Annotated in this window: 58 protein-coding genes, 1 tRNA gene and 3 pseudogenes (2 of these 62 running past the window's edge); 25 read left to right on the forward strand and 37 right to left on the reverse strand. The window is 61.5% G+C overall.

Annotated elements, in window-relative coordinates:
- On the forward strand, positions 1–54 hold the end of the coding sequence (locus tag ACPPVP_RS27165) for a PAS domain S-box protein (RefSeq protein WP_426526175.1). 2400 nt of this gene lie to the left of the window's left edge; 54 of the gene's 2454 nt are visible here — the last part of the coding sequence; its start codon lies beyond the left edge, outside the window; its stop codon occupies positions 52–54.
- Between the two features lies 1 nt (position 55).
- Here ACPPVP_RS27165 and ACPPVP_RS27170 read toward each other — a convergent pair whose 3' ends face one another.
- Entirely contained in the window at positions 56–2716 is a 2661-nt protein-coding gene (locus ACPPVP_RS27170) for a bifunctional diguanylate cyclase/phosphodiesterase (protein ID WP_426538084.1), read from the reverse strand.
- 153 nt (positions 2717–2869) lie between these two features.
- The gene (locus ACPPVP_RS27175) at positions 2870–3397 is read right to left on the reverse strand and encodes a hypothetical protein (protein ID WP_426526177.1); all 528 of its coding nucleotides are present in this window, start codon (positions 3395–3397) and stop codon (positions 2870–2872) included.
- Between the two features lie 686 nt (positions 3398–4083).
- Between ACPPVP_RS27175 and ACPPVP_RS27180 the strand changes: the two genes are divergently transcribed.
- Positions 4084–4647, forward strand: a complete 564-nt coding sequence (locus tag ACPPVP_RS27180; protein WP_426526179.1) for a phosphatase PAP2 family protein — start codon at positions 4084–4086, stop codon at positions 4645–4647.
- Between the two features lie 79 nt (positions 4648–4726).
- On the opposite strand, the gene ACPPVP_RS27185 is transcribed toward ACPPVP_RS27180, so the two are convergent.
- Positions 4727–5218 (reverse strand): ferritin-like domain-containing protein, encoded by a 492-nt coding sequence (locus tag ACPPVP_RS27185; RefSeq protein ID WP_426526181.1) that lies wholly within the window; start codon positions 5216–5218, stop codon positions 4727–4729.
- Positions 5219–5764: 546 nt separating this feature from the next.
- Here ACPPVP_RS27185 and ACPPVP_RS27190 point away from each other — a divergent pair.
- Together ACPPVP_RS27190 and ACPPVP_RS27195 are read left to right on the forward strand one after the other, a co-directional pair.
- Positions 5765–6706: a TAXI family TRAP transporter solute-binding subunit gene (locus ACPPVP_RS27190; protein ID WP_426526183.1), complete on the forward strand. Its 942-nt coding sequence runs from the start codon at positions 5765–5767 to the stop codon at positions 6704–6706.
- A gap of 401 nt (positions 6707–7107) precedes the next feature.
- Positions 7108–8946, forward strand: coding sequence for an alkaline phosphatase family protein (locus ACPPVP_RS27195; RefSeq protein ID WP_426526185.1), 1839 nt, complete (start codon positions 7108–7110; stop codon positions 8944–8946).
- Positions 8947–8963: 17 nt separating this feature from the next.
- Here ACPPVP_RS27195 and ACPPVP_RS27200 read toward each other — a convergent pair whose 3' ends face one another.
- The 3 genes from ACPPVP_RS27200 to ACPPVP_RS27210 form a co-directional block, all read right to left on the reverse strand.
- Positions 8964–9143: a hypothetical protein gene (locus ACPPVP_RS27200; RefSeq protein ID WP_426526187.1), complete on the reverse strand. Its 180-nt coding sequence runs from the start codon at positions 9141–9143 to the stop codon at positions 8964–8966.
- A gap of 42 nt (positions 9144–9185) precedes the next feature.
- On the reverse strand, positions 9186–9455 hold the full coding sequence (locus tag ACPPVP_RS27205; RefSeq protein ID WP_426526189.1) for a hypothetical protein: 270 nt from the start codon (positions 9453–9455) through the stop codon (positions 9186–9188).
- A 614-nt stretch (positions 9456–10069) separates the two neighbouring features.
- On the reverse strand, positions 10070–10657 hold the full coding sequence (locus ACPPVP_RS27210; RefSeq protein WP_426526191.1) for a hypothetical protein: 588 nt from the start codon (positions 10655–10657) through the stop codon (positions 10070–10072).
- 2 nt (positions 10658–10659) lie between these two features.
- Here ACPPVP_RS27210 and ACPPVP_RS27215 point away from each other — a divergent pair, with 2 nt between their 5' ends.
- Both ACPPVP_RS27215 and ACPPVP_RS27220 read left to right on the forward strand, forming a co-directional pair.
- Positions 10660–10929, forward strand: a complete 270-nt coding sequence (locus tag ACPPVP_RS27215; protein WP_426526193.1) for a hypothetical protein — start codon at positions 10660–10662, stop codon at positions 10927–10929.
- 193 nt (positions 10930–11122) lie between these two features.
- Positions 11123–11782, forward strand: coding sequence for a peroxiredoxin (locus tag ACPPVP_RS27220; protein WP_426526195.1), 660 nt, complete (start codon positions 11123–11125; stop codon positions 11780–11782).
- A 114-nt stretch (positions 11783–11896) separates the two neighbouring features.
- On the opposite strand, the gene ACPPVP_RS27225 is transcribed toward ACPPVP_RS27220, so the two are convergent.
- Complete coding sequence (locus tag ACPPVP_RS27225; RefSeq protein WP_426526197.1) at positions 11897–12298, reverse strand: DUF2177 family protein; 402 nt, start codon at positions 12296–12298, stop codon at positions 11897–11899.
- Between the two features lie 103 nt (positions 12299–12401).
- Positions 12402–14138, reverse strand: coding sequence for a methyl-accepting chemotaxis protein (locus ACPPVP_RS27230; protein ID WP_426526199.1), 1737 nt, complete (start codon positions 14136–14138; stop codon positions 12402–12404).
- A 110-nt stretch (positions 14139–14248) separates the two neighbouring features.
- On the opposite strand from ACPPVP_RS27230, the gene ACPPVP_RS27235 reads away from it, so the two are divergent.
- Positions 14249–15685: a cryptochrome/photolyase family protein gene (locus ACPPVP_RS27235; protein WP_426526201.1), complete on the forward strand. Its 1437-nt coding sequence runs from the start codon at positions 14249–14251 to the stop codon at positions 15683–15685.
- Between the two features lie 57 nt (positions 15686–15742).
- Here ACPPVP_RS27235 and ACPPVP_RS27240 read toward each other — a convergent pair whose 3' ends face one another.
- Positions 15743–16624 carry a DMT family transporter gene (locus tag ACPPVP_RS27240; protein WP_426526203.1) on the reverse strand — a complete coding sequence of 294 codons (882 nt, stop codon included), beginning with the start codon at positions 16622–16624 and terminating at the stop codon, positions 15743–15745.
- A 115-nt stretch (positions 16625–16739) separates the two neighbouring features.
- On the opposite strand from ACPPVP_RS27240, the pseudogene ACPPVP_RS27245 reads away from it, so the two are divergent.
- A pseudogene (locus ACPPVP_RS27245) lies at positions 16740–17866 on the forward strand (S-(hydroxymethyl)glutathione dehydrogenase/class III alcohol dehydrogenase).
- Between the two features lie 55 nt (positions 17867–17921).
- On the opposite strand, the gene ACPPVP_RS27250 reads toward ACPPVP_RS27245, so the two are convergent.
- A complete protein-coding gene (locus ACPPVP_RS27250) occupies positions 17922–18368 on the reverse strand; it encodes a hypothetical protein (protein WP_426526205.1) in 447 nt (148 codons plus the stop codon).
- Between the two features lie 337 nt (positions 18369–18705).
- Here ACPPVP_RS27250 and ACPPVP_RS27255 point away from each other — a divergent pair, with 337 nt between their 5' ends.
- From ACPPVP_RS27255 to ACPPVP_RS27265, 3 genes are all read left to right on the forward strand, one after another.
- Positions 18706–18972, forward strand: a complete 267-nt coding sequence (locus tag ACPPVP_RS27255) for a hypothetical protein (RefSeq protein ID WP_426526207.1) — start codon at positions 18706–18708, stop codon at positions 18970–18972.
- Positions 18973–19023: 51 nt separating this feature from the next.
- Positions 19024–19100: transfer RNA gene (locus ACPPVP_RS27260), tRNA-Arg, on the forward strand.
- Positions 19101–19107: 7 nt separating this feature from the next.
- Positions 19108–19272 carry a hypothetical protein gene (locus ACPPVP_RS27265; RefSeq protein WP_426526209.1) on the forward strand — a complete coding sequence of 55 codons (165 nt, stop codon included), beginning with the start codon at positions 19108–19110 and terminating at the stop codon, positions 19270–19272.
- On the opposite strand, the gene ACPPVP_RS27270 is transcribed toward ACPPVP_RS27265, so the two are convergent.
- The 4 genes and pseudogenes from ACPPVP_RS27270 to ACPPVP_RS27285 form a co-directional block, all read right to left on the reverse strand.
- Complete coding sequence (locus ACPPVP_RS27270; RefSeq protein ID WP_426526211.1) at positions 19253–19684, reverse strand: hypothetical protein; 432 nt, start codon at positions 19682–19684, stop codon at positions 19253–19255. The genes ACPPVP_RS27265 and ACPPVP_RS27270 overlap by 20 nt on opposite strands.
- Before the next feature lie 19 nt (positions 19685–19703).
- Positions 19704–20552 (reverse strand): annotated as a pseudogene (locus tag ACPPVP_RS27275) (DUF2950 domain-containing protein); the annotation flags it as partial.
- Positions 20553–20641: 89 nt separating this feature from the next.
- Positions 20642–22357: a DUF3300 domain-containing protein gene (locus tag ACPPVP_RS27280; RefSeq protein ID WP_426526213.1), complete on the reverse strand. Its 1716-nt coding sequence runs from the start codon at positions 22355–22357 to the stop codon at positions 20642–20644.
- 85 nt (positions 22358–22442) lie between these two features.
- Positions 22443–22580: a hypothetical protein gene (locus ACPPVP_RS27285; protein WP_426526215.1), complete on the reverse strand. Its 138-nt coding sequence runs from the start codon at positions 22578–22580 to the stop codon at positions 22443–22445.
- Between the two features lie 194 nt (positions 22581–22774).
- Here ACPPVP_RS27285 and ACPPVP_RS27290 point away from each other — a divergent pair, with 194 nt between their 5' ends.
- Entirely contained in the window at positions 22775–23092 is a 318-nt protein-coding gene (locus ACPPVP_RS27290; RefSeq protein ID WP_426526217.1) for an HdeA/HdeB family chaperone, read from the forward strand.
- Here the strand turns inward: ACPPVP_RS27290 and ACPPVP_RS27295 are convergent.
- The 4 genes from ACPPVP_RS27295 to ACPPVP_RS27310 form a co-directional block, all read right to left on the reverse strand.
- Entirely contained in the window at positions 23070–24776 is a 1707-nt protein-coding gene (locus tag ACPPVP_RS27295) for a sensor histidine kinase (protein WP_426526219.1), read from the reverse strand. The genes ACPPVP_RS27290 and ACPPVP_RS27295 overlap by 23 nt on opposite strands.
- A 303-nt stretch (positions 24777–25079) precedes the next feature.
- The gene (locus ACPPVP_RS27300) at positions 25080–25364 is read right to left on the reverse strand and encodes a hypothetical protein (protein WP_426526221.1); all 285 of its coding nucleotides are present in this window, start codon (positions 25362–25364) and stop codon (positions 25080–25082) included.
- Positions 25365–25551: 187 nt separating this feature from the next.
- The gene (locus tag ACPPVP_RS27305) at positions 25552–25968 is read right to left on the reverse strand and encodes a hypothetical protein (RefSeq protein ID WP_426526223.1); all 417 of its coding nucleotides are present in this window, start codon (positions 25966–25968) and stop codon (positions 25552–25554) included.
- Positions 25969–25978: 10 nt separating this feature from the next.
- Positions 25979–26116, reverse strand: coding sequence for a hypothetical protein (locus tag ACPPVP_RS27310; RefSeq protein WP_426526225.1), 138 nt, complete (start codon positions 26114–26116; stop codon positions 25979–25981).
- A 74-nt stretch (positions 26117–26190) separates the two neighbouring features.
- Between ACPPVP_RS27310 and ACPPVP_RS27315 the strand changes: the two genes are divergently transcribed.
- Together ACPPVP_RS27315 and ppk2 are read left to right on the forward strand one after the other, a co-directional pair.
- The gene (locus tag ACPPVP_RS27315) at positions 26191–26643 is read left to right on the forward strand and encodes a hypothetical protein (RefSeq protein WP_426526227.1); all 453 of its coding nucleotides are present in this window, start codon (positions 26191–26193) and stop codon (positions 26641–26643) included.
- Between the two features lie 41 nt (positions 26644–26684).
- Entirely contained in the window at positions 26685–27485 is an 801-nt protein-coding gene (gene ppk2, locus ACPPVP_RS27320; RefSeq protein WP_426526229.1) for a polyphosphate kinase 2, read from the forward strand.
- Between the two features lie 254 nt (positions 27486–27739).
- Here ppk2 and ACPPVP_RS27325 read toward each other — a convergent pair whose 3' ends face one another.
- From ACPPVP_RS27325 to ACPPVP_RS27335, 3 genes are all read right to left on the reverse strand, one after another.
- Positions 27740–28180 (reverse strand): hypothetical protein, encoded by a 441-nt coding sequence (locus ACPPVP_RS27325; protein WP_426526231.1) that lies wholly within the window; start codon positions 28178–28180, stop codon positions 27740–27742.
- 158 nt (positions 28181–28338) lie between these two features.
- Complete coding sequence (locus tag ACPPVP_RS27330) at positions 28339–30012, reverse strand: SulP family inorganic anion transporter (RefSeq protein ID WP_426526233.1); 1674 nt, start codon at positions 30010–30012, stop codon at positions 28339–28341.
- A 13-nt stretch (positions 30013–30025) separates the two neighbouring features.
- The gene (locus ACPPVP_RS27335; RefSeq protein ID WP_426526235.1) at positions 30026–30682 is read right to left on the reverse strand and encodes a YoaK family protein; all 657 of its coding nucleotides are present in this window, start codon (positions 30680–30682) and stop codon (positions 30026–30028) included.
- Between the two features lie 277 nt (positions 30683–30959).
- Between ACPPVP_RS27335 and ACPPVP_RS27340 the strand changes: the two genes are divergently transcribed.
- Positions 30960–31832 carry an alpha/beta hydrolase family protein gene (locus ACPPVP_RS27340; RefSeq protein WP_426526237.1) on the forward strand — a complete coding sequence of 291 codons (873 nt, stop codon included), beginning with the start codon at positions 30960–30962 and terminating at the stop codon, positions 31830–31832.
- A 6-nt stretch (positions 31833–31838) separates the two neighbouring features.
- Positions 31839–32426 carry an invasion associated locus B family protein gene (locus ACPPVP_RS27345; RefSeq protein ID WP_426526239.1) on the forward strand — a complete coding sequence of 196 codons (588 nt, stop codon included), beginning with the start codon at positions 31839–31841 and terminating at the stop codon, positions 32424–32426.
- 18 nt (positions 32427–32444) lie between these two features.
- On the opposite strand, the gene ACPPVP_RS27350 is transcribed toward ACPPVP_RS27345, so the two are convergent.
- The 3 genes from ACPPVP_RS27350 to ACPPVP_RS27360 all read right to left on the reverse strand — a co-directional run bounded on the left by ACPPVP_RS27350 (position 32445) and on the right by ACPPVP_RS27360 (position 35166).
- Complete coding sequence (locus ACPPVP_RS27350) at positions 32445–32822, reverse strand: response regulator transcription factor (RefSeq protein WP_426526241.1); 378 nt, start codon at positions 32820–32822, stop codon at positions 32445–32447.
- Positions 32823–33009: 187 nt separating this feature from the next.
- A complete protein-coding gene (locus ACPPVP_RS27355) occupies positions 33010–33621 on the reverse strand; it encodes a response regulator transcription factor (protein ID WP_426526243.1) in 612 nt (203 codons plus the stop codon).
- Positions 33622–33630: 9 nt separating this feature from the next.
- Positions 33631–35166, reverse strand: coding sequence for a sensor histidine kinase (locus ACPPVP_RS27360; RefSeq protein WP_426526245.1), 1536 nt, complete (start codon positions 35164–35166; stop codon positions 33631–33633).
- Positions 35167–35721: 555 nt separating this feature from the next.
- On the opposite strand from ACPPVP_RS27360, the gene ACPPVP_RS27365 reads away from it, so the two are divergent.
- Positions 35722–36405 carry a helix-turn-helix domain-containing protein gene (locus ACPPVP_RS27365; RefSeq protein WP_426526247.1) on the forward strand — a complete coding sequence of 228 codons (684 nt, stop codon included), beginning with the start codon at positions 35722–35724 and terminating at the stop codon, positions 36403–36405.
- Here ACPPVP_RS27365 and ACPPVP_RS27370 read toward each other — a convergent pair.
- The 4 genes and pseudogenes from ACPPVP_RS27370 to ACPPVP_RS27385 all read right to left on the reverse strand — a co-directional run.
- Entirely contained in the window at positions 36383–36847 is a 465-nt protein-coding gene (locus tag ACPPVP_RS27370; protein WP_426526249.1) for an ion channel, read from the reverse strand. The genes ACPPVP_RS27365 and ACPPVP_RS27370 overlap by 23 nt on opposite strands.
- 129 nt (positions 36848–36976) lie before the next feature.
- Complete coding sequence (locus ACPPVP_RS27375) at positions 36977–37153, reverse strand: hypothetical protein (RefSeq protein WP_426526251.1); 177 nt, start codon at positions 37151–37153, stop codon at positions 36977–36979.
- A 191-nt stretch (positions 37154–37344) separates the two neighbouring features.
- A complete protein-coding gene (locus ACPPVP_RS27380; RefSeq protein ID WP_426526253.1) occupies positions 37345–37695 on the reverse strand; it encodes a phasin in 351 nt (116 codons plus the stop codon).
- A gap of 56 nt (positions 37696–37751) precedes the next feature.
- Positions 37752–38198 (reverse strand): annotated as a pseudogene (locus tag ACPPVP_RS27385) (alpha/beta hydrolase); the annotation flags it as partial.
- A gap of 363 nt (positions 38199–38561) precedes the next feature.
- Here ACPPVP_RS27385 and ACPPVP_RS27390 point away from each other — a divergent pair.
- The 3 genes from ACPPVP_RS27390 to ACPPVP_RS27400 are packed head-to-tail and all read left to right on the forward strand — an operon-like array spanning position 38562 to position 40339.
- Positions 38562–39209 (forward strand): CoA transferase subunit A, encoded by a 648-nt coding sequence (locus ACPPVP_RS27390; RefSeq protein ID WP_426526255.1) that lies wholly within the window; start codon positions 38562–38564, stop codon positions 39207–39209.
- A gap of 3 nt (positions 39210–39212) precedes the next feature.
- Positions 39213–39863, forward strand: coding sequence for a 3-oxoacid CoA-transferase subunit B (locus ACPPVP_RS27395; protein WP_426526257.1), 651 nt, complete (start codon positions 39213–39215; stop codon positions 39861–39863).
- 17 nt (positions 39864–39880) lie between these two features.
- Positions 39881–40339 (forward strand): MaoC family dehydratase, encoded by a 459-nt coding sequence (locus ACPPVP_RS27400; RefSeq protein ID WP_426526259.1) that lies wholly within the window; start codon positions 39881–39883, stop codon positions 40337–40339.
- An 18-nt stretch (positions 40340–40357) separates the two neighbouring features.
- On the opposite strand, the gene fabI is transcribed toward ACPPVP_RS27400, so the two are convergent.
- From fabI to ACPPVP_RS27415, 3 genes are read right to left on the reverse strand one after another with little or no spacing between them, the layout of a single operon-like run.
- Complete coding sequence (fabI, locus tag ACPPVP_RS27405; protein ID WP_426526261.1) at positions 40358–41149, reverse strand: enoyl-ACP reductase FabI; 792 nt, start codon at positions 41147–41149, stop codon at positions 40358–40360.
- Positions 41146–42360 (reverse strand): acetate/propionate family kinase, encoded by a 1215-nt coding sequence (locus tag ACPPVP_RS27410; protein WP_426526263.1) that lies wholly within the window; start codon positions 42358–42360, stop codon positions 41146–41148. The genes fabI and ACPPVP_RS27410 overlap by 4 nt, the downstream gene beginning before the upstream one ends.
- Positions 42361–42365: 5 nt before the next feature.
- Positions 42366–43340, reverse strand: coding sequence for a phosphate acetyltransferase (locus tag ACPPVP_RS27415; RefSeq protein WP_426526265.1), 975 nt, complete (start codon positions 43338–43340; stop codon positions 42366–42368).
- Between the two features lie 285 nt (positions 43341–43625).
- On the opposite strand from ACPPVP_RS27415, the gene pflB reads away from it, so the two are divergent.
- From pflB to ACPPVP_RS27435, 4 genes are read left to right on the forward strand one after another with little or no spacing between them, the layout of a single operon-like run.
- Positions 43626–45896: a formate C-acetyltransferase gene (pflB, locus tag ACPPVP_RS27420; protein WP_426526267.1), complete on the forward strand. Its 2271-nt coding sequence runs from the start codon at positions 43626–43628 to the stop codon at positions 45894–45896.
- 16 nt (positions 45897–45912) lie between these two features.
- Positions 45913–46740: a pyruvate formate-lyase-activating protein gene (gene pflA, locus ACPPVP_RS27425; protein WP_426526269.1), complete on the forward strand. Its 828-nt coding sequence runs from the start codon at positions 45913–45915 to the stop codon at positions 46738–46740.
- 28 nt (positions 46741–46768) lie between these two features.
- Positions 46769–48370 carry an aspartate:alanine exchanger family transporter gene (locus ACPPVP_RS27430; RefSeq protein WP_426526271.1) on the forward strand — a complete coding sequence of 534 codons (1602 nt, stop codon included), beginning with the start codon at positions 46769–46771 and terminating at the stop codon, positions 48368–48370.
- Between the two features lie 31 nt (positions 48371–48401).
- Positions 48402–49271 (forward strand): formate/nitrite transporter family protein, encoded by an 870-nt coding sequence (locus tag ACPPVP_RS27435; RefSeq protein WP_426526273.1) that lies wholly within the window; start codon positions 48402–48404, stop codon positions 49269–49271.
- 211 nt (positions 49272–49482) lie between these two features.
- Here the strand turns inward: ACPPVP_RS27435 and ACPPVP_RS27440 are convergent, their stop codons facing one another.
- Positions 49483–51711 carry a DUF3141 domain-containing protein gene (locus tag ACPPVP_RS27440; RefSeq protein WP_426526275.1) on the reverse strand — a complete coding sequence of 743 codons (2229 nt, stop codon included), beginning with the start codon at positions 51709–51711 and terminating at the stop codon, positions 49483–49485.
- Between the two features lie 9 nt (positions 51712–51720).
- Positions 51721–52869: an AI-2E family transporter gene (locus tag ACPPVP_RS27445; protein ID WP_426538087.1), complete on the reverse strand. Its 1149-nt coding sequence runs from the start codon at positions 52867–52869 to the stop codon at positions 51721–51723.
- 145 nt (positions 52870–53014) lie between these two features.
- Between ACPPVP_RS27445 and ACPPVP_RS27450 the strand changes: the two genes are divergently transcribed.
- Positions 53015–53536, forward strand: a complete 522-nt coding sequence (locus ACPPVP_RS27450; RefSeq protein ID WP_426526277.1) for an N-acetyltransferase family protein — start codon at positions 53015–53017, stop codon at positions 53534–53536.
- A 110-nt stretch (positions 53537–53646) separates the two neighbouring features.
- On the opposite strand, the gene ACPPVP_RS27455 is transcribed toward ACPPVP_RS27450, so the two are convergent.
- The 4 genes from ACPPVP_RS27455 to ACPPVP_RS27470 form a co-directional block, all read right to left on the reverse strand.
- Positions 53647–53922: a hypothetical protein gene (locus ACPPVP_RS27455; protein ID WP_426526279.1), complete on the reverse strand. Its 276-nt coding sequence runs from the start codon at positions 53920–53922 to the stop codon at positions 53647–53649.
- A gap of 143 nt (positions 53923–54065) precedes the next feature.
- Positions 54066–54275, reverse strand: a complete 210-nt coding sequence (locus tag ACPPVP_RS27460; protein ID WP_426526281.1) for a hypothetical protein — start codon at positions 54273–54275, stop codon at positions 54066–54068.
- A 17-nt stretch (positions 54276–54292) separates the two neighbouring features.
- On the reverse strand, positions 54293–54952 hold the full coding sequence (locus ACPPVP_RS27465) for a hypothetical protein (protein WP_426526283.1): 660 nt from the start codon (positions 54950–54952) through the stop codon (positions 54293–54295).
- A 536-nt stretch (positions 54953–55488) separates the two neighbouring features.
- On the reverse strand, positions 55489–55593 hold the end of the coding sequence (locus ACPPVP_RS27470; RefSeq protein ID WP_426526285.1) for a response regulator transcription factor. 531 nt of this gene lie beyond the right edge of the window; 105 of the gene's 636 nt are visible here — the last part of the coding sequence; its start codon lies beyond the right edge, outside the window — the gene reads right to left on this strand; it ends in the stop codon at positions 55489–55491.

A 55593-nucleotide genomic window follows, 5' to 3' on the forward strand; every position in this document is an offset into this window, starting at 1 on the left:
GTGGAATTGCTGTCGCGCAGTCTCAGGAAGGCGATTTCCGAGGCGCGCCGCTAGCTCAAGCCGCAGCCTCGACGCCGGCCTGGCCCGATGCCAGTAACGTGCGGATCTCCTGCGCCGGGCGCGCCGCGCTGAACAGAAAACCCTGCATCTGGGTACATCCGAGATTCTGTACGGTCTCGCGCTGCTGCAGGGTCTCAACGCCTTCCGCGGTCGTGACCATGTTGCGGTCGGCTGCGATGCTCACCACCGCGCGGATGATCGAGGCCGACGATGAATTGCGCGTCACTTCCTTGACGAAGGAACGGTCGATCTTGATCTTGTCGAACGGGAAATGCTGCAGATATTGCAGCGACGAATAGCCGGTTCCGAAATCGTCGAGCGCGATATGAACCCCGAGCGCGCGAAGCTGGTTCAGCGTCGCGAGCGCCGCATCATCGTCCGCGATCAGGACGGCTTCCGTAATCTCCAGTTCCAGCCGGCGCGGGTCGAGCCCGGTCTCGGACAGAACGGAAGCGACCTTCAGCGACAGTGTTTCCGACCGGAATTGAATCGGCGAGACGTTGACGGCAACGCGGACATCGGCCGGCCATGCGGTTGCTTCCGCGCAGGCGGTGCGCAACACCCACTGCCCGATCTCCTCGATCAGGCCGGTTTCCTCGGCGACCGGAACGAAGTCGGCCGGAGAGACCATGCCGCGCACCGGATGCCGCCAGCGCAGCAGCGCCTCGCAGCCGGTGACACGGTCGCTGTTCAGATCGACCTGCGGCTGATAGTGCAGTTCGAGGCCGCCCTGCGCCAGCGCCGCGCGCAAATCCGCCTCCAGTTCGCGGCGATGGTTGGCCTGCTGCTCCATCGCGGGATCGAAGAAGCGATAGGTTCTGCGGCCGGCCGCCTTCGCCGCATACATCGCGAGATCGGCGTTCTTCAGGAGATCGAACAGGTCTGAGCCGTCGCGCGGGGCGATCGCGATGCCGATGCTGGCGTCGCTGGAAAGCTGGTGGCCGTGGCAATCGAACGGGGTTCGCAGCGCCTGATAGATTCGCCCGACCGCCGCCTGGACGTCCCCGGTGCTGCCGATGCCACGCTGCACGATGGCGAATTCATCGCCGCCGAGGCGGGCGATGAAATCCTCGGGCCCGACCGACTGGCGCAACCGCTCCGCCACGCCCTTGAGAAACTCGTCGCCGATCAGATGTCCCAGCGTATCGTTGATACGCTTGAACTCGTCGATGTCGATATAGAGGATTGCGAACGGGCGCCCATCGCCGTCGCGGAGCAATTCCTCGGCATGGCGCTGGAGCATCGTCCGGTTCGGGAGATCGGTCAGCGCGTCGTAATGCGCCAGATGTTCGATCCTGGCCTGGTCGCGCCGCACTTCGGTAACGTCTTCCAGCGTCGTGGCCCAGCCGCCGTCCGGCGACCGCTTGTAGATCAGCCGGATCGTGCGTCCGTCCGGCGTCGAGGTCACCGTATCCTGAACCAGGTTGCCGGTCGGATCGAGAAACCTGGCGCAATAGGCATCCACGTCACCGACAAAGGAACCGCGCTGCTGACGGTAGAGGATCAGGTCGCGCAGATGGCAGCCGGGTTTGACCACGTCGGTCGAAAGCCCGAACATGTCGATATATTGCTGGTTGCAGATCACGAGCCGGCCTGAGGAATCGAACAGCAGCAGGCCCTGCGTCATGTTGTTGATGGCGGTGTCGAGATGCTGGCTCTTTTCCGAGAGCTTGCGCTGGGCTGCGGCATGCTGCCGGCGCAGCTGTCGCACGATCAGGAACACCATGCCGATCACGACGATGACCGCCGCTGCGGCCGCAAAGAATTGCAGCCTGGTCTGCGCGCGCCAATCATGCAGTGCGGCCGAGGTCTGGGTGGTCGCGACGATCAGGATCGGGAAGTGCTCCAGCGACTTGACCGCGCCGACCTTGTCATCCAAAAATCTCTCGCTGGTGAAACGTCCCGAAATGTTGCCGTCCACCGCGAGCGCACGCTGAAACCCGGCCGAGTTCGCGACGTTCTGGCCGATCAACCTGTCGTTCTTGGGGTAGCGGGCGATGACGGTGCCGTCGCGGTGAATCATCGAAATCGCGGTGCCGCTGTCGAGCGCCAGCGACGCGACGAAGTTTTCGAAGTGGGAAGGTTCGACGCCGCGGACGGCAAAGCCGATGATCTCGCCCTTGCGGCCGATGATCTTTCGCGCAAACACCGTCGTCCAGACCTTGGTCACCTTGCTTACGACCGCCTCGACGATCACGTCAGGCGTCGGCTCGCCCGACATGAACTCCCGGAAGTAGCGCCGGTCAGTGACGGTGCTATCGGCCACCGGCCACATCTCGGATGAGTTGATCAGTGCGCCCTTGGCGCTCCACAGATTGAGGGCGCCGACATACGGCAGCACCGAGAGCTTCGTGCGCAGCAACTCGTGCGCGCCCAACGTCGACATCTTCGTCTCGAAGTCGTCTGCGGTGTGGACCCCGTCCGCCCGCAGGCCGTTCACGACGTCTTCCTGGACATGCTGGAGGTCGAGCAGTTGCTGGTCGAAATGCCGCGACAGCAACAGCGCGCTGTTATTGAGTGCGCGCTCGGCGACTTGCAGCGCCCGCTCGCGGTACTGCATCGCGAAATAGCCGGTGGCAAGCATGATCGCGATCACGAGCGCCGCCGCACTCAGGATCAGCCACTGGATGGCTCCCAGCCTGATCCGCCACGGCATGCCGGCACCGAACAGCGGCTGGCTCCCCGCGATGATTTCTTGCGATGAATTATTCAGCACTTCCGCTGCCCCCACAGGCGCTTGTTGTAGGGGAACACAACCCAAAAGGGCGTTAGCAAAGTGAGTTATCGCGAGGTTAAAGCGGCGACGGAATCAGGCGGATTCCGCCAGTTCAGCTTCCTTGAGGCTGCATTCGATCAGCGCCCCGCCGATCGTAAACTCCGAGAACGGCGACTGCTCGGTCGCGGCCTGCAGCGGCGCGAAGAACTGCGAGTCCCCGGGGCTCTTCAGAAAGAAGCGGATGTGGCTGGCGGTCATCGTGTCCCTCGACAGCCATACGATGCCGGAGAACAGCTCCACCATCATCTGGGCATATTGCCCGGCGCTCGCGATCCCCAGTTCGTAAATCGGCGACACCACAATGAAGCGCGCACGCAGGATCGGGTTTGGAAACTTGCTCATCATCAGGCGGCTGACCTGACAGGTCGCATGAACCCGCTCGCCGTCGGAAAGGCAGTAAAGGTTGGGATTGTCGCCGTCCTTGGTCAGGGCGTCGTAGGCGGAGAACATTCCGGTCGAGAAGGTCGAAAAGTCCTCGCCGACGCTTTCGGCATCCTTCTTCCATTGGCCCTTGATCGACCGCCAGGACCTGTCCGGATCTTTCATCGGCAGAAGGCGCATTGCTTAACCGGGGGTTAAATGCAGATTTGCTCATCAGTACCTTACAGCCTGCGACTAAACGTTTGCTTACGTGTGGAACTGCCCGGCCGGTATTAGTACGGAACTGCAAAACAACGACCTGCGCGAGTGCTTCCAACCAGCTCCATCAATGGTTTAAGCGCGATCCGGCGTGACTTGGCCGCGCGAGGGATCCCGCGCGTTGTTTGCTGTAGAGGACAAATCCGGTGAGGCTTGCTCCTACGAGGTTTGCCACAACAATGATCCAGTCCGCTTTGATGGCCCCATACGCCACCCAAAACACAAGACCGGGAAGTCAACGCGATCAGCGTGCGCGATGAGAGGTCGTCGGTCGGTTGACCGGACCAGACTTTCTTCACCTGCGGAATGTTGGAGAGCGAACTCAACAGCGCTGCAATCGCGCCGACGACAGTTTCGAGAAATTGCATTTCTTCTGTCGTCCTGTGCGGGCCTGCTGTCGCCGCTGGAGGTGCCTGCTACGACGCGTACGCAAGGCGATCGTTCCAGTCATGTGCAAGACAATGGCTCCCGGACTACAGGAACGATCGTGCCGGGTGCGGGTTTTCCCGTATCGGCGTTCCTTCCCCCCGCAACGTCGAGCCTGAGCCCCGCAAATCCCATGAACGGGGTTGGCGGGGCTGCTTCTTCTCATCTCGCGAGGGCTGACGATGGCACTGCTTCGGATACGGCCCTCTCGGGCCGACATCGAAATCGCCGAACAGATTTCGGATCGTACCAGTCCGGAAGTCGAACGGATTGCCGAGGCCCTCACCTGGGGCGCCGACGAACATGTCATGTGCGCGCTCGCCGCCGGCTGGTGGTTCTACTGCAGGCGTCGAAGCCCGCGCCATCGCGCCGACAGCAACCATATCCTGCTCACGACGGTCGCCGTGACGCTTCTGCCCCATTTTTTGAAGTCGATCTTCGACCAGAGGCGGCCGGACCGTCTGACGGTCCGCGGGCACCTCCATGGCGTGCCATTTTCGGGAAAGCCGCTCGACGCCTTTCCATCCGGCCATGCCATCCATGTCGGCGCGCTGGCATCGGCCGCTACGGTGCTGCCGCCTGCGAAACGCAATCTGGTCTGGTCGATCGGCGCGGGCCTGGTCCTGACGCGGATCGTTCTGCTGGCGCACTGGACCAGCGATGTGATCGCGGGCCTCGCAAACGGAGCCGTGGTCGAGCGCCTGCTCAGGCGTTGGACGGGTTTCGGATTGCTCCGCCGGGAATAGTTGGACCCCGAGGCATCCTTGCAAGCAAATCCGGCGGCGCTTGCCTAAAGACATCAGCACCGCCGGCCGCTACTTGGCGTTAGGCCGCGGCCTCATAATTGACGGCGGTCTCGGCAAGCTTGGTCAGGCTTTCGTCGGTCTTCTTCTCTTCGGCCAGGGTCTGGTCGAGCAGCTTCGCGGCTTGCGGGTTGTTGAGCTTGAGCGCCCAGGCCTTCAGCGTGCCGTAGCGTGAAATCTCGTAATGCTCGACCGCCTGAGCCGCCGCCAGCAGGCCGGCGTCGAGCGCGGGCGTGTCGGCATACTCTTCCATGATCTCCTTGCCTTCGTCGAGGATGCCCTCGATGGCGTCGCACTTCTTGCCGCGCGCGGCCTTGCCGAGCAGCTCGAATACCTTTTCGAGGCGCTCGATCTGCCCTTCCGTCTCGTCGTGGTGCTTTTCGAAAGCGGCCCGCAGCTTGTCCGAATTGGCCGCCTTCGCCATTTTCGGAAGCGCCTTCAGTATCTGCTTTTCGGCATAGTAGATGTCCTTGAGTGTATCGAGAAATAGTTCGTTGAGGTCTTTCTCAGCCATGACGTTCTCCATTGTTGGTGCGCCGACAACGTTGGATTGAACGGAATGGTTCCTATGCCGACCCGCCCGAGCTTCAGCGCGCGGGCGATCGTCCAGGTGGGCCGTGATGGACGGCACGGCCGAGTTGTTTGTCCAGCCTGCCTGCCTCAATTGCCATGGCGAGCGCGAGCATGACCTCCGATTGTGAAGTGCAGGAACGTAAACTACGGGGCGCCGAGACCGCGGTCATCTTGCGAAGGATCAATCGTGATGGTGATCGGAAACACGCATGTTGCGGCGCGTTGCGATACGCAATTCGGCCATCATTTGCCGCTTAGCCTTTCCAATTATTGCTTAAAAACAAAATTGCTGAGGGGGAATTTCATGCGCGCAATCGTTGGCGTTGCCGTTTGCATGCTGTGGGCTTTGTTCGCAGGCGCCGCAGGTGCGCAGCAGCGCGCCCCCGCTCAAGGCAACGAACTCCCCGAGCGTGACCTTCTCAATGCCGGCACGGTCACGGTGATCACGGCTCCGATTGGCGGTCCGATGTCGATCATGGGCTCGGACATGGCATCGGTGCTCGACGATGGCGACAAGCTCCGGGTGCTGCCGATCCTCGGCAAGGGCTCGGTCCAAAATCTCATCGACATCCTCCGTCTCAAGAACATCGACATGGGCTTCGTCACGTCCGATGCGCTGGAGTTTGCCAAGACCGAATACAACATTCCTGACATCCCCAAGCGCGTCCGGTATATCACCCGTCTGTTTCACAACGACATTCACATCGTGGCACGGCAGGAGATCCGCAGCCTGCAGGATCTGCAGGGAAAGAAGATATTCGCCGAACGGAGCATCGGATTGCCGGCGGCGCGCATCATCTTCCGCCGCATGGGCATCCAGGCTGACATCGATTCGCAGACCGATCCCGACGGCGGCCTGCAAAAGCTGCTCGGCGGCGAGCGGGACGCGTGGATCGCGAGCGTTTCGAAGGGCGCCCCGGTCATCAAGAATATCAAGAACGAAGCAGGCAAATTCCATCTGCTGGAGATCCCCTACGCAAAACCATTGCAGGACATCTATCTGCCGTCGTCTTTCACATCCGAAGAATACCCAAACCTCGTGGCCAAAGACACCAAGGTCTATGCCCTTGCCGTTCCAACCGTACTGATGGTGTATAACTGGCCACCCGAGAGCGAGCGCTACCGGAGGGTGGCGCGGTTCGTTGATGCGTTGTTCGGCAAGATCGGGCAATTGCAGCAGCCGCCCCGTCACCCGAAATGGAAAGACACCGGAATATCAATCAACGTCGCCGGGCTGGAACGTTTCAAGCCGGCACAGGACTGGCTCGACAAAACCCAACCGGGGACCACACAACAAGGCCCGACCGCTGCAACGGCCGAAGAATTCCGTAGCTTCCTCGTCCAGAAAAACGGCGGTGAAAACGTTTCTCAACAGGATACAGCCAAGGCTTACAACGACTTTCTTCGATGGCGGGCTGGACAGAAATAACGGCGTCTGCGACGCCATGTCCCTTCGCTCCAACGTGTAACGGCGAACGCCGGCCCCTCGCGCAACGAAGGCGTCGGACGTTAGCCCGTGCTGGCCGACTGCCACGGCTTTGTCCGGGCGATCGCCGCCTCGGTCTACCCTGCTCTCGCGCCGGGCGCGTTCCTTGTCGGTGGGCTGGTCCCGTCCGTGGTCGTCACGGACGATGCCCTGCTCATGACCCCCGCGCGGGCGATCCGGGCTCCATGTTTTCCTTGGATTGCCCGGGAATATCGGGTTTTGACCGCCTGCCGCCGCGCGCTGCCCTTGAGGCCGGTTCCAGCCAATGTAACAATCCTGTCGCAGAGAAAAATTAGACCAAGATAACGGCGGCTCGACGGGCTGCTTCATATGAGGAAGATCTCATGCGCCGCACAATCGTATTGCTATCGGCCAGCCTGTTCACGTTCGCCGCAAGTGCGGCCTCCGCGCAAAACGCCACGCCGCGTAACCTGATCCTGTTCGTGCCGGACGGCCTGCGCGGGCGCATCGTGACACCGCAGACCGCCCCCGCGATGGCCGAGGTGCGTGACAAGGGCGTCAACTTCAAGAATTCGCATTCGCTGTTTCCGACCTTCACCATGGCGAACGGCTCCGCGATGGCCAGCGGCCATTACCTCGGCGATACCGGCACCTTCAGCAACACGATCTACACCGGCTATTCGTCCGTGCCGGCCGGCGACACCGTCGTGCCCTTCATCGAAAACGACGCGGTGCTCGGCGACGTCGATGAGCATTTCAACGGCGACTATCTGAACGAGGAAACCATTCTGAAGATGGCCCGCGCGCAAAACTTCTCGACCGCCGCGATCGGCAAGCTCGGCCCGACCTATCTTTTCGACCATACCGACGGTGGCAAGAACACCATCGTGATCGACGATTCCACCGGCGGCAAGAATGGCGTGCCGCTGTCCGACGAAATGAAGGACGCGCTGACCAAGGCCGGCCTGCCTTTGGTAACGACGCCACGCGGCGAAAACAGCAAGGCCGGCGACGCCAAGACACCGGGCACCACGACGGCGAATGTCGCCCAGCAAGCTTACATGGCCGACGTCGCCGCCAAAGTCGTGCTGCCGATGTTCAAGGCGCGCAACAAACCGTTCGTGCTGGTGTTCTGGTCGCGCGATCCGGACGGCAGCCAGCACAACACCGGCGACAGCCTCAACACCATTACCCCCGGCATCAACGGGCCGACCTCGATGGCCGGCATCAAGAACGCGGACAATAATCTGGCCCAACTGCGCAAGGCGCTGGACGACCTCGGCCTCGCCGCCTCGACCAACATCATCATTTCCTCCGATCATGGCTTCTCGACCATTTCGAAGGAAAGCAAGACCAGTCCGTCGGCCAAGATGTCCTACGACGACACACCGAAGGATTTCCTCCCGATGGGCTTTGTAGCGATCGACCTTGCAAAGGCGCTGAACCTGCCGCTGCACGATCCTAATAACAAGAACGCGCCCGTGGCTGATAACGCCCATCCCAAGGCCGGTAACGGCGTGCTGGGAAAGGACCCGACGAAACCCGATCTGGTGATCGCCACCAATGGCGGATCTGACCTGATCTACATTCCCGGCAAAGACCGCAAGCTCGCGGACCGCACCATCAAGGCGCTGCTGGAACAGGATTACGTCAGCGGCATCTTCGTCGACGACGAGTTCGGAAATTTCCCCGGTACGCTGCCGATGTCGCAACTTGGTCTCAAGGGCAAGGCGGTCGTGCCGCACCCGTCGATCGTGGTCAATTTCCGCTCCTGGTCATCGGGATGCGACGAGCCGACCAACTGCTCGGTGCAGATTGCCGATACCGTCCTGCGCCAGGGCCAGGGCATGCATGGCAGCTTCAGCCGCGGCGATACCTTGAACTTCACGGCGGCGATCGGGCCCGATTTCAAATCAGCGTATGTCAATCCCCTCCCCGTCAGCAACGCCGATGTCGGCGCGACCGCAGCAAAGATCATGGGCCTCACGCAGAAAGCCAAGGGCAAGCTGATCGGCCGCATCATGACCGAGGCCATGCCCAACGGCGCAACGCCGAAGGCCTATGCCGGCACCGTGAAGTCGAAGCCGGCGGCGAACGGCTTGCGCACCGTGCTGAACTTCCAGCGCGTCGGATCGCAGCGCTATTTCGACACGGCGGGTTTTCCCGGCCGCACGCTGGGGCTCGACGCGGGCGAAGGCAAGCAGAAGACGGCGGGGAAATAACTCCGCCGAGCGTCGGATCATCCGATGTTCCATAGCCCCTTGTGGATGTCGAATTTCACCAGACCTTCGTCGCGCATTTTCAGAAGCAGGGATTGGCAGGCTTCCTCATTCGGAAGATTGGCACGCCGCATGAGCTGGTAGGCCTTCTGCGGCTTCTCGCGAAGCGCATTCAGGATATTCTCGCGATCTTTCAGCATACTTGGTCCTGCAATCCCCAATTGGCGTTCATGATGAGCTGCTCAGGCCGCGACGAGTTTGATCTGACCGTCTTCAAAGCTTCCCGCCGCGAGCGCGTCGCGCGCCATCTTTTCGATCACAGGCCAGTTTGCAAGAAGATATTTTTGAGCCAGCGCCTTGGTCGGAAGCTCCGTTTGCAGAATGCAGTTCTGCCGCACGTTTCCGTTCGCGATTTGAAAGGACACCGCTTGCGGCCCCTCGATGATCTCTTGTTCGGTGGGCTTGGCAGCTATCCGCATCGCTATTCCTTTGTGAGCGCCTGATTGGGCCAAGCTGCCGAAACCGGCATGAACCGCCGCGCCCCGGTCTGTTTCTTAAGCTTGCGAATGAGCGATGGCCAGCTAGTGCTGATCGTCCTCAGCCTCAGGAGACCGTTTCGGCCTCTGCTCCGTGGTGGGCTGTGTATTGCGGACCGCCTCGGCCAGCATGAGGCGCAACTCATCCTTGGACATCGGTGGTTGCCGTGTGGTCGATGCTTTCCATTGTGCCATGTGTATTTATATGGGGTGCCCGAACGAGAATTAAAGCCCGGAACCTAAACTCCGGGAACCCCAGCGTGTGGCCAAAATCGGCGCAAATGACCCGAAGCGACGTGGTAACCACCCTCAAGTGGGCAGTGGCCCTGCGCCCCTCTAAGTTTCGAGGGCAAACCTCAGGCGTATCACATCGCAAGAATGCGCAAGCTCATTCAGCCTTCATTGCGAGCGCAGCGACGCAATCCACCTCTCCACTTGCGGCGCCATGGATTGCTTCGCTGCGCTCGCAATGACGTGGTAGGCTGCAGCGTACTGGTATCCCGCTTTCGCGGAGGACGACGCAGGACCAATCAAACAAAAACGGCGGGAATGACCCCGCCGTTTTGAAACCGATCAATCGCCGGATGATACTATAGCATCCCCATGTCCAGCATGCCCGGCAGTTGCGCGAGCGGCAGGGCGGCGGCGCCGATCAGGGTTGCGACCAGCGCCGTGAGGCGGTGGTTGATGCGGCGCTTGCCACGCATCTGGCTGGCAAGCCATTCCAGCACTTTGGTATCGATGCTGGCGGCCTGCGTCGGCGCCCAGCTCTCGATGTCGGTATCGGGCGACAGCGCAACGGTGCGCGGCGGCACCGGCAGGCCGGACTCGGACGCCGCATGATGGGTGACCGCCTTGGCCAAAAGATCGTCAAAACGTCCGTCGTCGGTACGCTCGGCGGCGGCGTCGCTGATTTCAAACAGCGCCTCGACTTCGGCGCGGCTCACCGGCTGATGCTCGACCGCGCTCACGGTCAGGAAGCGCGCGCACCAGGCGGCGTCGTCGGCATCGAGTGCGCGGGAAAAATGGATACGGCCCTTGGTCGTGGGTCCCTCGCCCGTGATCACGCCGTCGCGCACGATCGTGAGCGCGTGGGCTGCGGTCTTGCGGCAGGACGGTTGCGGGACGTCGGACGTATCAGTGGACGTTTCAGCGGTCTTGGCAGTCGGGGCAGGCATAGTTGTACTTCTCAATTTCTTTTTTCAGACCCAGCATTTCCATACGGGGCATGAACGAGCGGTTAACGATTCGAAACTGGCAGTTCGAGATTTTTAGATGGTTGCCAATTGGTCGCTGTGACATCGGTCACGGTTCAGGCCGCAGCGGCCTGATGGCAAAGCGGCCCGGCGTGATGCGGGCGATAAAAGGCAAAATCGGGGCAGCGAGGGCAGAAAAGTGGAACGGTTTTGGAAAGATTGCGGTCAAACAAAAGGATGGCGCCAGAATCTGACCTATCTCCGTTGAATGCAGGAGCGAGAGGGTTCTTTTCGTGGCAGAGGCGCTGATTAAAAGAAGATGCTAGGAGTTCCAGGCTTGCGGAGAAGGATCTCGCCTTTTGCGTGAACCCGTTCACTTAACCGCATCAGACTCCTATAATGTCGAAGACGAATTCCCCTGTAACTAGAATAAGATGAGGTCGAACCATGGCACTCCAGATTGGCGCAACCGCCCCCGATTTCGAAGCCCAGACCACCGAGGGAAAGATCAAATTCCACGACTGGATCGGCAATAGCTGGGCGCTTTTGTTCTCGCACCCGAAGGATTTCACCCCGGTTTGCACCACCGAACTCGGCGCTCTCGCGAAGTTGAAGCCGGAATTCGACAAGCGCGGCGTCAAGCTGATGGGCTTGAGCGTCGATCCCGTCGACAAGCATTCGAAATGGTCTGAGGATATCAAGGAAACGCAGGGCGCGGCGCCGAACTATCCGATGATCGGCGACACCGATTTCAACGTGTCGAAGCTCTACGACATGTTGCCCGCTTCCACCTCGGGCGACGTTGCCACGCGGACTGCCGCCGACAACATGACCGTCCGCAACGTCTTCATCATCGGACCGGACAAGAAGATCAAGCTGGTGCTGGTCTATCCGATGACGACGGGCCGCAATTTCGCGGAAATCCTGCGCGTGATCGACTCCCTGCAGATGACGGCCAAGCATCGCGTCGCGACGCCCGCCGACTGGAAGCAGGGCGAGGACGTCATCATCGCCGGCTCGGTCAGCGACGACGAGGCCAAGACGATATATCCGGCCGGCTGGAAGGCGCCGAAGCCGTATATCCGGATCGTGCCACAGCCGAAGTGACGGCAAGGACGTTTCGTGGCTTCGTAGGGTGGGCAAAGGCGCGCTTGCGCCGTGCCCACCATCACGGGTGATGCAAGTAGTGGTGGGCACGCTTCGCTTTGCCCACCCTACTATTCACGCCTTCGCCCCCACCCAATTCGCCACCAGCAATCCGGCGGTCGATGAGACCGCCGTCACCAACGAGCCCCAGGCGATGTCGACGATGACGACCGTCCAGCTCCAGTCCTTGAGCATTGACATCGAGGTGAGTTCGAAGGTCGCGTAGCAGAACAGGCCGAACAGCGCGCCGTAGAGCAGCGACGATTGCCAGGTCGTGCCCGCGCCGCCGCTAACGAAGATCACGACTCCGCCGACATAGAGCAGGTAAAACAGGACCGCCGGCAGGAGCTTTATCTCGCCCAGGTGGTGGCCGATCTGCGACGTGAAGAGCGCCTTGGCGACAACGCCAAGGAACAGGAAATCAATCGGGACGATGACGAACAGCGTCACCAGGTAGAGTACGACGTATCGGTTCACGGTGGCCTCCAGCCCGGGAAACGAGGGAAATCATACGGAGTAATTACGTATGTGGAGGCTTCGGGTTTCACGGGCAGCGGGTTCTGCCGCCGTGACGCTCCGCTCAGGCGGCGCGGACGCGGTCGAGGAATTTTTCGACCTCGGCCTTCAACTGCAGGCTCTCGCTCGACAGATGCTGCGCCGACGCAAACATCCGGCTCGAAGTCTCGCCGGTCTCGTCGGCGCCCTGCGCGGCGTTGCGGATGTTGGCGGCGACGTCGGCCGTGCCGCTCGCCGCTGCGCGAACGCTCTGGGCGATGTTCTGGGTGGCGCCGCGCTGCTGCTCGACCGCCGCCGAGATCGAGGTGGCAATATCGCTGATGCGCTCGATGGTCTGGCCGATCGCCTTGATCGCGCTGACCGACTCTTCAGTCGCAAGCTGCATGTTGCCGATCTGGCTGGAGATCTCCTCGGTCGCCTTCGCGGTCTGACCGGCGAGACTCTTGACCTCCTGCGCCACCACGGCAAAGCCGCGGCCAGCGTCGCCTGCCCGCGCCGCCTCGATGGTGGCGTTGAGCGCCAGCAAATTAGTCTGCTCGGCGATCGAGGTGATCAATTTCACCACGTCGCCGATCCGGGAGCCCGCTTCCGACAATTCGTTGATGCGCTGGTCGGTGGCGGCCGCCTGCTTGACGGCATCGGCCGCGATCCCGTTCGATTCCTGGACCCGGCGGGTGATTTCCGCGATCGAGCTGGAGAGTTCGTCAGAGGCGGTCGCCGCGGTGCGGACATGCTCGGAGGCGGTTTCCGAGGCGCCCGCCGACTTGCCCGAGAGCCCGGCGGTGGTCCGCGCCGTCTCGGTGAGTTGCCGCGCGACGCGCTCGAATTCGCTGGAGGAGTTCAAAACCTTGTCGAGGATGCTGCCGACGCTGGTCTGAAACTCGTCGACGAAGCCGCGCAGTTCAGCCTTGCGCTGATCGGCGGCGGCAATGGCGGCCGCGGTCTGCTCCTCGCGCATCCGGCGGCGTTCGGCCGAGTTGTTCTTGAAGACGGCAAGCGTACGCGCAATCTCGCCGATCTCGTCCATGCGCTCTTCGCAATCGATCGCAACATCGGCTTTACCGTTGGCGATCGCGGTGAGCGAGGCCGTGACAGAGGTCAGCGGCTTGGTCACCCGGCGCACGATCAACGTGGTCAGAAGCATCACGAGAAGTGCGGCGACGACCGCGGCGATGGCCATATTCCGAATGGCTTCCGCAAGCATGCTCTCGTAATGCGCCATCGGAATGCCGACATAGATAATGCCGATGACCTTGCCGGCCGAACTCATGACCGGATAATACGCCGTCATGAACGTCTTGCCGAACAGCGTCGCCGGGCCCTTGTAGGCCTCGCCGCGGCGCAGAACGGCCTGTGCGGGATGATCAGGCGCGAGTTGGGTGCCCACGGCGCGGTCGCCGTTCTCCTTCTTGACGTTGGTGGTACGGCGAACGAACTGGTTGCTGGCCTCGTCATAGGCGAACAGGGTCGCGTTGCCGCCGGTATAGCCGACCGCACGATCGACAATCGCGTGGTCCTTGAACTCGGGCATTTTGGGAATTTCGGCGCGGGCGACGGCCCCGTCCTTCATGGTGATCTTGGCGTCGCTATAGGTCTCGGCAAACGCCAGGCCCAGCGTGCGCAAATTGACCTCGATGTCCCGCAGCGCCCGGTCGCCGAATTTGGACGTCAGCGACCAATGAGCGGCTCCTACAACCAGCGCGGTATTTACTGCGATCAAGAGGATGGCCGAGATGACAGCCTTGGTACCGAGCCGCAGCTTGAGCGCAGGCAGGAACTTTCCAACGGATCGCGTAGTCATAACGAGAAATCCCCCAAAATCGGGCCCAATCTGCCCCGTTTTGCTTACGATCGCATTAATGGGCACAACCCTGAGCAAATACTGAGAAATTCAATGGAACCCATGCGCGCATGACCGCCCTCGTTTGGTACCGTGACGACCTCCGTGTTTCCGACCATTTTGCGCTGCACGCAGCCGCCAGATCGCACGCATCGGTTGCGTTCGTTTACGTGCTCGACGACAGGGCGCCGGGCATTCGGCCGCTCGGCGGCGCGGCGCTGTGGTGGCTGGCGCAGTCGTTGCGCGCCCTGCAAGCGAGCCTGCGCCAGCGGGGTGCATCGCTGGTGTTGCGCAAGGGATCCGCGCCTGCGGTCATCGCCGCGCTCGCCCGCGAGGTTGGCGCCGAAGCGGTCTACTGGAACGAGATCGCGCAGGCGCCACACCGGGCCGTTGAAGATCAGGTTGCCGCCGCGCTGAGTGAGATCGGTATCGTCACGCATCGCTTCCCCGGTGACCTGCTGGCCTCGCCGAACCAGATCCGCACCAAGGAGAACCGGGGCCTGCGCGTGTTCACCCCGTTCTGGCGGCGGGTGCAGGCGCTGGGCGATCCGCCGAAACCACTACCGGCGCCGAAGACGCTGAAGGGCGTGGCGGACCTCGCCAGTGACAGGCTGGAAGACTGGAAGCTCGAACCGACCCGGCCGGATTGGGCTGGCGGCCTGCGCGACAATTGGCAGCCGGGTGAGGCCTCCGCGCAAGCCGCCCTCAAGGCGTTCCTTGGCGGCGGCATTGCCGGCTATTCCGGCGATCGCGACCGGCCGGACCGCGACGGCACCTCGCGGCTCTCACCGCATCTTCGCTTCGGCGAAATCAGTCCGCGCCAAGTCTGGCATGCCGCGCGCTTTGCCGCGGCCGAACACCCGCGCCTGTCTGCCGATATCGAAAAGTTTCTCAGCGAACTCGGTTGGCGCGAGTTCTGCCGTCATCTGCTGTTCGACGTCCCCGATCTCGCGACGCGCAATCTGCAGCCCCACTTCGACGGCTTTCCGTGGAAGCACGATGCCAAAGCATTGCAGGCATGGCAACGCGGCCAGACCGGCTACCCGATCGTCGATGCCGGCATGCGCGAACTCTGGTACACCGGCGTCATGCACAACCGGGTGCGGATGGTGGTGGCGTCGTTCCTGGTCAAGCATCTCCTGATCGACTGGCGCGAAGGCGAGCAATGGTTCTGGGATACGCTGGTCGATGCCGATGCCGGCAGCAACCCGGCGAACTGGCAATGGGTGGCAGGCTCGGGCGCCGACGCCGCCCCCTATTTCCGTGTCTTCAATCCGATCCTGCAGGGCGAGAAGTTCGATCCCGATGGCGTCTATGTCAGGCGCTGGGTCCCGGAGTTGGCGCCATTGCCCGACAAGCTGCTTCATCAGCCCTGGACCGCAACGCCGCTTGAACTTGCAAGCGCAGGCATCGAACTCGGCAAGACCTATCCGCGTCCGATCATCGATCATAAAGCAGGCCGCGAACGCGCGCTTGCAGCCTACGCCACGATCCGCGGCAACTCGTAGCGTTTTCGAGCGAAGTGGGAACCGGTTCGCGTCAAGAAAACGCGTCAAATTGAAAATTTAGCTCTTCGTCGACGCGCGATTGACCACCAGCACCGCGGCGGCACAGGCGATCATGCCGGCAATCGCGACGGCATCGAGCCGTTCGTCGAACAACACGAAGGCCATCAGCGAGGTCACGGCCGGCACCAGATAGAACAGGCTCGCCACCGATGTCGCGGCCTGATGGCGGATCAGCCAATACAGCAAACCGATCGAGCCGATCGACAGCGCCACCGCGAGCCAGGCCAGGGCGAGAATGAATTCGGTGGTCCAATGCACGACGCGCTGCTCGAACAGGAAAGCGCCGATCGTAAAGAACACGGTCACCGCGACATACTGCACGAGATTGCCGCTGCGCCAGTCGATGCGGCTGCAATAACGCCGCTGATAGAGCGTGCCGAGCGTGATGCTGACCAGCGATACCGCAGAAGCAAGCCAGCCCCAGCCGGCCTGTCCGCCCATCGGCCGGTCGTGCAGGATCAGCGCAACGCCAGCAAGCCCGATCAACAGGCCGCCCCACTGCATTGCGGTCACGCGCTCGCCGAGCCAGCGGTTCGCGATGGTGGATGTCAGGATCGGCTGCAAACCCGGGATCAGCGCCGACAGGCCCGCAGGAATGGATAGCGAGATCGCGATCGCCGTGCCGCCGAGATAGATTCCATGCACCAGAATGCCGGCGACGGCGCTGTGCCCGATCTCGACGCGGTTCGGCCATGCCGGCCGCGCGATGGCGCAGATGACGGCCATCAGTATCACCACGATCGCCATGCGGATCGCCAGATACGTCAAGGGATCGGCATTGTTGATGACATACTTGGTACCGATGAAGCCGGTGCTCCACAGCAGGACGAAAATCGCCGGCGCCGCGCGGGCGGCGAATCTGTCAAAATCCTCTGTCATTTGCCGTCCCTGTTGCCCGATCATATGCTATGCGGCAAGAACTGATCGCGCCGGGAGACCTGCGCGATTTCACATATCGAAGCCTGCTACCCGAAGATCTCCAACCAGGAACGCCATGGATGTTCGCGCCGCCGTCGCCGTCGCTGCCGGAAAGCCGCTGGAAGTAACGACCGTTCAGCTTGAGGGACCGCGCGAAGGCGAAGTGCTGGTCGAGATCAAGGCGACCGGTGTTTGCCACACCGATGAATTCACATTGTCCGGCGCCGACCCGGAAGGACTGTTTCCAGCGATCCTCGGCCATGAAGGCGCGGGCGTCGTGGTCGACATCGGCAAGGGCGTGACCAGCGTGAAGAAAGGCGATCACGTCATTCCGCTGTACACCCGGAATGCCGGCAGTGCCCGTCCTGCCTGTCGCGCAAGACCAATCTCTGCACCGCGATCCGCGCCACCCAGGGCCAGGGCCTGATGCCCGACGGCACCTCACGCTTTTCGATGGGCGGCAAGCCGATTCATCACTACATGGGCACATCGACATTTGCGAACTACACCGTGTTGCCGGAAATCGCGGTGGCGAAAATCCGCGAGGACGCGCCGTTCGACAAGGTCTGCTATATCGGTTGCGGCGTCACGACAGGCATCGGCGCCGTCATCAACACCGCCAAGGTGGAGGAAGGCGCGAAAGCGATCGTGTTCGGCCTTGGCGGCATCGGGCTCAACGTGCTGCAGGGGCTGCGGCTCGCCGGCGCCGACATGATCATCGGCGTCGACATCAACAATGACCGCAAGGCGTGGGGCGAGCGCTTTGGCATGACGCACTTCGTCAACCCGAAAGAGCTCGGCAAGGAGCTCGTGCCTCACCTCGTCGACATGACGAAGGCCGGCGCGGACCAGATCGGCGGCGCCGACTACACGTTCGACTGCACCGGCAACGTCACCGTGATGCGGCAGGCGTTGGAAGCCAGCCACCGCGGCTGGGGCCAGTCGATCGTGATCGGTGTGGCGCCGGCAGGCGCCGAGATTTCGACGCGGCCGTTCCAACTCGTCACCGGTCGGGTCTGGAAAGGCACCGCCTTCGGCGGCGCGCGGGGCCGCACCGACGTGCCGAAAATCGTCGACTGGTACATGCAGGGCAAGATCCAGATCGACCCGATGATCACGCATGTGATGCCGCTCGCCGAGATCAACAACGCGTTCGAGCTGATGAAGCGCGGCGAATCGATCCGCGGCGTGGTGACGTTCTAGGGTGAGATCGATCTCGTATTAAGGGGAGCGCCACATCGCGCCGAAGGCGCGAGCGCTACCACTCTTCCGGGCAGGCATCGACGATTCGCCAGAGCTCGCCGCCGTTCTTGATCTTCTTCATCTCGGTGGTGAGCCCGCCATTACGGCGGATCCAGTCCTTCACCGTATCGGGGTAGTAGGACATCAGATCCGATGTCCCTTCCGAACTCGTGACCTTGATGCCGAAGGTGAAGGCCTTGTCGTAATAGGCTTGGTGGAATCCGATGCTCGCCCTTGGCGTGACGCAAATCTTGTTCATCGGCACGATGCCGAACACCAGCGTGCAGGCCGAGTTGCAGATCCCGTCGATGATGACGCGCTCCTTGCGTTCGCGGATGCGCTTGTACTTGGCCTTGTACTCCTCGACATATCCGCCATGATCGCGCGTGATATGCAGGTCGGCGCGCGCTGGCGTCGCGACCAGAACCGAGAGGGACAGCAGGGCAAGAGGCGTGATGCGCATGGATCGATTGGGAACCGGATAGCCGTGGTTAGATGCGGGATAGTCGGTCCGTAGAGAAGACAGCAGAACTCTGGCCGGACTGTGTTGGGAATTCGTTAAGCATCCCTTGAGGCCAAAAATGGGCGCGTTAGGGTGGTTTTCTCCGCAGCTTTTCTACTCCGCTTCTCCGGGAATGCGAAATCAGATCGGGCCGGTCGCAGGGAGGCGCAGAGTTCGGCAAAACCAGACGTCAGGCTCCTATCCTATTGTTTTCACATGATTTTCTTCTTCCACACGGGCGGCTATCCGCCCCGCCCGAAATTGCTATAGTTCCAGGCAGGACTTCCGGAGAATCGAAATGACCAAAGCGAAGTTTTTGATGGCCGCCGCCCTGCTGTCGGCCGCGGCCCTGGCCCCGAACCTGGCAGACGCCCGCCACAATCGGCACCACCACCATCACCTGCACAACTGGGGGCTGCCCTACCAGATCAGCTACCTGCACAATTACGGCCCCGGACCGCAGCCTGGCACCTTCGCCTATTATGATGGCCCCTCCACGGTGCTCTGCCGCCAGGGCGCGGCGGCCTATATCGGCCAGGACCGCCGCCGGCATCCCTGCTACTAGCGTTCGGCTGCTGGCCCTGCCGGCCCAAGTCTGATAATCGACCCGTCGCACGCGCTCGTAGCTCAGCTGGATAGAGCATCGGATTTCGATTCCGAGGGTCGGGAGTTCGAATCTCTCCGAGCGCGCCAGTCCGCCATGCAGTTCAGAACTGAAAAGCCGGAGATCACCGCGCCGGGCTACGCCGATATGCCGAAGGGCATCGACGGGCTCGCCATGCTGGTCCAGGAAGTGTTGATAGATGGGAACTGCACTTCGGCCGACGGTCGGAAGCCGAGTTGGCTCACTTCAGTGAAATCCTGACCTCGCTGAGGTTCGCCGCGAACTCCATTCCCGCCTTGGGCCCTTGCAGGTCAATCTTCACACCTTTTTGGTTCGCCAGGTGAACGCCTCCGACGCCACCAACAAAGGCGCCGCCGCCACCGACGGAACTGTAGGTGCCGGAAAAATCGTTGACCTGCTTTATGCCTGACGCCCATCCTTCCAGCCGGCTGACCGATGCTCCAGCCGTAACACCCAGACTGAGACCCGATACTCTGAACGGATAGTTGCGGCCGCGATACGTCAGCACGCCGCTGCCGCCGCCGGCGCCCACCATCAAGCCCGCCTTCACCAACTTGACCCGGACATAGCCGGGCGCCTGCGCGAGCGATGATGTCGCCGAAAGAACGCCGGCGAAAAGCGTAATCGCTGCGAGCCGAATCATAGATGACATCGCTTCAGCTTCCCCGCGTTCAAGGGACCGCCACATCGACCTTCTTCCAGGTCTGATCCGGATCGAATAGGTAGATGCGTTTCGCGATGCTCTCGGTCCGTTTTCCGAGATCCTTCTCGTAGACCGTACCGGCATGATTGACCATGAAGGTCATGACGCCGGAATTTCCGTACTCGGCAGGGTATGCGATCAATGCGAAGCCGCCGATCATCTTACCGCCGACGACGTAGTTGAGAGCTCCGCCCGGCGCGTCGGATCCCTGCGCCGTCAGGATCCGGAAATAGTATCCATGATAGGGCTCCGGCTGATCGCCAACCTTGTACCCTTCGGCCGAAGCCTGCGCGGCCAGTTCGCCAAGCGGGCTCGGATCGCGATCGTCGCGCCAGAACAGTCCATCCTTCTTGCCCGGGCTGCTGACGATACGCTGCGCGTAAACCCCCGCCCCGCTGCCGGTGCGATCTTTTTCGGCATATTCGTTCTGAGCGTCCACAAAGGCCAGGCTGGTCTGAATGGCGTCCAGTTCATTGCGACCGATGCGACGATACAGGATCTCAAGCCGCCCGGCCGCCGGATCGAACTCCCAGCCCGTCCTGTTGTTCACCAAAGGAATCGGGAACGGAAACTCGTCCGCGCCGAGGATGAGCGTCGCCTTCTTGTTTCCTTCGGCCTTGACAGAATGCTTTGCATCATAGGCAGACAGGAAACGCTGGCGTGCCTCGGCATCGGCAACATCATCGCCGGATTCGACAATGTCTTTCCCATCCTTGCCGAGGACCTTCAGCAGCGCGCTTGTTGTCCCGGTCTTGACTGCGGCTGCCAACGCCGCCGCAGCGTCTTCCGGCGACGTAAACGCCTGTTGCGCGCGGGCGTCCGGCGCCGCGATACAGAGCATGCCGGCCAGTACCAGGCTTGCCGAGAAGGCACGAGCGAGCGGAAGCGAATGATGTTTGGTCATCGTCAAATCCTCGATCGCGCAGGGATCTGCCCGCCCGCGGCGAGCCAGTCGCGATAAGTCTGGAATTTCAGACCGAGCCTGTCGTAGTGGACGCGCAAATAGCCGTCGCTGCCGCGCGTCACCGCGTCCGGCGTCACCGTCTGCACCTCCTGCGCCATCACGCCGACATAGGCCTTGGTACTGCCGAGATAGCTGAAACGGTAGTAGCCGAGGCCGTTGTCGAGATGGCCGAGCAGGACCACATCGTGCTTCAGCGCGATGTCGGAACGCCGGCCACCACCGCCACCTCCCCGGAATCCTCCGCCTCCGCCTCCGCCTCCGCCGCCGCCGCCGCCACGGAAACCACCTCCGCCTCCTCCGGCAAACCCGCCGCCGCCGCCGCGGCCGGCCATGCTCATCTGGCCACGCGCGGAAGCAATATTGGCCGCACGTCCCGCCGACACGCCGGAGAATGCGTTGCCACGACCGCCACCGCCGCGATTCGCCGCACCACCACCGCGGCCGCGATCAGCGGTCGCTGCGCGGTTGCCGCCGCCCTTGGCGCCAGCCTTGGCAGTCTTGCCGCTAGCTTTGGCACGATCGCCGCCCTTGGCCCGATCGGCAGCACCGGCGCGATCGCCGCCGCGATTGCCGGCCCGATCTCCGTCTCGATTTCCACTGCGGTCACCTGCACGATCTCCCGCACGGTCACCGGCGCGATCACCCGGACGATCCTGGTTGGGCCGCAGCACCTGCTGGCCGTCACGGCCACGGAAATCCATCCGATTGGCGGCACCGGCCTGTATGTTGTTGTTGCCGAAGCGTTGCTGAACGTTGACGTTGTTGTATCGAACGCCCTGGCGATGCGCCGGGTTATGCTGCCAGTTATTCCCGACGTTGGTGACCCTGTTGTAGTGATTGACATAGAGGTTACGGTTTCCCCAGTTGAAGCCACCGCCCCAGTAATTGCCCCAGCGCCCGATCGCCCAGGCTGTACCAAAGGCAAGACCGGCCGCGACCACGCCGGCGCCGATATAGGATGGGTAGCCGAAGTAATAGGGCGGATAGGCTGCGTAAGGCCATTCGCCGTACACGGTGGCTGGATCGTAATAGGGAACGTACATCGTATCGGGCTGTGCCTGCTGGATCACGATGACGTCCCGGTTATCCTGCTTCTGGACGCTGACCTTCTGTTGCTTGTTGGTGACGAGCTTGTTGCGCGCCTGCGCCTTCGCCCGCAGCCGCTGGACTGCGTCCATCACGTCCGGCTGCTGCGCCAGCACGGCGTCGCCGAGATTCTTGGTCCAGTCGATCTTGTCACTCATCATGGCGATCACCTCGGGCGTCGACGCCAGCGCCTTGACGCTGTCGTCCCAGGCCTGCTTGTCGACCCCCGCCTTGAGCGCGTCGCCTTTCAGGCTCTTGTTGCCTTTCACCCAGCGGTCGGCCTGCACGACTTCGAGCGGATAGGTTGACGCCGCCAGCACGTTGGCGAGAAGTTCGTCCGGATACAGCGCGATCGGCGCAACCAGCGCCTCGAGCTGCTCGGGCTTCAGCAGGTCGGCTTGCGGCTGGGCCGGTGGCGGACTGGCAGGCGTCTGGGCGGCCGGCTGACCCGGCGGCGGTTGGCTCGATTGTCCTGACGGCGCGGGCTGATTGTCCGTCGTTTGCGCCATCGTCGCGACGGGCGCCGCCATCAGCAGCGCCAGCGCCAGCAGAACCTTGCCGCAACCAAGCATTGTCGCCTCCGTTCGCATTGTCCGCCGAGGTTCACCCCGTCGGGAGATCGGAGGTTTGACAAAGATCAATGGAATTTTGCCAGGCTCAGCCTTGCACCGGTTCCGGCGGCGCGCCCTGCGCTGACGCGAGGAGCAGCCGGCGATCGTGGATCAGATTCTCCAGCCGGTGCGCCGCCACATTCAGCGCGATGAGCTTAATCGGTGCAGGGGAAAAGCCTTCCATTGATCCAGATCAACGGGGCGTCATCCCCTCGCTGCCAGATTTCAATCAAGGCACCCGGCGAGCCCACTCTCGCTGGTCTGCGCCCTCCCCTCGGGCGCGCCGAAGAGGCCGTCACCCCCAATGGCGGCCTCTTTCATTGACCGGCCAGGGCAGACAGAACTAACCGCTGCCAGCCAAACCGATTGAGATGCGGCATGTTGAGACTGTTCATCGGGATTGTCGTCACACTCTCATTGAGTCGCGCGCCCGCGGCGGCCGAAGACAAGATGGTGGTCGATATGAGCAAGATGACCTGTGGCGAGCTGACGAAGCTCGGCTTCCAGGATTTCGCCGGCGTCACCATGTGGCTAAGCGGCTATTACAATGCGAGCGTCCGCAATACCGTCATCGACCTCTATCAATATGCACAGGCCGCCAAGACGGTGAAGGATTTCTGCGAGACCAGCCCGCGCGCGTCGGTAATGTCGGCAGCCGAGCGGGCGCTCGGCATTAAGATGCCGCGGCCGCGCTAACCGTGGTGCGCGCGAGCGGCAGCGTGATCCGGAACAGCGCGCCCTGACCTGCCCGGTTCTCCGCGGAAATCTGGCCATCATGCGCCTCAATGATGGTGCGGGCGATCGACAGACCCATCCCCATGCCGTGCGGTTTGGTCGTATAGAACGGCTCGAACACCTCGTTGAGCTTTCCCGCCAGGATACCCGGACCGCTGTCGGCGATCTCGATCTCGGCGGTGTCCCCATTTCGCGCCGTGCGCACCACGATCTTGCGCTGCGTCTTGTCGAGATGCGCCATCGCGTCAGCCGCATTCACGACCAGGTTGAGAAAAACCTGCTGCAGTTGAATGCGATCACCGCGGACCGGCAGCAACCCAGGCGCAAGTGTGCTGCTCACGGTAACCTCCCGGTCGTGGATAAGGCCTGAAACGAGATCGATGGACTCGCTAACAGCATCATTGACGTCGATTTCTCTTGTCTCGAACGGCGCGCGCTTGAGCAGGCTGCGCAGACGCCTGATCACTTCACCGGCGCGCTGGTCGTCACGCCTGATGTCGGAGATGATTTCCTTCAACTCCACCACATCAGGTGACGGCTTACCGAGCAACAATTCGGCCGTTTCTGTGTTGACGAGGATGGAGCCGAGCGGCTGATTGAGTTCATGCGCGATCGACGCGGTGAGTTCTCCCGCCATCGAGAAACGATTGACGTGCGCGAGCTCCGACATGCGCTGGCGCGCCTCGACCTCAGCAAAGCGACGCCGCCGTCGTTCGTAAAGCAAAATGGTGATCAGGCCAGCCTGCAGTAAAAATAATGCACTTACGAACATGACCTGCCAGCGATACTTCTCCCAGGCGGAGGGTTCGCGAAAGTACACGGAGCTGCCCGGCAGCAAAATGTGTTCGCCGACGTTCCAGCGTTGCAGCTCCCGCCAATCATATTTGGCCGCTGCAAACTCGCTGGACGGCGTCTTGATATCGCCCGGCTTCTCTCCGTTGAGAATGCGGATGGCGACGCCCACGGCGGTTCGGCTGCCGCCCAAGGCCGAGTGCATGGGGCCACCGATAACTTCCCTGCCAAAAAAGGCGTCGTCATGCGTGAAGATCGGCGCGTTAGCAACGTTATAGAGTCTGGTCAGCGCGCGATCGCCCTCATGTGCGACACCGGCGGCATCGACGACCATCTGGTACCAGAAGATCGCGGCATGCGGTGGCAGGGCGGCGAGCTGCTTCAGCGTGTCCTCGTAGGAAAGCTTGTCGTACCATCTGATCTCGACCTTGCCCTCGAGCGGCTTCAGCTCCCTTTCCATTTCGCCTCGCCAGAATCTCTCATTCGGCGAATCTCCATTGACGACGGCGATGGTATTCGTTTCCGGCGATATCTTCAGGAAGCTTTCGAACAGGACCAGGAATCGGTGGGTAACCGACACGACAGTGTCATTGTCGGTCATGCTTGAGTATTGGACGCGGCGCGCCTCGAGCGTGGTCAACAGCACCGGTGCGGCCGGGAAGAGTTGTCGGCGATGACGTTGGAGGAAGGACGCCGCAGGCGCGCCAACGCCAATAATCAGGTCGGGCGGCTGACTGGCATAGAGCGCACGCAGATATTCGAGAAACGGGGTTTCCGGATTTGCGTCCGCTGAGCGCGCGGCAACCAGCGAATGCTCCTGAACATCCAACGGCCAAGGCGATTGCCGGTCCAACTCGGCGCGAATGGCCCTGGCATATTCGTTCCATGGCCGGAATTCCCGGCCTACTGAATGCAGGATCATGATCCGCTTGTGCCCGAGCTCGGCGGCATCGAGCGCGGCAAGCGGCGCGTTGATCAACGTCAGCAGCAGGATGAGCCGCCAGACCGATTTGGCCAGACGCCCTTCCCGGTCGACGATCAGCCTGCGACCACTCAACGCCCTAGGCACCCTGCTGCACGCACAAAACGAGGCCAATAGCAGCACGATTCAGCGCGCGAGGAAACCGTCGCGAGCCGGCCCGCCGTCACTGGTTCCCTAGCAGCGCGTGACGACCCGCCCGTAGGCATCGACCGCCTGGACGCAACCGGACCCGTAATAGGCTCCGGCTGCTGCGGCACCTGCACCGACCGCAACGGCGCGGCGGGTGGTTCGTCGCGCCACGCCGGCATAGCTCATCGGCGTCAGCGGACGTCCGACGCGCGCCTCGGCGGACGTGATCAGGCCGCCATCGATCGCCGTCTCTCCATTCCAGAACAGGCCTACGGTAAGCGCTGCAGCGGCCGCAGCGGGCACGATCAGCTTTCGGGACAAGACGGTCATTTCTTTGCTCCTGCGGGTGTGCCAGGTGGGAGCGAGCGAAAGCACGGCGACCGAGGCGGCCGTGGCGAAAATCCAAAACTTTTTCCGAGATCGTGTTGGCTGACTCGTCTGGGCTCCTCCAAGGGTCGCAACATTGAGCGCGCGTCGATGCGGGCCAACCTTGACATGAATCAAGCCGCCCCATCGGCTAAGGGGCGGGACAGCGCGCATACTTGATTTCCATGTCCCCCATGCCGGGGAATATCCGGATCACAGTGTTGGCATCGGCCTCCCTAAGGCTGAATTGCACATTCTGCAGCATGATGTCGGAAGCACAGGCTGCGACCAGATTGATCGTCGCGCCTTCATCCTTCTTCGCCTTGATCCGGCATCGTGCAAATTTTCCGGTGATCTGGTCGCCCTCGATAATGAATCCGCCGCCATAGACGTCCGACATGTCGGTAAAGGCCACCTGCGCGCCCCTGCGGACGAAGACCTTGGCGCAATTATCGGCGTCGCTCGCCCAGGCGCCATTGAGATCGAAGGCAAAGGCAGGGCCAGGCATGACGAGGGAGGCGCCTGCGAGCAGCGCCGCAAGTGCGGTATTCCGGAACGTGGATTTCATCGCTTTCACCTCAATGTCCGCTCGGCACCAGGATTGGCAGCAGCGCATGCACGAGCCCGATCGCATCGACGGCGTGCGGGGCAAGCGGTGCCGGTCTTGTGCCCGGCACCGTGCCGTTCCCGCCTCGAGGAGGCTTGATCTGGATCAAGAGGTACTCCGTAACGGCGGGCCTAACCTTGGAACACAACAAGCGGCATACGGTCATTTCAGGAGAGGCGTGCCATGCCAAAGATCGACGACCTGATCCCCAACGCGAAGGAAATCCAGAAACAAGCTGCCCTGAAAGAGGCCGAGAAGGCCGACCAGCAGGCCAAGCGCGTGGCGGTGGCCGAGGCCGAGAAGCGGGCCCTGATCGAGAAGCTGAGCCAGCCTTCGGGACTGTCCGAAGACGAGAAAGTCCAGCTTGCCTCGACCGTCATCCAGCGCGCGGTGCGCAACGGCTTGTCCGAAGTGCAGGTCTATCGTTTCCCCAACACGCTGTGCACCGACCGTGGCCGCGCCATCAACCAGATGGAAAAGGGTTGGGAAACGACACTGACCGGGATTCCGAAGGAAATCTACCAGCTCTGGAGCGATTATCTTCAGCCACGCGGCTATCGTATCAGCTACCAGATCATCGATTTTTCGGGCGGCATGCCCGGCGATATCGCCATCACCATAAGCTGGGATGGCTAGTCGTTTCGCCTCCAGTCACAGTGGAACGGGGCTCATAGCAAATGGCCAAGGACGAGGCTTCGCCGAAAACAAAGCGAAAGGCTTATGAAAAGGAGCTGCGCAAGCTGCAGGTTGAGCTCTGCCATCTGCAGGAATGGGTGAAGGCCGAGAAGCTGAAGGTGATCATCCTGTTCGAGGGACGCGACGCCGCCGGCAAGGGCGGCACCATCAAGGCCCTCACCGAAAAGGTCAGCCCGCGGGTATTCCGCGTCTGCGCCCTGCCCGCGCCGTCCGATCGGCAAAAGAGCCAATTGTTCCTGCAGCGCTACATCGAACAATTTCCAGCCGGCGGCGAGATCGTGATCTTCGATCGCAGTTGGTACAACCGTGCTGGCGTCGAATATGTCATGGGCTTCTGCAGCCCGGCGGAGCACAAGCGTTTCCTGGAACTGTGCCCACTGGTCGAGAAATTCGCGGTCGATGCCGGCATCATCCTGATCAAGCTGTGGCTTGAAGTCGGAATGGAGGAGCAGGAAGCCCGCTTCAACGCGAGGATCGAGGATCCGTTGCGGCAGTGGAAGCTGAGCCCGATGGACACCGAGTCGTTCGGACGCTGGTACGATTACTCACGGGCGCGCGATATGATGTTCGAGGCGACCGACACGAAACATGCCCCGTGGCGGCTGGTTCGTTCCGACGACAAGCGGCGGGCACGTCTGAACGTCATCTCCCATATCCTCAAGGCGATCCCCTACAAGAAGATCGCGCGTGACAAGATCAAGCTGCCGAAGCGATCCAGCAAGGGTAGCTATAACGATCAGGCCAGCTTGCGCCGGATGAAGTTCCTCGAGGAACGCTACTAGCCCCAATTGGAAATAAAGGGAAAAAATAGCGCAATGCTAAGGAGCATCACCGAAAGCGCGCTAAGAACAAGGACTAGAAGAAGGAACTGGCGGTCATTCACCCTTGGACCGTAAGGCCCAAAGCGCGTTCCCGACAGCCGCTACTCCGATTAACTGCCATCTTTTCCCGACACCGTAGTTCTACGTGCAACCTGCGACGGTACGCGGGCGATCGCAGCGAACGGGAGCCGCGAAAGGCGACTCCCGCGCGCTTCTCATTGCATCGAGATGGTAACGCCTCCCACGGCCGCCGAGGCTTCCACTCCGATCCTTGGTCCACTGAGCTGCAGGATCACGCCATTGGCATTCTGCAACTGCACGGCGCCGGCGCCTGCTGCGAGCGCGCCGCCGGCTCCGCCCACGGCATAGCTGCCGGCCAGATCGCCGGGGCTTCGGAGGTTCAAGGCCCTGCCGACGAACTTGGTGGTCGAGGCGCCGATCGTGAAGCCCACGCTCATGCCCGACACCGTGAAGGGATACTTCTTGCCCCGGAAGCTCAGCACGCCCTGCCCGCCGCCGACACCGATGATGAAGCCACCCTTGGTGAAGACAACGGCTACCTGGCCGACCTCCGCAAGGCTCGGCGTTGCAGCGCCAGTCGAGGCCAAAAGTCCCAGCACGGTGGCAAGCATCATTCCTGTCCGAGTTTTCTTCATAACGCTTCCTTTTCCTGTTTATCTCGGGGATCTGCGGGCATGTGCTTGATGCTCGTCCCCGCCCCAGCGGCGCTTCTTGATCCAAGTCAACGCAAGCTGCTCTTGTAAGCCACGACTCGCGTTCCCTGCGTCGCCCGCGCCGCCGCGCTGCAACACGATCAGCCGTTTCTCAAATCGCCGAGCAGACTGTCCATTCTGCGCGTCCAATTGGCGCTGTCGGTTTTTTCCGCCATGCCGTCTGCCTGCAGGACCTCCCGGACCTGCCCGCGGGCGCCCACGATCTGGAAGGCGATGCCGCGTGAAGCGAGTTCGCCGTGCAGATCGCTCAGCATTCTTACGCCGGCCAAATCGATGAAGGGCGACGACGAAAGACCGCAGACGACAAGCTTGATGCGAGGCGTCGCATCGACCTTTGCCAGCACCGTGTCGCGCACTGTTTCCGCATTGATATAGAGCAGCGAAGCCTCGGGGCGGAATGCGACCACACTTGCAAGCGGCTCGACATCGGGGTTGCGCGCGCTGTCGGCATAACGGCCGGTTCCTGGCAGACGGCCGAGGAAGGCGACGTTCGGCTGCGAAGCCCGCACCAGCAGCAGGAATATGGAGGCGATCGCCGCCAGCAAAATGCCTTGCAGGATGCCAAGCAGCAGCACCGAGATCAGCGCTATCGCAGCAGCGTAAAAGTCGATCCGGCTGATCCGCCACATCCGCAGAAGCGCGGCAACATCGACCAGTTTGTAAACCGCGGTGAAGACGATCGCCGCCAGCACGGCCTTTGGCAGATTGGTCAACAGCCCCGTGAGAAACAGCAGGCAGACGGCAAGCGTGGCAGAGCAGATCACGAGCGCAAGAGGCGTTTTCGCGCCCGCCTGGTCGTTGACGGCGGATTGCGACAGTCCGCCCGCGACGGGATAGCCATGACCGAGCGATACCGCGAGATTGGCGGCGCCTAACCCCAGGAACTCCTGCCGCACGTCGAGGGAATAGCCGTGCTTGGCGGCAAAACTTCGCGCGGCAGAAACGCCCTCGACATAGGCAAGTAACAGAATGCCGGCGGCGAGCGGAAACAGTTCGTCGAACTCCAGCAGTCCGAAAGTCGGCATGGCAAAGCTCGGCAGGCCCTTCGGGATTTCACCGGTGACGGGAATGCCGAGCGCCGGCAGGCCGAGCACCGTTGCGATAGCGATCGACAGGATGACAACCGCAAGCCCCACCGGTCTGCCCGGAAGCATGCGCTCGCCCAGCAGGAGCAGCAGGATCGCAATAAGCCCGAGCGCCAGCACACCCCAATGGATGGCGCCAAGCTGTCCGACAAGCGTAACCAGACGATCGAAGAAGTGTCGCCCGCCGCCGCCCACGCCAAACAGGCTCGGCAGCTGGGTCATGATGATGGTCAGGCCCGCGCCCGCCTTGAAGCCGACCAGAATGCTGTCGCTGATCAGCCGTACCAGCATACTCAGCCGGAAGATCCACGCGATCAGGCAGAGCGCGGCTACCGCGAGCGCCGATATGCTCGCGATCTGCGCGTAGCGTACCGCATCGCCGGCGGCGAGCGTCCCGACTGCACCCGCGATCATCAGCGAGATCGCCGAGGTTGGACCGACCGCGAGCTGGCGCGAGGAGCCGAGCAGTGCGTAGCCGACCCCTCCTAGCATATAGCCATAGACCCCGACCTGCGGCGGCAGCCCGGCAAGCGCCGCATAGGCCAGCGAGACCGGGATCGCGTAGGCGGCGAGCGTGACGCCACCGATCACGTCGGAAGGCAGCCAGGAAGCCCGGTATCCAACGAGCCATTCCGCCGGAGGAAAGAACCTTGTCCACCTCGCCGCCATAGCATCCTCCCGGTTACTCTTGCGACGCCTTGGCCGTGTTCGGCATCTCACAGAGCAGCAGGACCATCAGCAGTGCTGCAACCGGAATACCCAATGTGAGCGTTGGGATTCGTTCGGTCAGGAAAGCACCTGCGCCGGCGCCGGTCCCAAAGGCGGCGCACACGCCGATGAAGATGCAGGACTTCCGCAGCCGCCCAGGCTCCCGCCCGCCCGAAGCCAGAGAAAATGCTCCCTCGATCGCCTGGCGAAAATTGCCGGTGATCATGACTGAGCTGTAGGTCGCGCCCTCCACCTTGGTGAAGATCGAGGTCTGCATGGCGGCAACCATGGAAATGCCGAGCGTTCCCGCAACTTCGGGCACGCGATTGTGCAGGATGCCGACGAGAATCAGCATCCCGATTTCCACGAGAAGGCTGAGTTGACCGGTCCTCCCGCCGGCCGCACGGCGCAGCCAAGCAGCGATCACGACGCCGACGCCGAAGGCGAACAGCGGAGGCACGAAGTGAAGTGCCTGCTGCCACTGCCCCGCCATGGCATGTACCCACAGGAATACCACGTTTGCGGTTTGCGCGTTGGCGAGAACGCCGTGCGTGATCCATGTGTAGGTATCGATATAGCCGCCGGCAAACGCCAGCAGCAGAGCAACCGGCAAGATCTCCTCGCGCCGCACAGGCGGATCGACGGCGCGCGTCGCGGATACGCTCAAGTTCATCGGGTGAATAAGCGATCCAGGTGCCGTCTTCCGGATTGATCTGGATCAATCGCCCCTGGGGATTCAACGGCATCCGATACACTCTCGCAATCGGCCCGCCGGAGAACGGCTGAACCAGCAGTTGGCCAATGTCGCCGTGCTGCCTGAGCCCGGCTGAAAGTCCGTTGATCCAGATCAACGCTTCGGCATAACGGCGGCAAAGACTTCGACCGGGCGCACAAGCCGGACGCAAGGCATGAATCTGTTTCGTTTGCTGATCGTCGCCATAGCCGTCACCACCTCCTCGCTCGCGTTTGCCGCCGATGACGAGCCCCGGCTCCAGGAAGAAGTATGGGCGCTGCCGCTCCCCTTGCCGACGATTGCCTATGTGGTGCGCCCGGTCGGCGACGGCCCCTTCCCGCTTGCGATCATGAACCATGGCGTGTCGCTCGATCCCCTGCAGCGCAGCTTCTTACCGCTGGTGGAATTCCGCGACGCCGCCATGTGGTTCGCGCGCCGCGGCTACATGGTCGTGGCACCGGCGGGCTCGGGATATGGCGCGGCCGCCGTCGAAGTCGCTGAGGCCGGATTGTTCGCCGGCGTGTTCTTTTCCAAGGTCGGCAAGTGTACCAACCCCAATTTCCACGATGCCGGCCTTGCCGTCGCAAAACTCGATCTCTGGATCATCGAGTACATGAGCACGCTCAAGCGCATCGTGCCCAATAACGTCATCGTCGTCGGCCAGTCCGCCGGCGGCTGGGCGTCAATTGCGCTGTCGAGCGTCAATCCGCCGCCGGTGAAGGCGATCATCACCTTTGCCGCCGGGCGCGGCGGCCGTGTCGACGGCAAACCCAACAACAACTGCGCGCCCGACAAACTCGTCGAGGCAACCGGCGAATTCGGCCGCACTTCCCGTGTGCCGATGCTGTGGATGTATATCGAGAACGACACCTTTTTCGGACCCGAACTGTCGAAGCGGATGCATGCTGCCTTCACCGCCGCCGGCGGTAACGCCGAATATCACCTGTTTCCCCCGCATGGCGGTGACGGGCACTTCTTTGTGGGCGCGGCGGACGCCGTACCGATCTGGTCGCCGCTGGTCGCCGCCTTCCTTGACAAACACAGGTGAGCAGCGATGCAACATTCATCATGGCGTTGCCTTGTCTTCGGCGTTGCCGTTGCCCTGACCGCTACTGAAGCGGCTTTTGCGCAGGCGACTCCTCCCACTGCCGCCAAAATCGCGACGGACGAGTTCGCAGCACGTGGTCCGCGCGAGGCCCGCAGCATCAAGTACGGCGACTGGCAAAAGCTCTGCTTCAAGCCCGGTGGCGCGAAGATGGTATGCCGCACCACGATCAGCGGAACATTCGAAACCGGCCAGACGGCCGTACGCATCTACCTCACGGAGCGCGAGGGTGACAGCGCTGCCAGGTTGCAGTTATTTCTGCCGGTCGGACTTTATATGAAGCCCGGCGCCAAGCTCACGGTCGACAAGGGAACGTCACACAAGATTCCGTTCACTTGGTGCCTGACCAATACCTGCATCGCCGCCGACCTTGCCGCACCGGCGCTGCTGCGCGAAATGGAAGCCGGCAAAAACCTGACGGTGGAAGTGGTGGATACCAACCTGCTGGCGGTCACGACGTCGCTGCCGCTCCAGCAATTCGCTGCCGTCCGCAAGGGTGCGCCGACGCAGGTCTTTGAACAGCAGATCGACGAGTGATACGGGATTGCCGCGTCCCTATGCGAGGCCCGCGGCCCTTTCAATCGGTTCCATCAGCGATCGGGCCGTGAACGGCTTTGTCAGGTAGGCAACACAACCCGACGCCATTGCCGACATGCGGGTGGCGTGGCTATCATTTCCGGTGATGTAGATCACCGGCAGCGCAATACCCTGCTCCGTCAGTTGGTACCGTAGTTCGATACCGGATCCGTCGCTTAGATTGACGTCTAGAACGATACAAAAGGCTCGATCGAAATCAGCATGATCTTTCAAGGCCTTCGTCGTCTCGAACGGCACGGACTCGTATCCAAATTGCCGGAGCAGCCGGCGCATACCCTTCAACATGGAAGGATCGTCATCGACGACCAGGACGACTTTGTTATGCAGTTGGGGCAAGGTTCTTTGGCTCCCAGATCATGGACGTCATTCCCGGGACGGGCCCGGAAAACAGCCCTCAATTCCTCTGAAGAACGAAGGTTCCTAAGATCCAGGTGACTTGCCTCCTCGTCACCCGGCTCGTCAGCACATAACGTATGTTGCTGCCCGCGAGAAAATGTTCATATTGTCCCTTGGGACAGGCCCGTCAGCCAAGCAGGCCGAGCCGCTCGGCAATAGTAACCAATTCCGCCAGGGATTGGACCTTCATCTTCTCCATCACCTGATGGCGATGTGCCTTGATGGTGCGCTCGGTCGCACCCAGTTCATGCGCGATCTGCTTGTTGAGCTTGCCGCGCACGACGAGCCCGAATACCTGCTGCTCCCGGGGGGTCAGAGCTGTCATCAGCGCCCGCATCTTCCCAGCCCTGTGCCGGTCGCCGCGCACCGTGGCGTGATGCGCCAAGGCGCGTTCGATGGCGCCGAGCAATTGCGCCGATTCAACCGGCTTCGTGAGGAAATCTTCCGCGCCTGCCTTGATGGCCCGCACAGTCGTAGGCGTATCGGCATGGCCGCTCAGGAACACGATCGGCAGTGCGGAGCCCAGTTCGTTCAGACGCCCCTGCAATTCGGGGCCGCTCAGGCCGGGTATCCGCACATCGAGCAGGATGCAGCCTGGTTCGTTCTCATCCGGCAAGCGGTCGAGCAATTGCTGCGCCGACGGATAAGTCGCAACCTGATAGCCCGCGAGCTTCAGCCGCCGCTCCATCGCGGTACGAAAGGAGTCGTCGTCGTCAACGACATGAATGCGTCCCGGCAATCGCCCCTCCTATGCACCTAGCGGCAGGATAAAACGAAATGCAGCCCCGCCGCCCGTCTGGTTCTCTGCCCAGATCCGGCCCTTGTGCGCGAGAATGATGGTACGGGCGATAGAAAGCCCTATCCCCATGCCCTGGTGCTTGGTGGTGAAGAAAGGATCGAACACGTGGGCAAGCTTGTCCGGCGGGATGCCGGGGCCGGAATCGGAAATCGAAATCTCCACCGTCGAGCCGCCGTTCAATTCAGTACGCCCGATCACGGTGCGGCCATACGGAAGCCCGGCCATGGCATCCATGCTGTTGACGACCAGATTGAGGATCACCTGCTGAAGCTGGACCGGATCGCCCCTGATACGGAGCTCACCGGGCGAGGTCTGGAGATACAACGCGATGTTGCGCGCAGAGGCCTGCATGGAAAGAAACTTGAAAGCTTCGCCTATGATCAGGTTGAGATCGATCTCCTTGGCCTCAAAGGGAGTACGCGTCAAATAGCTACGCAGGCGGCGGATGACCTCGCCGGCGCGCTGGTCGTCGCGCTTGATATCGGCCAGGATTTCGCCGATCTCAGCGAGATCGGGATTTTCCGATTTCAGCATCATCTCGGCGGTCTCGGCATTGGCGAGAATCGATCCCAGCGGTTGATTGAGTTCATGTGCGATCGACGATGACAACTCCCCGGCCGTTGTTTGCCGGTTTACATGCGCGAGTTCCGACATCCGCTTGCGCGCTTCCGCCTCTGCATCGCGCCGCAAGTGGCGCTCATGCAGCAGGAACGCGATCAAGCCCGCCTGAAGGAACAGCGTGGCGAATATCGCCATGCTTTGCCAGCGATATCGCTCGAAGAACGTAGGCTCGCGGAGACGAATCTCGCTACCTTCCGGCAGATCAGATGCGCTGACATTCCAGCGCTGCATCTGTTTCCAGTTGAAGAGCGGCCTGGCCTCCCATACGACCGGCGCGATTTCCCCCGCCTGCTCTCCGTCGAGAATACGCAATGCGAGCCTCCCCGCATCGGCGCCGATCTCGGCTGCAATCAGGCCGTATCCGCCGATTCCGCCGGCGGCCAATAATGCCTCGGTTCCAACAATGATGGGACGGTTCGCCGCTTCTGCGATCATCTCCATCGCAGTTGCGGCCGGATAGTAAGTGCCTTCACCATCAGAAAATACGCCCGAATAGACGATGGCACTCCGCTCGGGCAATTCGGCCACCCGTTTGCGGATCTCCGACATTTTTTGCCCGACCAGGTCGATCACCGTCAGGCCGGCTGTTGCTGCCGGGATTTCCATACCCCAGTGTCGGAAGAGTGCCTGCCGGTCCCAGCTATCCCCGACCAAGACGATCGTATCGAGGCCGGGCATCACCGCACGCGCGGCCTTGATCGCTCCCGTCAGGGAATTTTTCGTAACAACGCCGGTGACGTCCGCCGGCTGCCCAAGCTTTTCCAATTGGGTGGCGTCCAGCATGGCGAAGACGACCGGCACGCCGGGCCACAATTCCTCACGCCAGCGCAACGCATGTTCGAGCGCGCCTTCGCCGTTCGCCACGATGACGCCGATCGGCCTGTCTCGGTATTTTTCCTTGAGGTGCCGCTTCAGGCTCTCTTTGTAGGGGGCGCCGCCAAAACGGGGCAGGTCGAGATTCTCGCTATAGATCGTGATGCGCCCATTGGCGCCCAACACCGTCCGCAACCCGGACGACAGTTGATAATAGAACGGTCCGCGCAGATCCGACTGATCGAGCACCAAAATCGATTGCGGGCGCCGTTCCTGGGCCGACAAAGACATCGGCGCAAGCAGCGCGAGCAACCCGACGACAAGTCCTATAGGCGAAATGATTGCGATCATGGCCCGGGTGAACTTTCCGGGAGAAACTAGCACCTCGTTGGCTCAGTGCAAATCTTTACAACCTCCACGTGACCCAACCCGACAGCCAGATTGACGCATCCTACCTGTCCTTTGGGACAATGGACCGGCGGTTGTCGATGGGGAGAATGACCCGCCTCAGTACTGGTTATTCCCGAAATGTGACAGCGGCGTCGTATTGCGAATTCCGAAGGCCACCGCCCAGACGATTGCATCGTTCGAGCAAGGAGTTGGTCCATGTTTGCCCGCGTCAGTACCGCCTCCGTCGAGTTTCCCGGCCTTTTGGGTGTGAACGGTCCCGAAAACGGCTCGCCCGCCAGAGTCAATTCAAACGAATTCAGCTACAAAAAAGGATGCGAGATTTTCGGCGAGAAGGAGCCTGCCGACTACGTGTATCAGGTTATGACCGGCGCAGTCCGAAGCTACAAACTGCTTTCGGACGGCCGCCGGCAGATCGGCGCCTTCCATCTCACTGGCGATATCTTCGGCCTGGAGATCGGGACCGATCATCGCTTCACCGCCGAGGCGATCGTCGACACCACCGTCCGGCTGATGAAGCGATTAAGCCTCGAGCGCGTTGCCGAGATCGACGTGGCGGTGGCCCGCAATCTTCTCAGCATGACGACCAGCAATCTGAGGCATGCCGAGGATCACATGTTGCTGCTCGGCCGCAAGACATCGCTGGAGCGGGTGGCAGCCTTCCTGATGGAGATGGACAAGCGATCGACGGCAGCCGGCATCCTTGCGCTGCCGATGTGCCGCCGCGATATCGCCGACTATCTCGGGCTCACGCTGGAAACGGTGTCGCGCGCACTGTCGCGCCTGCATGGCTTCGGCATTCTCGGCTTCATCGGCAACAACCAGCGCCAGATCGTGCTGCTCGACCGCAAGAAGCTGGCTAGCCTCGATCTTCAGCACTGAACATCGTGTTGGGCGCGGCGCTCGCGCCGAGATGCGCGATGGTCTTGACCAGCACCTCGAACAGCACGGCGGTAGACCAGCCGAACATCAAGATGCCGTTCATCGCGGCCATCGGTCCGAGGAGTTGCCACGCCTTCACGGGCGTGACGTCGCCATAGCCGAGCGTGGTATAGTTGACGAAGGCGAAATACAGGAGGTCGCTGCCTGCGGGGGCCGCACCGACGATGGCATAGGACAGCGACCAGACGACGATCTCGACGGTGTGCGCCAGCATCAACAGCAGCACGGTCGCAATCATGACGCCCATCAAATGCAGCCGCGGAAACGCGCTGTACCGTCGCGCCGCGGCGCGAGCAATTCCGATCGCTCCGACCGTCGCCAACGCATGAATCATGATGGCGATCGCGCTGACGAGTGAGCCGACCAAAAGCTGCAGTAGCATCACGCCCTTCCCGAACTCCCTGCGTCGCGCCAGGTTCTTCGCCACCGCTTCAATGCGGCGCGCAGCCGCACGCGGCGCGTCGACACCACGAGAACTGCCCTGAGCACGATTGCCGTCCCGCTCCTGGGCTCAATCGCGCTTCCGTTGGTGCCGCTCGAGGCGCAACCGCTGCGCTCTCATCCGCTTGATCTCCTCATCAAGCTCGTCCATCTTCTCGTCGTGTCTTTCCGACCGCGACTTGGGCGTCTCGTCAGCGCGTATCTTGTTGAGCGCCTTTTCCACCGAGAGTTTTCTGGTTTCAGCCATGATGTATGCGCGTCCTTCGTGCGAAAAGCTGTTGATCGAGAAACGGCTACTTACCGGCGCTGGCAAACGCCATTTCGACGAATGTCACCGATCGGCGGCCATGTGCGGCCGTTGAGGAATCAACGTCGTCGTGGTCGGCCCCGACCGGATCGTCGTGACCGCTAACGCGGGTCGCCAAAGCGGCTTCTCTGTCATTTCTTGGGAGTGAAAGCGCCGGTCATGGCCTTCATGGCGGACTCTCCCATGCTCCTGGCCTGGTCCGTCATGGCGCGCATCTGGGCCTGAAAAAAGTCGGACTGGATCCGCATGGCATCCTGCGCGTCATTGGCCTTGATCAGCTTGTCGCAGAAGTCGAACGTCGCCGCGACGTTGTGCTGCATGAGACCCGTGAAGTGCTTGGCCTGATCGCCGACCGGCAATTGCGAAGAGCTCAGCCCCTTCTCCAGTAGCTGAAAATACTCGTCGCTGGCCTTGCGGACCCGTCCGAGGTTTTCGGTCAGCATGGTGCGAACCTTCTCCGCCGACATTGACTGTTCCGACATGGTACTCTCCCTTGTTCTGAGGAAATTTCCTATCTGGCGAGCCCGCCAAACCAGGAGGTTCCGAGCGGATCAACCATCACGACATAATAGCGGTCGGTGTCGATTGGGCGGCCCGGTCCGATGATGGGTACGGCGCCCGAGAGCGCGGCGCCTTTAACCCACTGCTCATACATGTCGGTTGAGTCGCCAGAGTAATAGGAGCTGATGACGACGGCGTTGGTGATCTCGCCCGCGGCATTGCGCCGCGGCGTACCGACAGCAATGTAGGCGGTGCGCAGCTTGCCGCCGCCGAGCGATTCCAGGGTGACACCGCCCTCGCCGCCATTCTCCCACTTGGAGGGATTGGCAAGATCGTATTTGCCGCCGAGCTTGAAATTGGCTACCTCGTAATATTGCTTGAGGCCGTCATGCTGAACCTGCGAGGAGCGCCGCGTGAACGGCTGTGCCGTGGCGACCGACGCGCTCAGCGCAATCAACAATAGGCCGACAAAAAGACGGTTCATGGAAAGCTTCCCTGACCAAGAATTTCGGAAAATTTCCAGCCGAGGTCCCCCGCCGGTATTGATCTATCTCAAGGGAATGGCATTCGGCCGATCCCAAGGTTGAGCCCGACAGCAGGGACAAAGTGAATTACATGCCCTTCCTGGCGCATGGCTCGCACCGCAACGTGAGGCGGTCAGCGCCGCTGTCGAGAGCCGCCACCGGCAGGTCAGGAATTTGTGGGCGGAGCTGCTCGAAGGTATCGGGATCAAGCGCGAGGCGGAAAGCGAAACCCCGGATCCTTGACTCAGATCAAGGTCGTCATCCGGCGCCGCGACAAGATTTTTCATCAATCGCCCATCTCCGATCGACTGCGGAGTCCGATCATGAAGCCCGTTTCCGCCGAAGAAGCCGTTGCCATGATCCCGAACGGCGCCAGCATCATGGTCGGTGGCTTCATGGGGGTCGGCACGCCGGAGCGCCTGCTCGACGAGCTGGTACGGCAGAAAAAGTCCGGCCTTTCCCTGATCAGCAATGATGCGGCCGTCCCCGGCAAAGGCGTCGGCAAACTTTTCGAGGCGGCGCAGGTGTCGCGCATGATCGCCACCCACATCGGACTGAACCCGAAGGCACAGCAGCAGATGCTCGGCAACCAGATCACCGTCGATCTTATTCCGCAGGGCACCTTCGTCGAGCGGATTCGCGCCGGCGGCTGTGGCCTCGGCGGCGTGCTGACGCCAACCGGCGTCGGCACCCTCGTCGAGCAGGGCAAGCAGAAAATCGAGGTCAACGGCAGGCCGTATCTGCTGGAAACCGCCCTGCGAGCTGACTTTGCGCTGGTGCACGCGTTCCTCGCCGACTATGCCGGCAATCTTTCCTATGCCCTAACCGCGCGTAATTTCAATCCTGTGATGGCGATGGCCGCGGACACCGTGATCGTCACGGCCGAACATATCGTACCGATCGGCGTGATCGCACCCGACCATGTCGTCACGCCAGGCCCGCTGGTCGATTATCTCGTCGCGAACGGGTGACCCATGGATGCACAAACCCTCATCGCTCGGCGCGTGGCGCACGAGCTTCGCCCCGGCAATCTCGTCAATCTCGGCATCGGTATTCCGACGCTGGTCGCGAACTACGTTCCCGAAGGATTGAAAGTGTTTTTTCAGTCCGAGAACGGGCTGATCGGCACCGGGCCGATTCCCGAGCAAGGCATGGCGCATCCGCTGCTGACCGACGCCGGCGGCAAGTCGATCAGCGCTCTGCCGGGCGCGGCCACCTTCGATAGCGCCATGTCGTTCGGCCTGATCCGCGGCGGCCACGTCGACCTCACCGTGCTCGGCGGCCTGCAGGTCGATGCCGGCGGTCATCTCGCCAACTGGATGATCCCCGGCAAGATGGTGCCGGGTATGGGCGGGGCCATGGATCTGGTGAGCGGGGCCAAGCGCGTGATTGTCGCCATGCAGCACGCCGCCAAGGGCAAATCGAAGATCGTGGCCAAGTGCAACCTGCCCCTGACCTCGGCACGGCCGGTCGATCTCGTGGTGACCGACATGGCGGTGATCGCCTTTCCCGGCGGCAAGGCGACGCTGCAGGAGACGGCGCCCGGCGTCACCGTCGCCGAAGTGCTGGCGGTGACGGAGGCCGAACTCATCATTCCCGACGAAGTCCCGGAAATGAAGCTTTAGAAACGCGGATCGACGACATGCGGATATTCAACGGGTTCGAAGATCTCAGGGCCGCTGTCGGTACCGAGGTCGGCGTCAGCGACTGGATCGAGGTGACACAGGATCGCATCAACAAGTTTGCGGAGGCGACCTGCGACGAGCAGTGGATTCATGTCGACCAGGAACGGGCCATGGCGGAAATGCCAGGCGGCAAAACCATCGCGCATGGCCTGTTATCGTTGAGCCTGACGCCGATGTTCATCCGCTCCGTAATGGGCCTGAAGGGGTTGAAGAACACGTTGAACTACGGTGCGGACCGCATCCGCTACCTATCGCCGGTGCCGGCAGGTTCAGAACTGCGCGGACGCATCAGCATCGCCGAAGCCGAGGACGTGCCGCCCAATGGCTTGCGGGTGCATTATCGCGCGGTGATAGAGATCAAGGGCGGCCAGCGCCCGGCCTGCGTCGCCGAAGTGATCGGGCTGCACTACAGCTGAAACGGGAAGCCGCGGTTATCAATCGATGATGTGGTAGCCGCCATCGATATAGAGCACGCTGCCCGTAATCAGCTTGGCGCCGTCGAGCGCAAGGAACGCGGTCGCCTTCCCGACGTCGTCGATGCTGACAAGGCTGCGCGTCGGTGCCTGCGACTGCGCCTTGTCCATCAACTCGTCGAACTCGGGAATGCCGGACGCCGCGCGTGTGGCTAGCGGACCGGGTGAAATGGCATGAACGCGAATGCCTTTCGGGCCGAGCTCGGCCGCGACGTAGCGCACCGCTGCCTCGAGCGCCGCCTTTGCGACGCCCATGATATTGTAGTTCTTCACCACCATCTGGCTGCCGTAATAAGTCATGGTGAAGATGGTGCCGCCATTCTTCATCAGCGGCTCCGCCAGATGGGCCATCCGCAAGAACGACCAGCACGACACATCCATGGTCTTCTGAAAGCCATCGCGGTCGACATCGACCACACGGCCGTGCAACGCGCCCTTTGGCGAAAAGGCGATGGAATGAAGCAGGAAGTCGAGCTGCCCCCACTCCTTCGCGATGTGTTCGAATACCTTTTCGGTTTCGCCTTCGACCATGACGTCGAGCGGCAGGAAGATCTGCGACTCCAGCGCCTTGGCGAGCGGCTCGACGTGCTTTTTGGCCTTTTCGTTCAGATAGGTGACGGCGATATCGGCCCCCAGCGCACGAAATGCCTTGGCGCAGCCCCACGCGATTGATTGATCATTGGCAATGCCGACGATCAGTCCCTTTTTGCCTTTCAGTGCGACCTTGGTCTCGGGAAATACCGGGATGTTCATGACACTCTCTCGCGCTTCTGGTTTGGAGATTGCCGGTTCATGAGCAGCGCAAGCGTATGCTGCGCAATCATCAGCTCTTCATCGGTGGGGACGACATAGACGGGAATGCGGCTGTCGGACCGCGATATTTTTGCGGCGTGCCTGGCATTCTCGGCCGGATCGAGCGTGACACCGAGCCAGGCCAGCTTGTCGGCAATGCGGGCGCGGATCGAGGCCGAGTTCTCGCCGATTCCTGCGGTAAACACGAAGGCGTCGAGGCCCTGCAGCGCCGCCGCCAGCATACCGGCGTTGAGGCCGACCCGGTAGACAAAATAATCGATCGCGAAGGCCGCGCGCGGATCCTCGCTGGTCTCGAGCTCTCGCATGTCGTTGCTGACGCCTGACAGGCCCTTCAGGCCGCAGTCGCGATAAAGGAAGTTCTGCACGTTTGATACCGACATGCCCTTTTCCGCGATGAGGTAGAGCACCACGCCGGGATCGAGCTGGCCCGGCCGCGTTCCCATCGCTAGTCCGTCGAGCGCCGTGAAACCCATGGTGCTCTCGACGCTCTTTCCGCCCTTCATCGCGCACATCGAGGCGCCGCTGCCGAGATGGGCGACGATCACGCGACCGCCGGCGATATCAGGCGCCACCTGCGGCAGGCGCTTTGCAATGTACTCGTAGGACAGGCCGTGGAAGCCATAGCGCCTGATGCCTTCGGCATGGAGCTGGTGCGGTATCGCGTAATGGTCTGCCAGCGCATCGTGGTCGCGATGAAAGGCGGTATCGAAACAGGCCACCTGCGGTAGTGACGGAAAATTGCCAAGCAGCGTCCTGATCGGCGCGAGGTTATGCGGCTGGTGCAGTGGCGCCAGCGAGCCGTATCGTTCCAGTCGCGTTACGACCGCATGGTCGATCAGCACCGGGCGTGCGTAATCGGGACCGCCATGAACGACGCGATGACCGACGGCGATGGGATTGATATTGCGTTCCTCACGCAGCCAGGCGCCCGCGACGGCCATGGCGGCAGGCACGTCCGCCACGGTCTCGATCGGGTAGGCGCGGTCGGCCAGCGGATCGCCGTCCGGGCCGCTGGCGCGCAAGCGCGGACGGCTGCCGATCCCGTCCATCTGCCCCTTGATCTCCCGCCGCAGTCCGCCCTCGCCTGCTACCGCGAAGACCTGGAACTTCACGCTGGAGGAACCTGCATTGACGACGAGGATCGTGTCCATGGCGGTCACGCGGCGGCTATTGGGGTGCTGCGTCGACGCGCGTCTGCCAGGAGGGCAGCAACCGCGGCAGACGCCATTCGCGACCGCGCGGTATCCGCCCGCGAGGTCAGCACGACGGGCACACGCGCCCCAAGCACGATGCCGGCGCCGTCGGCCTTGGCGAAATACGTAAGATTCTTCGCCAGCATGTTGCCGGACTCCAGATCCGGCACGACCAGGATCTGCGCCCGGCCTGCGACCTCCGACTTGATGCCCTTGATGCGCGCAGCTTCCAGGTCGATCGCATTATCGAACGCAAGCGGTCCGTCGAGAAGTGCTCCGGTTATCTGTTTCCGGTCGGCCATCTTGCACAGCGCGGCGGCCTCGATGGTGGACGGAATCTTGGAGGTGACGGTTTCGACCGCCGACAGGATTGCGACCCTTGGCATGGTGCCGAAACCGGCCTGATTGAACAGATCGACAGCGTTCTGGATGATATCCCGCTTGGCGTCGAGGTCCGGGAAGATATTGATGGCCGCGTCCGTTACGAATACGGTATCGGTATAGGCCGGCACGTCCATGACAAAGACGTGACTGATGCGCCGGTCGGTGCGAAGTCCCCCAACCTTGGCGGCGACGGCACGCATGATCTCATCGGTGTGCAAGCTGCCTTTCATCAGGACTTCGCCCTTGCCTTCGTGGATCAGCTCGACGCCCCGCGCGGCGGCAGCTGCCTCGGTCGGCGCGGTATCGACGATCTCGCAGTCCGAAATGTTCAGACTGTGCCTGGCGGCGACGTCCCTGATCCTGACGGCGGGCCCAACGAGCGTTGCCTTGATGATCCCGGCTTCCGCCGACTCGATCGCACCGCGCAGCGAGCTTTCATCGCAGGGGTGCACGACGACCGTCGACACCGTGCGTACGCCCTTGGCGGCTGCGATCAGACGGTCATATTTTGACCCTGGCTGGGGGGAACTTGCGCTTGCTGGCATGGCACTCATCGCTTCGCTCCGGTGTGCTTGATCAACTGTGCCCCATTCATCGGAGGGTGCCGCGCCGGGACTTTGATCTAAGTCAATCTATCGGGGCTCTTGTTCTAGGCCGCCGCGTCCGTTGCGAGCAATTCGGTGGCGACGCCACCGGCTCTGCGCGTCCGTTGACATAGATCAAGAGGCGCACCCGCAAGTCCTCCCTACCATGATCGGACAGCTTGTTACCCGTGACGGCGGTTTCGCTGCCCGGATGCGAAGACAAGCCAATGCAAATCTGGCAAGGGGAGACGCATCATGAAGGGCAGCGCAGCGCTCAAGAAGGACGTCGGTGCGGGCGATAGCTGGAGCGGGTTCCAGCCGGGCGACTGGTCATCCTCCATCAATGTGCGCGACTTCATCGTTCGCAACGTCACCTCCTATCCAGGCGACGAGAAATTCCTGGCGCCGGCGTCTCAACGCACCAAGGCCGTTTGGGCAAAGCTGCAGCCCTATTTCGCCGAGGAGCGAAAGAAGGGGGTTCTCGCGGTCGATGCAAAGACTCCCTCGACATTGCTGGCGCACGAGGCCGGCTACATCGACCGCGACAATGAGGTCATCGTCGGCCTGCAGACGGACCAGCCGTTCAAGCGGGCGATCTTTCCATTCGGTGGCCTTCGTATGGTGGAAACCGGCGTGAAGGCCGCAGGTTTCGAGCCGGATGCCAAGGTCCATGAAGCCTTCACCAAGTACCGCAAATCGCACAATGACGGCGTCTTCGACGCCTACACGCCGGAGATCATGAATTGCCGCCGCTCCGGCATCATCACCGGCCTTCCGGACTCCTATGGCCGAGGCCGCATCATCGGCGACTACCGCCGCGTGGCTCTGTACGGGACCGATCGTCTGCTGGAAGTCAAGCGCCAGGAACGCGACCAGATCGACGACATGTGGCCGACCGACGAGATCATCCGTTCGCGCGAAGAGTTGGCCGAGCAAATGCGCGCGCTGCAGGACCTCGCTGCGATGGCAAAGCGCTATGGCTGCGACATCACCCAGCCCGCAACCAATGCCCGCGAAGCGTTCCAATGGACCTACTTCGCGTATCTGGGCGCGATCAAGGAGGCCAATGGCGCGGCAATGTCGATCGGGCGCATATCGAGCTTCCTTGACATCTACATCGAACGCGACCTGAAGCAAGGCGTTCTCGATGAAGCCGGAGCGCAGGAGCTTTGGGACCAGCTGGTGCAGAAGCTGCGGATCGTCCGCTTCCTCCGCACGCCTGACTACGATGCGCTGTTCAGCGGCGACCCCTACTGGGCGACCGAGTGCATCGGCGGCATGGACCTCGACGGACGCTCGCTGGTGACCAGGAGCAGCTACCGCATGCTGCATACGCTCTACAATCTCGGTCCCGCCCCGGAGCCGAACATCACCGTGCTGTGGTCCAACCATATGCCGCAGGCCTTCAAGCGCTACTGCGTCAAGGTCAGCAAGGATACGTCCTCGCTGCAATACGAGAACGACGATCTGATGCGGCCGTTCTGGGGCGATGACTATGCGATCGCCTGCTGCGTGTCGGCCATGCGGCTCGGCAAGCAGATGCAGTTCTTCGGCGCCCGGGTCAACCTGGCAAAGGCCCTGCTCTACGCCATCAATGGCGGCCGCGACGAGGTCTCCGGCGATCAGGTGGCGCCCCGAACCATGCCGGTCACGGGCGACTTCCTCGACTACGACGATGTCATGGCGAAGTTCGACACCACCATGGAGTGGCTCGCAAAGACCTATGTGCATGCCATGAACTGCATCCACTACATGCACGACAAGTATTTCTACGAGCGGCTCGAAATGGCGCTGCATGACCGCGATGTTCTGCGTACCATGGCGTTCGGTATCGCCGGACTTTCCGTGGTCGCCGACAGTCTGAGCGCGATCAAATACGGCAAGATCCGCGTGGCCCGCGATGCGGCCGGATTGGTGGTCGACTACCAGAACGAAGGCAATGCCTCGACCCCGCAGTTCGGCAACAACGACGACCGGGTCGACCAGATTGCTTCGGAGATCGTCACGGCGTTCATGGAGAAGATTCGCAAGCATCCGACCTACCGCAACGCGACGCATACCCAGAGCGTTCTCACCATCACCTCGAACGTCGTCTACGGAAAGGCCACCGGCAACACGCCGGACGGCCGCAGAAAGGGCGAACCGTTCGGACCGGGCGCAAATCCGATGCACGGCCGCGACAGCCATGGCTGGCTTGCCTCCTGCCTGTCGGTTGCGAAGCTTCCTTACAAGGACGCGCAGGACGGGATCAGCTACACCGTGTCGATCGCGCCGCAAAAGGCGCATCTGTCCGAAAGCCAGCTCATCGAAGAGGCAACCAAGGCGTTCGATCTCTATTTCGAGCGCGGCGGCTTCCACATGAACCTGAACGTGATCGATCGGGAGGTGCTGGAAGACGCCATCAAGAACCCGGACAAGTATCCGCAGCTGACCATCCGGGTGTCGGGCTATGCGGTCAATTTCGTGCGCCTGACGCCGGAGCAACAAAGGGATGTGATCAGCCGCACCTTCCACGGCCAGATTTGAACTCAAGGGTCTGCCAATGTCGACGGTGCAGCCACTCGAATCCGGAAGTCGTCACGACCTCCGAACCGGTGTTTCGCCGGATGCGCCGGACGAGGACAAGTTCAAGGACGAGGCCGGCGCATTCGGATACTGCCATTCTTACGAGACGTCGTCGCGATACGATGGCCCGGGTCTGCGTATCGTGCTGTTCCTCTCGGGCTGTCTGTTGCGGTGTACCTATTGCCACAACCCGGACACCTGGCACCTGAAGGACGGAACCTACGTTTCGGCCGAGGAGGTGCTGCGTCGGCTTGGCGACTTCGCTCCCTCGCTGCGCAGCCTCGGCGGTGGACTGACGATATCGGGTGGCGAAGCGATGGTGCAGCTCGCCTTCACGAAGCGCATCTTCGCCGGCGCCAAGGCGATGGGCCTGCACACGGCGATCGAGACGTCCGGTTTCCTTGGCGATCGCGCTGACGATTCTTTTCTCTCGGTCGTCGACCTTGTGCTGCTCGATATCAAAAGCTCCGATCCCGATACCTATCGACGGGTGACCGGTCGGGATATCGCGCCGACGCTGCGCTTTGCGGAGCGCCTCGCGTCGGTCTCAAAGCCGGTGTGGGTTCGTTTCACCCTCGTGCCCGGCGCCACCGACGATCCGGCGAATGTCGAAGGGATCGCCCGCTTCGTCGCCCCCATGAAGAACGTCGAATGGGTCGAGGTGCAGCCCTTCCATCAGATGGGTTCGTTCAAGTGGAAGGCGATGGGACTTGAATACAAACACCACGATACGCCACCGCCTTCGCGCGAACTGGTGGACCGGGTTATCGGCCAATTTCGCGATGCGGGCTGTCGTGCCCGCTAACTAGCACCAACTCGAGCCGGAGATGGAAATGTTGGATCTTGCGCGCGACATCATCGGAAGCCAGCCGATCCTGACAGCATTTCTCGCCATCGGCGTCGGTTATTTGGTCGGCCAGATCAATATCTTCGGCTTCTCGCTCGGCGTCGGCGCCGTGCTCTTTGTCGGCCTCGCCATCGGTGCATTCGCGCCGAAAGCCCAGATCATCGGTCCGATCGGCCTCACCGGTCTGATCATGTTCCTGTACGGGATCGGGATTCTCTACGGGCGGCAATTCTTCGAAGGCATCGTCGGGTCGGGCCGGAAATACAACCTGCTGGCACTTGTCGCGTGCCTCGCCGGCCTTGCCGTGGCGCTCGGGCTCGGTCAAGCCTTCGGAATCAAGACCGGCCATACGCTCGGCCTTTACGCGGGATCGATGACGAGCACCGCAACACTTCAGGCGGCGCTTGACGTCACCAAGAGCAAGGATCCGTCGATCGGCTACTCGATCGCCTATCCATTCGGCGTGATTGGCCCCATTCTGTGCATCTATTTCATGACACGAATGGTGCGGCCGAAATTTCCCGCCAAGGCCCAGCGCTTTCACATGGGCGAGATATCCATCGGCGCAAGCTTTGCCGGCAGCACGCTCGACCAGTTGACCAAGGAGTTCTTGCATAATGTCCAGGTGACGATGGTTCGCAAAGCGGGGCAGAATATCGTTCCCACGGGCGATACCGTTCTCGCCGCCGGCGACGCGGTGCTGGTCGTGGCCGAAAGCCAGGACGCGATTGCGAACGCCGCGGGCAAGCTCGGGAAGCTGGAACCGGGTCGGCTGGCCAGTGACAGGGCCGATCTCGACTACATCCGGGTATTCGTCGGCAAGGCCAGCGTGGTGGGTATTCCGCTTTCCAGTCTGCCGATGCCTTCAGGCTTTCCAGCGCACCTTCTGCATGTTCGGCGCTACGATGCCGATCTCGTACCCTCATCCGACTTGATGCTCGAATTTGGCGACCGGGTCGGCGTGTTGACGCCGCCGGAGCGCAAAGAGGAAATCCGCAAACACTTTGGCGACACGGTCAAGGCAACCGCCGAGTTCAGCTATGTGTCGCTTGGTCTGGGAATGGTGCTCGGCGTTCTCCTCGGCTTGATCCCGATTCCGATCCCCGGCGTGGGTGTCGTGACCCTTGGTATCGGCGGCGGCCCGCTCATCGTCGCCCTCATTCTCGGTAAACTGCGCCGCACGGGACCGATGCTCTGGACGATGCCGCTGCCGGCAAACATCGTGCTGCGAAATTTCGGCCTTGCCATATTTCTTGCCACAGTCGGCGTCAATGCCGGCCAGCCCTTTGTCCGCACCGTCGCCGAATCCGGCTTCACCATGCTGTTCATTGGCGTCGCAGTCCTCCTCACCACCGTCGCGATCGTGCTGCTGGTTGGTCACTACATTATGCGAATCCCCTATGACGATCTCGTCGGCGTCGCTTCGGGAGCGACCGGCAATCCCGCCATTCTCGTCTACTCGACCAAGATGGCGCCGACCGATCGGCCTGACATCGGCTACGCGATGATCTTCCCTTCAATGACACTGGTGAAGGTAATCGCCGTGCAGATCGTCGGCCTTCTGACGCTAGGCGGTCCGGGCGGGTGACGGCGTACCCGGCGAGCAGGGAAACCCGAGCATGGCTGAACCTTTACTCTCGGCACAGGCGCCGATTTTCAATTTGCAGGCGTACAGCCCTGCGGAGATCAAGGAGGCTGTCGAGAAGGTCGGTGTGAAGAAGGCCAATCTGCCCTTTCTGGCCTCATTCATGCTGGCGATCGTGGCGGGCGGAGGCGTCGGCTTCGGTGCACTCTACTACACCATCGTAGCCAGCGACCCCACGCTCGGCTTCGCCACGACACGTGTCCTCGGAGGATTCGTTTTCTCTCTCGGCCTGGCGCTCGTCCTCGTTGGAGGAGCCGAGTTGTTTACGGGCAACAACCTGATCGTGATGGCCTGGGCCAGCGGCCAGGTCTCCACCCGCACGATGCTGCGCAACTGGGTCATCGTCTACCTTGGCAACTTCCTTGGAGCGCTTGGGCTCATCGTCCTGGTGTTTTATTCCCATCATCTGGACATGAACGACGGCCGCATCGGGTTGTCGGTGCTGAGCACGGCAGCCGGCAAGATCCGCCCGGATATGGTGACGCTGTTTTTCAAGGGCATCTTGTGCAACGTGCTGGTATGCGCGGCAGTCTGGCTTGCTTATGCAGGCCGATCGGTCACGGACAAAATGATTGCTGTCCTTTTGCCGGTTTCTGCCTTCATAGCTGCGGGTTTCGAGCATTGCGTGGCCAATATGTACTTCCTGCCGCTGGCGTGGCTGCTGGTCCAAACGGGTCACGCGCCGGCGAATTTCGACGCCTCGCTCATCACCATCTCCGGCATCGTCCACAATCTGGTACCGGTAACGTTCGGCAATATCGTCGGCGGTGCCGGTTTCGTTGGCGCCGTATACTGGGCGATCTATCGCGTGACGTTCGAGGCGAACTATCGGGGCGAGAAATAGCCAGTTCAGATTTTCCAACCCGCACAGGACTATCTCCTCGCCCACGATCTATATCGACGACGGATATTAGTCGTCGATTTGATCAGTTGCGCTGGTTGTTCGACCGCGACCGTCATGCCCGGCCTTGTGCCGGGCATCCACGCTTTTCGCGCCACGACCAAGAAAAGTCGTGGGGTTTCCTTTCGAGGCTATTGTGCGCCCTACCGTACGACTACGACGCCTTCGCTTTCGGATCGAGCGAAGTCACTTTGGACGACCGCTCCAAAAATCCCGTAGCGTCAACGCCGAACAGTCCGGCGACCCGCTCCAGACGTTTTGCGACTTCACCGGATATCTCGGCGCTTGCCGACAGGACCTCCTGGATCGCCGCGAACACCTTGCGGCGGTCGTCGATGCCGTCCGGCAGAAGCTTCGGGATGGCGGCAAGCGCCGCCTCCTGGTCGAGCAGCAGCATGAAGAATTGCTCGCGCACCAGCATCTTGAATTCCGGCACCGTAATTCGCGCCGATTCGTCGGCCTGCCGAAGCCGCCGCAGCGCCTCGAGGCTGCGCTCGTCCACCATGCCGCGAGCCGATCCGACATAGAGCAGCGCGCGGATGCCGGCTTCTCTCAACCCGCCGGAGCCGACCTTCGATTTGATCTCGGCGATGCGGGCCTGCAGAAGCGCCCGGTGTTTGGGATCCATCTCGCGTCGTTGCGACGGCGTGGATTGCGGATCTACGCCTACGGCCGACTGCAGTGCCGGCGAGCCATAAATCGTGAGGAACATCGCCTCGCTCAGCGCCTCCTGCGTATCACGCCATTTATCCAGCGAGCTGACGATCTGTTTCGAAATCCTCTCCTGGAAAGCGAGGAAGGGATTGTCCTTGGCCGCCGGCTTGCGCTCTTCGCGCGCCTTGTCGGCTGCGTTCTCCACCGCCGTCATGAACGGATTATGGCTGGAGAACGCCTCGTATTGCACCCGCAGCGGATGCCAGTTGCGCATCAGTTCCGCCATCTGCGGCGTCACCATCGACTTGATCCAGGGCTGGACGTATTTGCGGTAGGCCTCGAGGTTCTTCTCCGAGACGCGCTTGGCGGTCTCGAACCGGCGCTCGTCCTCGGCCGAGTTGCCGCCCATCGCCCTGATGTCATCCAGCGTTCGGGCCTCGCAGCGCATTACCCATTGCCCGACCGCCAGATCGGCATTGGTGGTCTCGGCGCCCCTCGCCTCAAAGGTCGCCTCGTAAAGGCCAGGCGGCAGCACGTCGATCAGGTCGATGTTGCTGGAAAACTCGGCATGTTCCTTCTTCGCGACACCGCCGGAGACAAAGATGCCGAGATGGCCGACGGTTTCGTGCACCGTGTAAACGATGGTTTGCCCGTAGGCCCTGATCTCGTCGACGTCGGCATAAAGCTCGAGGATCCAGTCCAGCGCCTGCTGCGGCGGGGTGATGTTGTCGCCCTGGGAACAGAACACCACGATCGGCGAGCGGATGTTGCGCAGGTCGACCGCCGTGCCATCGGACATCTTGATGCGGCCGGCAGCGAGGTTATTGCCGATGAAGAGTTCATCGACGATGAACTGGATCTCTTCAGCGTTCAGATTGACATGGCCACCCCACCAACGCTCGAACTCGAGATAGCGGTCGGCCTCGGTATCGACCTTGGAGTAAACATTGTATTGCTTACTCCACAGCGTGTTTGATGGATTCTGGCCCTCGAAATTCTGCACCAGCCAGGCACCGTCGAATTTGCCGCCGCCGAGGTCGCCGGTGAGCGCCGTGAGCCAGCTGCCGCCGAGCAGGCCGCCCGAGTAGCGCATCGGATATTTGCCGTGTACGCCGGCCCAGTAGGCCAAAGGCGCGCCGGCGATGATCAGCGGGCCGAACAGTTCCGGGCGCAGCGAAGCGAGAATCATCACGGCCCAGCCGGCTTGGCAATTGCCGATCACGCATGGTTTGCCGTCGGCATCAGGGTGCCGCTCGATCACCTTCGCAAGGAAGATGGCTTCGGCGTGCGCGATGCGTTCGATGGTCTGGCCCGGCACGGGTTCCGGCAGGAAGCCGATGAAGTAGCAGGGATGGCCCGCCTTCATGGCGACGCCGATCTCGCTGTCGGCCTTGAATCCGCCAATCCCGGGGCCGTGGCCGGCGCGAGGGTCGACCACGACGAATGGCCGGCGCTTCAGGTCGATCTCGACGCCCTTGGGCGGAATGATGCGTACCAGCGCATAGTTGACGGGCTGTTCCAGCTTGCGGCCGTCGATAATCAGTTCGGCGGCGTAGCTCAGGACGTGCGGGGCGGTCTGAGCGACATGTTCCCTGTATTGGTCACCCCGCTGTCGCATGACGTCTAGGAACAGGACGCTGCGCTGGCTGGCATCCGTCATGTATTCTACAGCCGAAGCGACAAACCCTGACATCGGGCCGCCCGGCAGCGTTACATTATCCATCGGCATGTTTCGACCTCACTTGTCCCGAAATTCACTCAAGGAGCTTCGAGAAATCGAACGTTGATCTAGGTCAACGTTCGAAAGTCGGTTCGGCAATGCCGGGTCGGCACGGCCAGCGCGTATCCAGGCGACGGTCAGTTCCCAGGCCAGGGACAGAATGATCGGCCCGATAAAGAGACCGACAATTCCGTGCGCGAGTGTTCCCCCGATTACCCCAATGAAGATGACCAGGGTCGGCGTCGTCAGGCCACGTCCCATGACGAGGGGCTTCAATATGTTGTCGAGAATGCCGACCATGACAAGGAACAGCGTTAGCAGGAGCGCGGTAGTGAAATCCTTGTCTATCCAGATCCAGATGATCACCGGAAGCAGGACGATCGCTGCGCCGATTTGCACGATCGTCAGGATCATGACGGCGAAGGCCAGCAGGCCCGCGCCGGGAATGCCGGCCAGCTTGAAACCGATACCGGCCAGCAAGGACTGGATGATTGCAACGCCGATGACGCCTTGGGACACCGCGCGAATGGTGGCACCGGCCAATTCCAGGAAATGCTCGCTATGCTCGGGCACGACGCGGTAGAGGAAGTCCCTGCCCGCTGCCGCGAGCTGCGACCCGTAGGGAAAGAGAAAGCCAGCGAGCGCCACCGACAGCAGGAATTTGAGCGTTCCAACGCCAGCATTGCTCGCGAGTGCGAGCACAATCCCGGCTAATGGTTTCAGATGGGGCGCGACATCGCGCAGAACGGATCGGATGTTGCTGGAGGCCTGATTCCAGAATTCGTGGAGCTGCGGGCCGATGAGAGGCCAACTTTTGACGCCGTTCGGCGGAGACGGAACCACCAGGTTACCGGTTGCCATATATCCGGCTAAGTCCTTCGCGCCCTCCACGGCGCTCAGGCCAAGCCAGGTCGCCGGTCCGATGACGATTCCGAGATTGATCACCGTGAGAATGGCCGCAGCGAGCTTTGGACGACCGCCGAGAAGCCTGGAAATGAGGGTAAAGACAGGATAGAGCGCGACGGCGAGGACGATGCTCCAGGCCAGGATCGGCACAAACGGACGTATCAGAACAAACGTCCAGTAGATCAGGAGAGCGAGCAATCCGAGCCGGATCGCAAGCTGGATGACGTCTTGTCCGGGCCAATACTGGCGAAGGGTTTTCAACGACGCGCCTTCATCTACGAGGGAGGCATGGTATTTCCAAGCTACTTGCGGCTCTGCCGCAATAGTCTTGATCCAGATCAAGCGACTGCAAGCCGGCCCTGCCTTCATCGGAAGACCGCCCTGGTTTGCCGAGGCATGAAGGCTGATGTCCGAGACTATCAACTATGCGACGCGCGAGAATTTGAGCGACGGCAGACAGATCAAGATCCGTGCGCTGCGGCGCGACGACGAGGCCGACATGCTCGCCGCGATCGGAAAGACCAGTGCGCAATCGCTGCAGCGCCGCTTCTTTGTGATGAAGCGTCACTTCTCGGACAAGGAGCGCGCCTTCTTCATGGACGTCGATTTCAAAAATCATGTCGCGATCGTCGCCACGGCAGACGAAGACGGCCGCGAGCTCATTGTCGGCGGCGGCCGGTACATTGTCTTCGAGCCGGGACGAGCCGAGATGGCCTTTGTCGTCATCGACACCTGGCAGGGTCGCGGTATCGGTTCTCTCCTGATGCGCCATCTCGTCAAGATCGCGAGCGTCTCGGGATTGAACGAACTGACGGCAGAAGTCCTGCCGGAAAACACCGCGATGATAAAAGTGTTCGGCAAGTTCGGTTTTCACCCTGCCCCACGCCGGGATCCCCAGACGCTCCACCTGGTACTGAAGCTGGGTTAGTGACCTCCGGCCATCCCGTTACCCGAGCCCAAAATCAAGCATATGCCGCGCGCGGAGCGCTGCGGCGTCGAATGCCGCAGCTGATGCAGTCAGTTGGCCGGTTCGGACCTTCACCTTAGCCCCAACGGCGAACGCCGGTAGCCGTTGTTCCGGGCTTCCTTTCTGCACACGAAACTGCCGTCAAATCCAGACGCGTAGCGCTTCTGACCTTTCGAGTAATAGCGCTCGCTTCCGAAATCGAGCCAGACGACCGCATCGCCGGGACAATGGCGCTGCGCCTGGGACTCATAGCGGAATGGCGTGAGCCCCTGCCCCATTGCGCCTTGCGACGCACATGAACTGAGGACGAGCCATGCGGCGAAGCGGCCATTGAAGTCCAATCGCATGTCTCACCTGCCTCGTTCTGCCGCCGAACGTCCACCATCGGGCTGGGTGCAACTTACCATGAAGACCAGGAAGGAACAGCGGCCGCCGGCTAATGCGCGGTAGCCGTTCAACAACATCTGATCGAACCGCCGATCTACATCAATCAGGCATGTGGGAGTAGCTGGAAATTATTGGCGGGGCCAAGGGTAGCTCGGTGCCGCCTCGCCGCGAAGCTGCGAAGGAGGCACACCGGATATTTTGGATCGTAGGTTTGAGCCTGTGCCGGCGTAACGGCCAGCACGATAATCGCGACGACCGGTGCGGCAAGCGCAGTCATCAGAATGTCCTTTGAGGCAATATTATTGCGATACATTTCCGCCTCCTCCCCGATCAATTGGGTGGTTTCAATTCAGCTGTTTTGGGTGGCGGCTGATTGGAAACCGGCGCTACCCTTTTGTCGTCGGGGTTACAGCCCTTTGGTTGGCTCTTGTCGGCAGCGACACGCACGAAAGGATCGCGGACGATTACCTTAAGAGCCAAAAGCTCATCCCGATCCAGGTAAGAGATTTTCCTCGGCGGCGTTGCAACCATTTTGCCAATCGTTGAAGGCGGGATGCCAAGTTTGGCCGAAACTCTTGCTAGCCGAACAGTATCGCGAAGCGTCCGAGGATCCTCTCCGCCATGAGGATTGCTGACGGAGTGGACGCCGATCCTTGCAATTTGAGATACAAAACGCTTTCTGCTCGCCAGGAAGATGAACGCACATACCGAATTGCACTCTTTGGAAACGTACGTGACCAGCCTCTTCAGACGCGTCATATGTGCAATCTGGGAGCCCTCAAAAAGTGACCCGCCTTCCGAGCTGATATCAAGACCGACAATTCGCCGATCGGAGCTGAAGTAGGATCGAAATCGCGCGAAGTCGCCATCGTCTACGACACCCCGCAGCTTCAACACATCACCGGTGCAACCAGCGACCCGCGAGATTTCCATGCCGGCGCAATCGCTGGCGAAAAGGATGACCAATGTGATTAGTATTATTCTTGTCATCTGGTCCTCGACTAAAACGCGGAGTCACAAGCAAAGCGGCCGCCAATATTTTTATCAATCGAGGTACCGCGGTTTGATTTGGATCAAATGAGCCAGGTTGACACGATGGCGAAACCTGCAGCCGATATAATCTCGGCCGATGACCAGATCCTGACTGTTGCCCGGGCGCCCACGGCTTCAGGTCCAACTCGCCCGAGTAGATCCGCCTCGTCCCTCGGACCACACTTCAGCAAAAACACTACGATAACCGTGAAGGTGAGCCTTATAAACTCGGGCTTTCTCGCACTGCCCGCGTCGCTCGTCGTCGTCGACCACCCGCCGCCAGAGTGCAGCACTTCTTTCGCACTTTCCATTTTCTGGTGAACGCGAGCCAGGCGAAGTTGCGGGGATTTCGCTTCTGCCCGCCAGATGCTGCATGTCGCCGTCGCACTTACCGCCAAGCGCACCTCTTCAATGTTTCGCTCACGTCATTGAAGATGCTTCGCATTTTCTCAACCGGAAGAGCAGATTCAACTGGCCAAAAGAAAATCTTCCTTTCAAAGGCCGATCAATTTTGCACGAATTGCGTACCGGACCAACTCGGCGGTCGATGAAACGTTGAGCTTGCGCATTGCGGATGCGCGATGGGTCTCGACCGTCTT

Source organism: Bradyrhizobium sp. McL0615 (genome assembly GCF_049993905.1).
Lineage (GTDB): Bacteria > Pseudomonadota > Alphaproteobacteria > Rhizobiales > Xanthobacteraceae > Bradyrhizobium.

Coding starts and splice junctions, on each gene's coding strand:
- ACPPVP_RS27255 (WP_426526207.1), top strand. CDS start 18,706: ATGACCAAAGCGAAGTTTTTGATGGCCGCCGCCCTGCTGTCGGCCGCG.
- ACPPVP_RS27280 (WP_426526213.1), bottom strand. CDS start 22,357: ATGCTTGGTTGCGGCAAGGTTCTGCTGGCGCTGGCGCTGCTGATGGCG.
- ACPPVP_RS27430 (WP_426526271.1), top strand. CDS start 46,769: ATGTTGGATCTTGCGCGCGACATCATCGGAAGCCAGCCGATCCTGACA.
- ACPPVP_RS27200 (WP_426526187.1), bottom strand. CDS start 9,143: ATGCTGAAAGATCGCGAGAATATCCTGAATGCGCTTCGCGAGAAGCCG.
- ACPPVP_RS27330 (WP_426526233.1), bottom strand. CDS start 30,012: ATGGCGGCGAGGTGGACAAGGTTCTTTCCTCCGGCGGAATGGCTCGTT.
- ACPPVP_RS27455 (WP_426526279.1), bottom strand. CDS start 53,922: ATGCGATTGGACTTCAATGGCCGCTTCGCCGCATGGCTCGTCCTCAGT.
- ACPPVP_RS27305 (WP_426526223.1), bottom strand. CDS start 25,968: ATGAAATCCACGTTCCGGAATACCGCACTTGCGGCGCTGCTCGCAGGC.
- ACPPVP_RS27300 (WP_426526221.1), bottom strand. CDS start 25,364: ATGACCGTCTTGTCCCGAAAGCTGATCGTGCCCGCTGCGGCCGCTGCA.
- ACPPVP_RS27230 (WP_426526199.1), bottom strand. CDS start 14,138: ATGACTACGCGATCCGTTGGAAAGTTCCTGCCTGCGCTCAAGCTGCGG.
- ACPPVP_RS27395 (WP_426526257.1), top strand. CDS start 39,213: ATGGATGCACAAACCCTCATCGCTCGGCGCGTGGCGCACGAGCTTCGC.
- ACPPVP_RS27180 (WP_426526179.1), top strand. CDS start 4,084: ATGGCACTGCTTCGGATACGGCCCTCTCGGGCCGACATCGAAATCGCC.
- ACPPVP_RS27210 (WP_426526191.1), bottom strand. CDS start 10,657: ATGCCTGCCCCGACTGCCAAGACCGCTGAAACGTCCACTGATACGTCC.
- ACPPVP_RS27235 (WP_426526201.1), top strand. CDS start 14,249: ATGACCGCCCTCGTTTGGTACCGTGACGACCTCCGTGTTTCCGACCAT.
- ACPPVP_RS27440 (WP_426526275.1), bottom strand. CDS start 51,711: ATGCCGATGGATAATGTAACGCTGCCGGGCGGCCCGATGTCAGGGTTT.
- ACPPVP_RS27170 (WP_426538084.1), bottom strand. CDS start 2,716: ATGCCGTGGCGGATCAGGCTGGGAGCCATCCAGTGGCTGATCCTGAGT.
- ACPPVP_RS27390 (WP_426526255.1), top strand. CDS start 38,562: ATGAAGCCCGTTTCCGCCGAAGAAGCCGTTGCCATGATCCCGAACGGC.
- ACPPVP_RS27285 (WP_426526215.1), bottom strand. CDS start 22,580: ATGGAAGGCTTTTCCCCTGCACCGATTAAGCTCATCGCGCTGAATGTG.
- ACPPVP_RS27270 (WP_426526211.1), bottom strand. CDS start 19,684: ATGTCATCTATGATTCGGCTCGCAGCGATTACGCTTTTCGCCGGCGTT.
- ACPPVP_RS27410 (WP_426526263.1), bottom strand. CDS start 42,360: ATGGACACGATCCTCGTCGTCAATGCAGGTTCCTCCAGCGTGAAGTTC.
- ACPPVP_RS27185 (WP_426526181.1), bottom strand. CDS start 5,218: ATGGCTGAGAAAGACCTCAACGAACTATTTCTCGATACACTCAAGGAC.
- ppk2 (WP_426526229.1), top strand. CDS start 26,685: ATGGCCAAGGACGAGGCTTCGCCGAAAACAAAGCGAAAGGCTTATGAA.
- ACPPVP_RS27450 (WP_426526277.1), top strand. CDS start 53,015: ATGTCCGAGACTATCAACTATGCGACGCGCGAGAATTTGAGCGACGGC.
- ACPPVP_RS27465 (WP_426526283.1), bottom strand. CDS start 54,952: ATGACAAGAATAATACTAATCACATTGGTCATCCTTTTCGCCAGCGAT.
- ACPPVP_RS27400 (WP_426526259.1), top strand. CDS start 39,881: ATGCGGATATTCAACGGGTTCGAAGATCTCAGGGCCGCTGTCGGTACC.
- ACPPVP_RS27375 (WP_426526251.1), bottom strand. CDS start 37,153: ATGGCTGAAACCAGAAAACTCTCGGTGGAAAAGGCGCTCAACAAGATA.
- ACPPVP_RS27325 (WP_426526231.1), bottom strand. CDS start 28,180: ATGAAGAAAACTCGGACAGGAATGATGCTTGCCACCGTGCTGGGACTT.
- ACPPVP_RS27250 (WP_426526205.1), bottom strand. CDS start 18,368: ATGCGCATCACGCCTCTTGCCCTGCTGTCCCTCTCGGTTCTGGTCGCG.
- ACPPVP_RS27435 (WP_426526273.1), top strand. CDS start 48,402: ATGGCTGAACCTTTACTCTCGGCACAGGCGCCGATTTTCAATTTGCAG.
- ACPPVP_RS27365 (WP_426526247.1), top strand. CDS start 35,722: ATGTTTGCCCGCGTCAGTACCGCCTCCGTCGAGTTTCCCGGCCTTTTG.
- ACPPVP_RS27195 (WP_426526185.1), top strand. CDS start 7,108: ATGCGCCGCACAATCGTATTGCTATCGGCCAGCCTGTTCACGTTCGCC.
- ACPPVP_RS27460 (WP_426526281.1), bottom strand. CDS start 54,275: ATGTATCGCAATAATATTGCCTCAAAGGACATTCTGATGACTGCGCTT.
- ACPPVP_RS27380 (WP_426526253.1), bottom strand. CDS start 37,695: ATGTCGGAACAGTCAATGTCGGCGGAGAAGGTTCGCACCATGCTGACC.
- pflA (WP_426526269.1), top strand. CDS start 45,913: ATGTCGACGGTGCAGCCACTCGAATCCGGAAGTCGTCACGACCTCCGA.
- fabI (WP_426526261.1), bottom strand. CDS start 41,149: ATGAACATCCCGGTATTTCCCGAGACCAAGGTCGCACTGAAAGGCAAA.
- ACPPVP_RS27220 (WP_426526195.1), top strand. CDS start 11,123: ATGGCACTCCAGATTGGCGCAACCGCCCCCGATTTCGAAGCCCAGACC.
- ACPPVP_RS27415 (WP_426526265.1), bottom strand. CDS start 43,340: ATGAGTGCCATGCCAGCAAGCGCAAGTTCCCCCCAGCCAGGGTCAAAA.
- pflB (WP_426526267.1), top strand. CDS start 43,626: ATGAAGGGCAGCGCAGCGCTCAAGAAGGACGTCGGTGCGGGCGATAGC.
- ACPPVP_RS27315 (WP_426526227.1), top strand. CDS start 26,191: ATGCCAAAGATCGACGACCTGATCCCCAACGCGAAGGAAATCCAGAAA.
- ACPPVP_RS27240 (WP_426526203.1), bottom strand. CDS start 16,624: ATGACAGAGGATTTTGACAGATTCGCCGCCCGCGCGGCGCCGGCGATT.
- ACPPVP_RS27370 (WP_426526249.1), bottom strand. CDS start 36,847: ATGCTACTGCAGCTTTTGGTCGGCTCACTCGTCAGCGCGATCGCCATC.
- ACPPVP_RS27290 (WP_426526217.1), top strand. CDS start 22,775: ATGTTGAGACTGTTCATCGGGATTGTCGTCACACTCTCATTGAGTCGC.
- ACPPVP_RS27190 (WP_426526183.1), top strand. CDS start 5,765: ATGGCATCGGTGCTCGACGATGGCGACAAGCTCCGGGTGCTGCCGATC.
- ACPPVP_RS27265 (WP_426526209.1), top strand. CDS start 19,108: ATGCAGTTCAGAACTGAAAAGCCGGAGATCACCGCGCCGGGCTACGCC.
- ACPPVP_RS27345 (WP_426526239.1), top strand. CDS start 31,839: ATGCAACATTCATCATGGCGTTGCCTTGTCTTCGGCGTTGCCGTTGCC.
- ACPPVP_RS27175 (WP_426526177.1), bottom strand. CDS start 3,397: ATGCGCCTTCTGCCGATGAAAGATCCGGACAGGTCCTGGCGGTCGATC.
- ACPPVP_RS27340 (WP_426526237.1), top strand. CDS start 30,960: ATGAATCTGTTTCGTTTGCTGATCGTCGCCATAGCCGTCACCACCTCC.